Genomic DNA, 54,563 nt, shown 5'->3' on the forward strand with positions numbered 1-54,563 from the left:
GATCTGGCTGATTCTTGCCAAGGGCTTCAAGATATCGTCGCTGGCGGCCTTGCTGGCTGCGCTGGCTGCGCCGGTGCTGACCTGGTATTTGTTGCCGCAATCGGTCTATCTGTATGCGGTGTGCGTTATCGCGGTTTTGTTGATTGCGCGCCATCATCAGAACATACGCGGCTTGCTGGCTGGCAAGGAAGGCAAGATCGGCGACAAGGCATGATGGCCTTGCCAGCGAGCCCGGGCTGAGCACCACGCTTGGTAGGGCCTGTTAACACTTATTTCGCGCTTGCGCTGGGCCGCAAAGAGGTCAGCTACAAGGCACGCAACGCAGGCAATAACCGGTTATTGCCAAGGCGCGTAACGCCGTAGATGACCTCTTTTCGGCCCAGCCCGCGGGTTCGGGGTATTTCGGGCGGTTCGCTGCGTTGCAAACCGCTTGCGGTACCCGTACCGCGGCGCGTTCTGCGCCTTGCGCTCCATCCCGAACTGCCCCGAACGCAAGCGTGAAATAAGTGTTAACAGGCCCTGGCCTCGTGCTGGCAGGCCGTTGCGGCGAGCCTGCCCTTGCTGTCGCGCCGGTATTTGACGCTGATCTCGGCAGGGGCCGGTAATCGGGTTTGCCCACCAAGCCTTGCAGGGTGTTCCGACCGCGGGCAGCACCATGCGTGGCGGCAATGTTTCCTCTGGCCGGGCCAGACCGGGGCGACGAGTTTACGGTTGGGTGGAGGGGCGCCTCGTTCGTGCCTTGTACGGTGGCGAGGCATAATGAAAAACCGGGCTTGCGCCCGGTTCTTCATGTCATGCAGGTAATGGCTGCCGATTAGAAATCGGTGCGGATACCGGCGGACAGTTGGGTAGCGTTCTGGCCTGCAGCAACGCTCAGCGAACCGGAGTTGTTCGAGAAGGTTGCGCTCGAGCCCTTGGCTGCCTTGTTGTTCAGGTACACGAGGTACGAGTACAGACGGGTTTGCTTGGTGACCTGGTAGACCACGCCCAGCGAAGCTTGTTGGCCGTCGTTGCCGCTTACACCCAGGTAATCCTTGGTCCAGGCGTAAACACCTTGCACTTGCAGCTTCGGGTTGAAGCTGTAGTTACCGGCGATGGCGAAGTTGTTCCAGCTGTTGGTGACTGCCGGCTGCTTGTCTTCGATGTGTTCCCAGCCAAAGCCGATCTGCGCACCGTCAAACTTGTAGCCCAGAGCTGCCTCGAAACCGTTTACCGAAGCGCCTTCCGTGAAGTTGCTGGTAGTCGTGGTGGTCGAAGTTACCGGTGTAGTCGGGTTGAAGGTAGTGGTCTTGGTTGTAGTGCCAGTTGCATCACTGATGCCAGTCACTTGGCTGAACTTGCGCTTTTCAGCGTGTTGCCAGGTCACGCCAGCAACCAGGCCGCCATTGGTGTACAGACCGCTCAGGCCATAAACGCCAGCGCCTTGACCGAAGCCGGCAGCACCGTCAGCACCGTAGGTACCACGAACCTGGAAACCGCTCCACACCGGGCTGTCATAGCTCAGCGAGTTGTCTACGCGGCTGGCCAGTTGGGCAAACACTGCGCCCTTGCCCTTGAAGTCGCCATCATCAGAGAAGTTGTCGAAGATCGAGCTCAGGTTGCTCGAAGTCAGCAGGGTCTTGTAGGCGTTGTCATACTTGCCGGTGCGGATAGTACCGTAGTCAGCGCTTTGCAGGCCGATGAAGGTATTGCGAGTACCCCAGCCGGTGTTGGTGCCGCCGTCGCCGCCTTCCAGCTTGTTGCCGGCTGCGTTCTTGCCACCGATGCTGGTTTCGACTTGCCAGATGGTTGCCCAGCTGGAGTCATCCCACTTGTCCACGCCCTTGAAGCCGATACGGGTGCTTTGATCCCAGCCGGTGAACTTGTTGTCGTAGGTCTTGCCTGCGGCATCGTTGGAGTAGTGGTTGAAGTCCAGCGAGTAACGGAACGAACCGTAGATGGTTACGTCAGCATATGCCAGCGGGCCAACGAAAGCGGCTGCAACTGCAGCGGCGATCAACTTCTTCATTTAAATCTCCTAAGCGTCGGAATATCAGGGGCTGTAACGCCTGATTTTTTGTTTGCCGGCAACCTTGGGCTACCGGCGCTGCCGGCTGGGGTGTCCAGACCGGCAATCTGCCGGGTTGCCATCTATCCTGCCAAGGCAACCATTCGTTTACATACCGGTGGGTAGTGTAAGGATTCGGCGTGACGGAAATATTACAGGTCTCCGCTGATTTCCATTTAGGAATATAAAGTTAGAAAAATAAAGTTATTTGTTATTTGCAACGCTGTAAATTGGTGAAAAAAGCGCAGAAAGTGCGCTGCCCGGTGCTTTTTGGCGCATGAAGGCCTCGCCGACCAAGTAAGTATGCACATCGTTTTGTTGCATCAATGCAACATCTTCACTGGTCAGAACGCCGCTTTCAGTTACCGCAATCCGCCCCGGGCCTATGCGCGGTAATAGTGCCAAGGTCGTATCCAGCGAGACTTCGAAGGTACGCAGGTTGCGATTGTTCACGCCCACCAGCGGGGTGGCGAGTTCCAGCGCGGCATCCAGCTCTTCGCCGTTGTGTACTTCCACCAGCACGGCCATGCCCAGCGCATGTGCGATTGCTTCGAAATCCTTCATTTCGGCCAGGCTCAGCTCGGCGGCGATCAGCAGGATGCAGTCTGCCCCCCAGGCGCGTGCCTCAAAGAGCTGATACTCATCGACCATGAAGTCCTTGCGCAGCACCGGCAGCGTGCAGGCAGCACGGGCGGCCTTCAGGTATTGCTCGTCGCCCTGGAAATACTGCTTGTCGGTGAGCACGGACAGGCAGGCTGCGCCGTGGGCGGCGTAGTCCGCAGCGTGCTCGGCCGGGTTGAAGTCGGCACGGATCACGCCCTTGGACGGGCTGGCCTTCTTGATCTCGGCAATGACCGCCGCCTGTTTGGCGGCGTGTTTGGCGCGGATGGCGCCAACAAAGTCACGATGGTCGTGGTTGGCCTCGGCTTGGGCGCGGATTTCCGCCAGCGGGATGGCCTTGCGGGCTGCTGCCACTTCTTCGTGCTTGGTGGCCCAGATCTTCTTCAGGATGTCGGACATGATTACTTCGCAAACTGTTGGGTGAATCGAACCAGCTGATCCAGCTTGGCGCGTGCCGCGCCGCTGGTCAGTGCCTCGTGTGCGGCATTGATGCCGTCTTCCAGGCTGACCGCCTTGTTGGCGGTATAGATGGCTGCGCCGGCATTCAGCAGCACGATGTCGCGGCAGGGGCCTTGGGCGCCTGCCAGCACACCCTCGATGACGGCCTTGGATTCTTCGGCGCTGCCGGCGTGCAGTTCCTTCACATCGCAGAACTCGAAGCCGAGGTCGCGCGGGTCCAGCTCGTATTCGTTGATCTCGCCGTCTTTCAGCTCGGCGATCAGCGTCTTGTCCATCAGGCTGATCTCGTCCAGACCATCCTTGCCGTGCACGATCATCACATGCTTGCTGCCCAGCTGGCGCAGCACACGCGCCTGGATGCCGACCAGATCGGGATGGAATACACCCATCACCTGGTTTTCGGCATTGGCCGGGTTGGTCAGCGGGCCGAGGATGTTGAAAATGGTGCGCACGCCCAGTTCGCGGCGGATCGGCGCCACGTATTTCATTGCCGGGTGATGATTGACGGCGAACATGAAGCCCAGGCCGATTTCGTCGATACAGGCACCGGCTTGCTCGGCGTTCAGATTGAGATACACACCCAGTGCTTCCAGCACATCGGCACTGCCCGAGCTGGACGACACCGAACGACCGCCGTGTTTGGCCACCTTGACGCCCGCCGCCGCCGCCACAAAGGCCGAGCAGGTGGAGATATTGAAGGTATGTGCGCCATCGCCGCCGGTGCCGCAGGTATCGACCAGATGGTTGCGGTCCTGCACGTGCACGTGGGTGGCGAATTCGCGCATCACCGTGGCCGAGGCAGCGATTTCCGACACGCTCTCGACCTTGGTGCGCAAGCCCATCAGCAGCGCACCGATCTGCACCGGCGTCATCTCGCCGGACATGATCTGCCGCATCAGATGCAGCATTTCGTCGTAAAACAGTTCGTTGTTGTCGATCAGCCGGTTGAGTGCGGCCTGGATGGTAATCATGCGGTAGCTCCAAGCAAAAGCGCCGGGCGGGCCGGCGCTTCTACATCTATATCAGGCGAATTCTTTAAGGAAGTTGTCCAGCATCGCGTGGCCGTGCTCGGTCAGAATGGATTCCGGATGGAATTGCACCCCTTCGATCGGCAGTGTCTTGTGGCGCACGCCCATGATTTCGCCATCCGCCGTCCAGGCGGTGACTTCCAGGCAATCCGGGCAGCTGGCGCGTTCGATGGCCAGCGAGTGGTAGCGGGTAACGGTGAACGGCGAGGGCAGGCCCTTGAACACGCCCTTGTTGGTGTGCTCGATCGGCGACACCTTGCCGTGCATCAGCGTCTGCGCGTGCACGATCTTGCCGCCAAAAGCCTGACCGATGGACTGGTGACCCAGGCACACGCCCAGAATCGGCAGCTTGCCGGCAAAGTGCTGAATGGCCGGCACCGAGATACCGGCTTCGGTCGGCGAACACGGGCCGGGCGAAACGACCAGATACTTGGGCTTCAGGGCCTCGATCTGTTCGAGGGTGATTTCGTCGTTGCGGTAGACGTGGACATCCTGGCCCAGCTCGCCAAAATACTGGACGAGGTTGTAGGTGAAGGAGTCGAAGTTGTCGATCATCAGCAGCATGGCAGTATTCCTTTTATCTGTTTGAACCGGGGCAATGGCCCGCTCAGTCCAGACCGGCTTGAACGAGTTCGGCGGCGCGCAGCACGGCGCGGGCCTTGTTCAGCGTTTCCTGCCATTCGCTTTCGGGTACGGAATCGGCCACGATGCCGGCACCTGCCTGCATATACAGCGTGTCGTTCTTGATCACGGCGGTCCGCAGCGCAATCGCCACGTCCATGTCGCCGTTGAAGCCCAGATAGCCCACCGCGCCGGAATACACGCCGCGTTTGGTCGGCTCGAATTCGTCGATAATTTCCATCGCGCGCACCTTGGGTGCGCCCGAAACCGTACCGGCCGGGAAGGTGGCCTTGAGTACGTCGATGGCGTTCTGGCCTTGCTTGAGCTGGCCTTCCACGCTGGAAACGATGTGCATCACGTGCGAGTAACGCTCAATGATCATGCGGTCCACCAGCTTGACCGAGCCAGTTTGCGCCACGCGGCCAGCATCGTTGCGGCCGAGGTCGATCAGCATTACGTGTTCGGCGATTTCCTTCTCGTCAGCCAGCAGCTCGGCGGCCAGTGCTTCGTCCAGCTCGCGCGTTTTGCCACGTGGGCGGGTGCCGGCAATCGGGCGCACGGTGACGGTTTCACCTTCCAGCCGCACCAGGATTTCCGGCGAGGCGCCGACAATATGCATGTCGCCGAAGTGATAGAAGAACATGTACGGCGATGGATTGATCGAGCGCAGCGCACGATAAAGCGACAGCGGCGACTCGGCAAACGGCATGGTCATGCGTTGCGACAGCACTACCTGCATCACGTCGCCATCGCGGATGTAATCCTTGGCCTTGAGTACGGCATCCTTGAACGGCTGCTCGCCGAATTCGGATTGCGGCGTGTTCTGTTGCTTGGCCGGGCCTTGCAGTGGCAACGGTGCCGGCTCGCGCAGCTTCATGCGCAGCGAAAACAGCCGTTCTTCGGCCTGGCCGTAGGCGTTGTCCACGTTCGGGTCGGCGTAAACCACCAGATAAAGCTTGCCGGACAGGTTGTCGACAACGACGATTTCTTCCGACAGCAGCAACTGGATGTCCGGCGCGCCGATCGGATCCGGCTTGTGGCTGCCGGCGAGTTTCTTCTCGATATAGCCGATGGTTTCGTAGCCGAAATAGCCGACCAGACCACCGAGGAAGCGCGGCAGGCCGGTATTGGGCGGCGCCTTGTAGCGATCCTGGAAGGCGGCGATGAAATCAAGCGGGTTGGCATCGCTGCGCTCAACTACCTGATCGTCGTGGATCACCTCAGTCTGCAGGCCGACCACCTTGAGGCGGGTGCGCGCCGGCAGACCGATGAAGGAATAACGGCCGAAGCGTTCGCCACCCACCACCGATTCCAGCAGATAGGAATACGGCCGGTTGGCCAGCTTCAGATAAACCGAGAGGGGGGTATCAAGGTCGGCAAACAGCTCGAGAATGAGCGGAATGCGGTTATAGCCCTGCTGCGCCAGGGCGGCAAATTCGTCGCGCGAAATCATGGTGACTCCAGAAAAACGTGGTCAATGCGAAAGGTATGGGAAGGCCGGTAGGGGTTACCAGCGACGCCATCGCCATTCGAGCCAGATTTCTGCGGAGTGAAACGCCATGATGTTCGGAATATGCGGGTTGGGAATGAATTGAAGCTATTCTTGCCGAATTGCTGAATGCAGGTCAACCAAGCTTCGCTAATTTTGCGCAGACTGTGGATTTGGCAACGCTGCATCCTGCGGCCACAACAGCCACAGACGGCCGCGCTGTTTCATCTTGCCGGCCAGCTCGCCGGCCGCATCGCCCTTGCCGAAGAAAAAGTCGGCGCGCACCTGGCCGGTGATGGCACCGCCGGTATCCTGCGCTGCGGCCAGCCGGTTAAGAGTTGCGCCATCCGGCGTGGTCGTGGCAATCAGCATCGGGCTGCCGGGCGGCACGTGCCTTGTATCCACGGCCAGGCTATAGCCGGCGGTAAGCGGTACACCCAGCGAACCGGGCGGGCCGTCATTGCCGGCAGGCAAGGTACGGAAAAACACATAGCTGGGATTGCTGGCCAGCAGCTCCTGCATGCGTGCCGGGTGGCTCAGCGCCCACGCACGTATACTTTGCATGCTGACATCGGGCGCGGTCAGTTCACCCTGTGCGATCAACCACTTGCCAATGGCCGAGTAGGGGTGGCCGTTCTGGTCAGCGTAGCCAAGGCGGATTTCCTTGCCATCTGCCAGGCGCACCCGGCCCGAGCCTTGAATCTGCAGGAACTGCAGATCCATCGGGCTTTCCAGCCAGGCCAGCACGGGTGCGGTCAGGCCATCCTGCGCGATGTCGGCCGCGCTCGGGTAGGGCAGCAGCTTCTGGCCAACCAGCCGGCCGCGCACGCGCTTGCCCTTGAGTTCCGGGAACAGGCTGTCGAGCTGTACGGTAATCAGGTCGTTGGGGATGCCGTAGACCGGAATGGTGGCATTGGCCGTGCGGGTCAGCGAGCCGGGGTAGACCGGTTCGTAATAGCCGGTGATCAGGCCCTGATCGCCACCGTCCGGGTTGCGCAGCGAAACCGGGCGCAGCCGTTGTTGCAGAAAGGCACGCGCCGCCTGAGCCTGTTGCGGCACTTGCGCAGCATCGCGGCATACGCTGGCCCAGATGGCCTGTTTGCCGAGCACGCTACAACCCTTGCGCCAGGCGTTGAAACCGGCCAGCCAGTCGGCCTCGTTCAGCGCGGGCAGGCTGGCCCAGCTTGCTTCCGTATAGCGTGGGCCGGTGGTTTCGGTCTTGGGGATGGTCGGCGGGGTGGTGCAGGCAGCCAGCCCGAGCAGGGCCGCTGCCAGAAATGCGGGGTATTTCACGTGTTGCTGCTGCCTTTCGGGTCCAGCCCTTGTTTGAAGGCAGCAAGGCCGGCCTTTTGCAGTTCCAGCGTCTGCACCGTCATCTGCAGCATGCCTACCTGCATTTGCAGCCATTGCTCCACCGTTCTCAGCTCGCCGATCTTGCGGTCGATTTCCTCGGCGGTCAGTGGCGGCATGAAGGGGTTGGGTGTGCCAGTGCCGGGTTTCATGAACTGGGCAAAGAAAGCGAACGGATCGGGGGCGTCGGCCATGCGGATTCTCCTGATAGTGTACTGATTGTAGCAGCCACAAGGAAAATGGCCGGCGATGCCGGCCATTTTCACGGCAAACGCGTGCTCAGCGTTGCAATGTCGCTGCCTCCACGGCTGCCAGTGCCGCCATGTTCACCAGTCGGCGTACCGATGCTGTTGGCGTCAGGATATGCGCCGGTGCGCTGATGCCCAGCAGAATGGGGCCGATGGTCAGCCCGTCGCCCGCTGTCATCTTCAGCAGGTTGAACGAGATATTGGCCGCATCCAGATTGGGCATGATCAACAGATTGGCATCGCCCTTGAGGGTAGATTCAGGGAACACCTGTTGCCGTACTTCCGCCGACAGCGCCGCATCACCATGCATTTCGCCGTCGATTTCCAGCTCTGGAGCGTGGGCGCGCACCAAGGCGAGTGCCGCCTGCATCTTGCGCGTCGCCGGATTATCCACGCTGCCAAAACTGGAGTGCGACAGCAGCGCCACCTTGGGCTGGATGCCGAACTTGCGCACGGTATCGGCTGCCATCAGCGTGATCTCGGCCAGTTGCTCGGCACTCGGATCCTGATTCACATAGGTATCGGCAATGAAGATGTTGCCGGTGGGCAGCAGCAGTGCATTCATGGCTGCTGTGGTCTTGTCCGGCTCGCCCAGCACGTTCTGCAGATACCAGTGGTGGCGGTGATACTGGCCGTGGGTGCCGCAGATCAGCGCGTCGGCCTCGCCACGCTTGACCATGATGGCGCCGATCAGCGTCATCTTGGTGCGCACCTCGGTACGCGCCAATTCTTCCGATACGCCACGGCGCATCATCAGCTTGTAGTAGTGCGTCCAGTACTCGCGGTAGCGCGGGTCGCTTTCCGGGTTGCAGATTTCAAAGTCGCGGCCGGGCTTGATGCGCAGCCCCAGCTTGTCGATGCGGTTCTGGATCACCTTGGGCCGGCCGATCAGGATGGGAAAGCACAGGCCCAGATCGACCACTTCCTGTGCGGCGTGCAGCACGCGGTATTCCTCGCCCTCGCAGAACACCACGCGTTTTTTGGCCTTGCGCGCGGCCGAGAACACCGGGCGCATGAACAGGTTGGACTTGTAGACGAACTGGGTCAGTTCCTCGATATAGACGCCGAAATCCTCGATCGGGCGCGTTGCCACACCGGCTTCCATGGCCGCACGGGCCACGGCCGGTGCAATCTTGATGATCAGGCGCGGGTCGAATGGTTTGGGAATCAGGTAATCCGGACCAAAGGTCAGCTGCTGGCCGACATAGGTATCGGCCACGACATCCGATTGCTCGGCATGCGCCAGCTCGGCAATGGCGTCGACGGCGGCGTGCTTCATGCTTTCGGTAATGGTGGTGGCACCCACGTCGAGCGCGCCACGGAACATGAAGGGGAAGCACAGCACGTTGTTGACCTGGTTCGGGAAGTCCGAGCGGCCGGTACAGACGATGGCATCGGCGCGTGCAGCCTTGGCCTCGGGCGGGGTGATTTCCGGGTCCGGGTTGGCCAGCGCCAGGATTAGCGGCTTGGCCGCCATGCTTTGCACCATCTCGGGCGACACGAGGCCGGCGCCGGACAGACCGAGGAACACATCCGCACCCGCCAGTGCCTCCTGCAGCGTGCGGTGCTCGGTATCTCGTGCATAGCGCTGCTTGGTTTCGTCCAGCCCGGTGCGGCCGGTATGGATCACGCCCTTGGAGTCGCAGACGATCACGTTGTCACGCTTCACGCCCAGCGATACCAGCAAGTCGAGGCAGGCAATGGCTGCCGCGCCGGCGCCGCTGGCCACCAGGCGAATGTCGCCAATGGGCTTGTGGATGAGGCGCAGACCATTCTTGACAGCGGCGCCAACGATGATGGCGGTGCCGTGCTGGTCGTCGTGAAAGACGGGGATCTTCATCCGCTCGCGCAGCTTCTTTTCGACATAGAAGCATTCCGGCGCCTTGATGTCTTCAAGGTTGATGCCGCCGAAGGTCGGCTCCATGGCCGCAATGGCTTCGACCAGCTTGTCCGGGTCTTTTTGTTCCAGCTCGATGTCGAAGACGTCGATGCCGGCAAATTTCTTGAACAGTACGCCTTTGCCTTCCATCACCGGCTTGCCGGCCAGCGGGCCGATATCGCCCAGGCCCAGCACGGCGGTGCCATTGGTGACGACAGCAACCAGATTGCCGCGCGCCGTCATGTTGCGCGCTTCGGCCGGGTCTTCGACGATGGCCATGCAGGCATAGGCTACGCCGGGGGAGTAGGCGAGGGCCAGCTCGCGCTGGCTGGACAGCCCCTTGGTGGGAGACACCTGGATTTTGCCGGGGCGGGGGAAACGATGGTAATCGAGGGCCTTCTTTTTAAGTTCTTCGTCCATGGCGGTGCTATAGCTCTTGATTGCGGAGAGGGGGGCGAGGCGGGTTGGGCGGCGTCCTTGATTTCATGCTGGACCCGCCTTTCGGGGTGCGCAAGTCAGGGATTTGCCCGATGAGAAAAACGCCTAGATGGGGTGTTTCAAGCGATGTCAGCAAAATCAGCGATCAGGCCACCATAATAGTGCGCTCTTCGCTGCGTTGCACAAAAAATGAAACAGGCCGCATCAGCGGCCTGTTTTGTACATCTGGCAGCGCAAGCAGCCTGCGGTTTGATACCCATGCATGCACGCTTTGCCAAGACAGCGCTGTGCCACGAACGAGCACAGCGAGTCTCCCTCGCGGCGGCGAGGGCGGGGGCGTGGAATCGAAAAAGAGGGCCGCTGCTTCGCGCTCAACGGTCAGTGAGCACCCGGCTTGGCCGGGTGCTTGATGCTGGTGATCTGCAGACCATGGGGGCAGGAATGGCAGGCCCTAGAAGCGCACGCTCACAGCGTCATCACCCAGCCAGCCACGCAAGCCGGCAATCATGTCCTCGTCCAGCGTCACCCGCCACTCCAGCCCCAGTTGCAGCTGGCAGGCCGCGCCGTCGCGCTGATAGGCAATTTCCACCGGGCAAACGCCGCCATTGTGCGGGGTCAGCATCTCGCGCAGCTTGTCCGCATCGGCGTTGCCGTTCATCTGCAAGGTGAGTGAACGTGCAAACTGGCTACGCGCCTCGGCCACGTCCATCACCGCGTCGGCAATCACGCGCACGCCACCGTTGAAGCGGTCTTCCGACACCTTGCCGGCAATCACCAGCAGCGCATCGTCTTTGAGCTTGTGGCGGTTGGCCTCGAACACTTCGCTGTACAGCGTAACTTCGATCTTGCCGCGTCCGTCGTCCAGCTGCACGAAGGCCATGCGGCCGCGCTCGCCGTTCTTGACCCGCATCATGCCGACGATGCCGGCGATGTATTGCAGCTCTTTCCTGGGCTGCAACTGATCCAGCCGCGTCTTGATGAAGTTGCGGATGCCCTTGGCGTTGGCGTCGAAGGGGTGGCCGGACAGGTAATAGCCGATGGCGGTTTTTTCCTCGGCCAGCTTGGTCTTGTCATCCCAGCGCGGTACGGCAATTTCGGCAATGCTGGGCATGGCCGTGGCCTCGAACACATCGAACAGCGAGCCCTGATTGGCGTTGGCCGCTTCGGTTTCCGCCAGTTGCATGGCCTGCTCGACATTGGCCAGCAGCTGTGCGCGGTGGTCGTTGATGCTGTCGAACGCGCCGGCGCGGATCAATGCCTCGATTACACGCTTGTTCACTTCCTTCTTGTCGGTGCGGCGGCAGAAATCGAAGATGTCCAGGTACGGCCCGTTCAGCTCGCGCTCGCGCACGATCATGTCCACGGCGCCTTCACCCACACCCTTCACCGCGCCCAAGGCATAACGGATTGCACGCGTGCCCACCGGCACGAAGCGATAGAAGCCCTCGTTGACATCCGGTGCCAGCATCTTGAGGCTGTTTTTCTCCACGCAATCGTCGTAAAACACCTTGAGCTGATCGGTGTTGTCCAGTTCCGATGACATGGTGGCGGCCATGAAGGCGGCCGGGTAATGCGCCTTCAGCCAGGCAGTGTGGTAAGAAACCACGGCATAGGCGGCGGTGTGCGACTTGTTGAAGCCGTACTCGGCAAACTTGGCCATCAGGTCGAACAGCATTTCGGCCAGTGCCGGATCGTAGCCCTTTTCCTTGGCACCCTCGGCGATTTTGCCCCGGTGCTCGGCCATTTCTTCGGGTTTTTTCTTGCCCATGGCACGCCGCAGCATGTCCGCGCCACCCAGCGTATAACCGCCGATGATCTGCGAAATCTGCATCACCTGTTCCTGGTACACGATGACGCCGTAGGTCGGCTCCAGGCAGGCTTCCAGATCGGGGTGGAAATAATCGGGCTGTTCGATACCCTTTTTACGGTTGATGAACGAATCCACCATGCCCGAACCCAGCGGGCCGGGGCGATACAGCGCCAGCACCGCGATGATGTCTTCAAAACGGTCGGGCTGCAGCTTTTCCAGCAGCCGCTTCATGCCGTCCGATTCAACCTGGAATACCGCAGTAGTGTTGGCGTCGCGGAATACTTGATAGGCAGCCTGGTCTTCGAACCCCAGGCTCATCAGGTCGAGCTTCTTGCCGGTCTGCTGTTCGATGTATTGCAGCGCAAGCTCGATAATGGTCAGGTTGCGCAGGCCGAGGAAGTCGAACTTGACCAGACCGATCTGTTCGACGTCATCCTTGTCCAGCATCGATACCGGGCTGGCATCCACGCCGCTGGCTTGATACACCGGGCAGAAGTCGGTGATCTGCCCCGGCGCGATCAGTACGCCGCCGGCATGCATGCCGATGTTGCGCGTCATGCCCTCCAGCTTCTTGGCCAGCTCCCACAGCTCTTTCAGCTCGTCCTCGCGCTCCAGACGCTCGGCCAGCTCGGGCACCATTTCCACCGCATCGTCGAGCGAATACTGCTTGCCCGGCGCGGCCGGAATCAGCTTGGAGACGCCATCGCAGAACATGTACGGCAGGTCGAGCACGCGGCCGACGTCGCGCACCACCGCCTTGGCGGCCATGGTACCGAAGGTGGCAATCTGGCTGACCGCCTCGGCGCCGTATTTCTCGCGCACGTATTCGATCACGCGCCAGCGGTTGTCCTGGCAGAAGTCGATGTCGAAGTCGGGCATGGATACCCGCTCCGGGTTGAGGAAGCGCTCGAACAGCAGCGCATACGCGGTCGGGTCGATGTCGGTAATGCCGAGGCTGTACGCCACCAGCGAGCCAGCGCCCGAACCACGGCCCGGTCCCACCGGGCAGCCATTGTGCTTGGCCCAGACGATGAAGTCCGCCACGATCAGGAAGTAACCGGGAAAGCCCATCTGGATGATGGTGTCTGTCTCGAACTTCAGCCGGTCCAGATAGCGCGGCCGCTCTGCGTTGCGCTTGGCTTCATCCGGATAGAGCTGCTGCAGACGTGTCTCCAGCCCTTCCTTGGCGAGGTGCACCAGATAGTCATCCAGCGTCATGCCGTCCGGCGTGGGGAAGTCGGGCAGATAGTTCTTGCCCAAGGTAACCGACAGATTGCAGCGCTCGGCAATGTGCACGCTGTTTTCCAGCGCCTGCGGCAGGTCGTGGAACAGCGCCGCCATCTCGTCCGGCGTGGTGAAGTATTGCTCCTCGGTAAACTGGCGCAGGCGGCGCTTGTCGCTGACGACATAGCCTTCGGCAATGCAGACACGTGCCTCGTGCGCCTTGAAGTCGTCACGCGACATGAACTGGATGGGGTGGGTGGCCACTACCGGCAGGTCCAGGTCGGACGCCAGGTCAAGATGGCCCTGTACCGAGGTTTCGTGCTCGGGCTTGCCGGCGCGCTGCAGCTCAAGATAATAGTTGCCGGGGAACTGGCCGGCCCACCAGCGGGTGGCAGCAAGTGCCGCCTCGTAGTTACCATTGAGCAGCGCATGGCCGGCCTCGCCCATATGGGCGCCGGACAGACAGATCAGGCCGCTGTTGTCGCCGCCGGTGATCCATTCCTTTTTAATTTCGGCGTGGTCGCGGTACTGGTTGGTGCGATAGCCGCTGGTCAGCAGCTCGCATAGCCGGCCATAACCGTTGCGGTTCTTGGCCAGCAGCAGCACGCGGTAGGGCTTGTCGCGGTCTTCTTCATTTTCTATCCACGCGTCGACGCCGACGATGGGCTTGAGGCCAGCGCCACGGCAAGCCTTGTAAAGCTTGACCATGCCGAACAGATTCATCAGGTCGGTGGCAGGCACGGCGGGCATGCCCAGTTTCTTGGCATATTTGACGGCTTCGTCCAGCCGGACGATACCGTCCGAGACGGAAAATTCGGAATGCAGGCGGAGGTGTACAAAGGCAGGCTGTTTCATCCCGGCATTTTACCATCGCATTTCATTGTGGCCGCACATCGGGCGAACCCTTGCCATGCACCGATACAGGGCGTAATCTCAAAGCGTAATTCAGGAGCCCCTTATGGATGCAACTACCTCCCTGGTCAATGCGACCAACAGTGCGACCGGCGTGCAGGCTGCAGCCAGCACTACCGTGCTGCGCAAGGCGCTTGATCTGCAGGCGCAGACGGCCGCCACCCTGCTGCAGGCCGTGCCGCAGCCGCAATACAACAACCCGGCCAATCTCGGGCAGCATGTTGATGTAAAGGCTTGATTTCACTTTCGCTATTTGCACAGGCGAGGCGACCGATGGTCGCTTTTTTTATTGCCTGTTTTACGCTGGCGTTGTTTTTGTGCGACGCACAAAAAATGGCTTGACTTCGCTGCGGGTGCACATAACAATGGGTTCATTGTTGCAACGCACAAAAGGAGCTCTAGCCATGTCGTACGTGAACCAGTTTACGGAAATCCAGCAAGCCAACCTCGAAAAGTCGCTGCGTCTGACCAATATCGCGCTGTCCAGCGTCGAGCGTCTGGTCAACCTGCAATTGACCATCGCCCGCGATCTGCTGTCCGAGAACGCACAAACCGCCAAGGCACTGTCCGAAGTGAAGGACGTGAATGGCCTGGTCGCCCTGCAACGCCAACTGGCCCAGCCGGCCGTTGAAAAGTCGCTGTCGGTTGCCCGCAGCGTGTTCGACAGCGCCAGCGCGACCCAGAACGAACTGAACGCACTGGTTGAAGAGCAAGTGCTGTCGTTCAACCAGAATATCGTTTCGGCGCTGGACAAGGCTGTCGAAACTGCACCGGCTGGTGCTGGCGCCGCCGTGTCGGTACTGCGCAGCGCGGTTGAATCGGCTGCCCAGGCGTATGACGCTGCCAGCAAGTCGACCAAGAAGATCGTGACCGAACTGGCCGACGCGGCTGTTGCCGGTGCCGAGCAGTCCGTCAAGGCTGCTTCGCGCGGCAAGGCTGCCTGATTCCGTCAGGCTGACCAACAAAAAACCCCGGCTTGCCGGGGTTTTTTGTTGCCCGCCATTTGCGCCGCAGCGGGTAGATCGCGGCCGGCCTGCTGATGCAGGACAGGGGTACTCAGTTCTGTGGCAATGGCGGAATGGCCAGCAGCAGGCGGGCCACTTGCTGTGCCGGTTCTTGCGTGACGGGCAGATCGGCTTGGGCCAATGTCTGCTGCCATGCCGGCTGCAAGGGGTGATAGGGGCTGTAGCTGCGCTCGCCGGCCCAGTCCAGATAGCTTTGCGCGTCGTCCTGCAGCGCCAGTTGCTGGCTCATGGCCAGCGCTTGCCAGCTGGCAGGATCGAAATGCTTCATGGCATTGCGCGGGTCTGCTTGGCCGCCGTCGCTGGCCAGCCACTGCATCACCGCGCGTTGCTGTTGCAGGCTGCGCAGATAAATACTGGCGGCGAAGGCGCCAGCGCCCGGGCCACCGGCATGCAGCCATGCCCAAGGCAGCTGTGGGGCCAGTGCATCGATCAGCGGCGCCAGCAGGTTGATGTCGGCCAGATCGCCACCTGCGGCTATCATCCAGCCCAGTTGCGAGGCCAGTTGCGGCTCGCCTGCCAGCATGAGGTCGACGCCGCGACGGTTGCGGGCATGCCGGGTAAAAAACTCATCCAGCGTGAGGTTGACCCACAGGTAGAGCGCATCATCCGCATCCTCCTGTTCCTCGATGCCGTCGGCAATCTGCCAGCGCAGCATCGGGTCATTCAGGCTGGACAGGCTTTGCTGCAGCCAGTGCAGCATTTCGGCGCTGGCGACAACAATGCGCAGCGGCGCGGTCATCAGGCACCCTGTTCGTTGTTCAGTACCTGCTTGAGCGCGCAAACATCGGTCAGCTCGATCAGCCGGTTCTGTACCTTGATCAGCCCTTGGTCCTGGAAGCGCGACAGGGTGCGGCTGACTGTCTCAAGCTTCAGGCCCAGATAACTGCCGATTTCTTCTCGCGTCATGCGCAGGTGGAAGCCGGTGCTGGAATAGCCACGGGTCTGGAAGCGGCGCGACAGGTTGAGCAGGAAGGCGGCCACGCGTTCCTCGGCCTTCATGTTGCCCAGCAGCAGCATCACGCCGTGGTCGCTGACGATCTCGCGGCTCATTACCTTGTAGAAATGGCGCTGCAGTGCGGGGATCTGGCGAGACAGCTTTTCCATGTCGGAAAAGGGCAGCTCGCATACCTCGCTGTCTTCCAGTGCGATGGCATCGCAGGTATGCCGGTCGCCGCTGATTGCATCCATGCCCATCAAGTCGCCGCTCATGTGAAAGCCGGTAACCTGCTCGCGACCGTCTTCGGAAATCACGCTGGTTTTCAGGAAGCCCAGTCGTACCGCATACAGCGCCTTGAACGGCTCGCCGGCGCGATAGAGCGCGTCGCCACGCTTGATCGGCATGCCTTGGGTAACCAGTGCCTCGACCGCCTGCATGTCCTCCTGGCTCAGTCCGGTGGGGAGACAAAGCTCGCGCAGGCTGCAATTGGAACAGGCACTGCGCAGATGGTTGATTGAGACGTCATGAACTGGAATGGGTGAGAGCATGTGCGCGTGCTGATCCAGTGAGGGACGGTGGGCCGTTGCAGCAGGGCCTGCCGATCCGTTTATCGTTGATTGAGCCTATGATACCGCTAGCGCACGCGTGCGCCTACGGCATGTGCCAGTTTGCATTACCATGCGGGGGTGCCCGACAGGGCGCATGCCTGCCTGGCGCCCTGTTTCCACTCATTATTGCCATCATCCTTCCGTGTTCGAGCTTGATCTCACCGCCTTGTTTCTGGCCGGCCTCTTGGGCGGCGGCCATTGTCTGGGCATGTGCGGCGGTGTGGTGACCGCGTTTTCACTGCAATTGCCGCCCGGGCCGCGCTGGCCTTACCACCTGGGTTTCAACCTGGGCCGCCTGCTGGGCTACGGCCTGATCGGCGCGCTGGTGGGAGCCATCGGCTCGCTGGCTACCTTGGGTGCGCTGCAGCAAATCAAGCTGGTGCTGTTCGTGCTCGCACAATGTCTGCTTATCCTGATGGGCCTGTATCTGGCTGGCTGGTCGCGCTGGTTGACGCAGATCGAGCGCCTGGGGCAGCCGGTGTGGCGCCGCATACAGCCCTGGATGCGCAAACTGTTGCCGATACGCCACTGGCCGCAAAGCGTTGCCGTGGGCCTGTTGTGGGGCTGGTTGCCGTGCGGGCTGGTGTATACGGCCAGCCTTTCGGCGCTGGCGACGGCCTCGCCACTCAAGGGGGCTGCGGTGCTTTTCCTGTTTGGAATCGGGACCTTGCCCAACCTGCTGCTTATCGGGGCGACGGCCGGCTGGTTGCTGGCATGGCTGCGCTCGCCATGGGTGCGGCGCAGCAGCGGCGCGTTACTAATTGCAATCGGGATCGTGAGATTGGCCCAGATGACGCTATAACGTAGGTACGCAAGCGAACTTTTCAGTTTCGTCTTGCCTAACCGACAAGCAGTGTTTTTGGGGAGGCCGGTCATGGACATCTTCGATAACTTCGCATCACGGTATGAGCGAACTCGGGAAGAGGAGCTCACGCTCAAGGAATATCTTGAGCTATGCAAGCATGATCGTGGCGCCTATGCCACCGCCTCCGAGCGCATGCTGATCGCCATTGGTGAGCCGGAATCGATCGATACCCGGCTTGATTCACGCGCTTCGCGCATTTTCCAGAACAAGATCATCCGCGTTTATCCCGCTTTCCGTGAGTTCTATGGCATGGAAGAGGTAATCGAGCAGGTGGTGTCCTACTTCCGCCATGCCGCGCAGGGCCTGGAAGAGAAAAAGCAGATTCTCTATCTGCTGGGGCCGGTGGGTGGCGGCAAGTCGTCGATCGCCGAAAAGCTCAAGGAGCTGATGGAGCGTGTGCCGTTCTATTGCCTCAAGGGCAGCCCGGTGCACGAATCGCCGCTGGGCCTGTTCAACGAGGATGAGGATGGCGCCATTCTTGATGAGGAATACGGCATTGCCCGCCGCTACCTCAAGACCATCCCCAGCCCGTGGGCCGTCAAGCGGCTGCATGAGTTCAACGGTGACATCAACCAGTTTCGCGTGGTGAAGCGCTATCCGTCGGTATTGCGCCAGATTGCCATCGCCAAGACCGAGCCGGGCGATGAAAACAACCAGGACATCAGCTCGCTGGTGGGCAAGGTCGATATCCGCAAGCTGGAAAAATATGCGCAGGACGACCCGGATGCCTACAGCTACTCCGGTGGCCTGTGCCTGGCCAATCAGGGCCTGCTGGAATTCGTTGAAATGTTCAAGGCACCGATCAAGGTGCTGCACCCGCTGCTGACGGCCACGCAAGAGGGCAACTTCAAGGGTACCGAAGGATTTGGCGCCATTCCGTTCGAGGGCATCATTCTTGCCCACAGCAACGAATCGGAATGGAAGCAGTTCCGCAACAACAAGAATAACGAGGCTTTCCTCGACCGGATCTACATCGTCAAGGTGCCGTACTGCCTGCGTGTGACCGAGGAAACGAAGATTTACGACAAGCTGCTGCGCAATTCATCGCTCAGCGCGGCGCCATGCGCACCGGGCACGCTGAAGATGATGGCGCAGTTTGCCACGCTGTCGCGGCTGAAAGAGCCGGAAAACTCCAGCCTGTATTCCAAGATGCAGGTGTATGACGGCGAGAACCTCAAGGACGTTGACCCCAAGGCCAAGTCGATGCAGGAATACCGCGACTTTGCCGGCGTGGACGAGGGCATGAGCGGGCTGTCGACGCGGTTCGCCTTCAAGATATTGTCCAAGGTATTCAACTTCGACCATCAGGAAGTGGCCGCCAATCCGGTGCACCTGTTGTATGTGCTGGAGCAACAGGTGGAGCGCGAACAATTCCCGCCCGAAACCGAACAGCGCTATATCGCCTACATCAAGGAATACCTGGCGCCGAAGTATGTCGAGTTCATCGGCAAGGAAATCCAGACCGCGTATCTGGAGAGCTATTCCGAATACGGCCAGAACATCTTCGACCGCTATGTGACCTTTGCCGACTACTGGATCCAGGATTCGGAATACCGCGACCCGGATACCGGCGAAAGCTTTGATCGCAACGCGCTCAACAACGAACTGGAGAAAATCGAAAAGCCGGCCGGCATCTCCAACCCCAAGGATTTCCGCAACGAAATCGTCAATTTCGTGTTGCGGGCGCGGGCCAACAACAATGGCAAGAACCCGGCGTGGACCAGCTATGAAAAGCTGCGCACGGTGATCGAGAAGAAGATGTTCTCGAATACCGAAGAGCTGCTGCCGGTGATCTCGTTCAATGCCAAGGCCAGTGCCGACGAGCTGAAGAAGCACGAGGACTTTGTAAACCGCATGGTGACCAAGGGTTACACGGCCAAGCAGGTGCGGCTGTTGTGCGAGTGGTATCTGCGGGTACGCAAGTCGTCGTAAGGCGTCGCGGAGTACGGGCAGCGCCGCTGGCCTGCCCGATATCCACCAGCGCACGGGGGCCCCATGTTCCATTTGATAGACCGGCGTCTGAACGGCAAGAACAAATCCGCAGTCAACCGCGAACGCTTTCTGCGCCGCTACAAGGGGCAGATCAAGGAAGCGGTGGCACGTGCGGTCAAGGATCGTTCCATTACCGATATCGAGAAGGGCGAAAAGGTCTCGATTCCGGTCAGGGACGTGAGCGAACCGACTTTTGGTCATGCGCAGGGGGGCGTGTCCGAACGGGTATTTCCCGGCAATCGCGAATACTCGCGCGGTGACGAAATCGACCGCCCGGATGGTGGTGCAGGTGGCGGTGGGGGCGGTGCCGGCAACGGCGGCGATGGCGAGGATGATTTTGCCTTCGAGCTGTCGCGCGAGGAGTTCCTCAACTTCTTCTTCGACGATCTGGAGCTGCCGCACCTGATCAAGACGCAGCTGCAACAGACCGTCACCATGAAGCCGATCCGCGCCGGCTACACCAGTGATGGCACGCCCACCAACATTCACGTGGTGCGCAGCCTGCGCTCGGCGCTGGGGCGGCGCATCGCGCTGTCCGCCCAGCCGATGGAGGCGCTCAACACGCTGCAGGATCAGCTGGATGAACTGCTGGAAAGCCGTGACGAGCACTCGCCCGAAGTGCTGACCCTGCAGTCGGAAATCCGCCGCATGAAGGCGCGGCTGGCCAGTATTCCTTTCCTTGATCCGTTCGATCTGAAATACACCAACCGCGTGCGCATACCGATGCCGACCACGCAGGCGGTGATGTTCTGCGTGATGGACGTCAGTGGATCGATGGACGAAGAAAAGAAGGACATCGCCAAGCGTTTCTTCATCCTGTTGTACCTGTTCCTGACCCGCGCCTACGACAAGATCGAGCTGGTGTTCATCCGTCACCATACCCAGGCCTTCGAGGTGAACGAGGACGAGTTTTTCCATGCCCGCGATACCGGCGGCACGGTGGTGTCCAGTGCGCTCAAGCTGGTCAAACAGATCGTCACCGAGCGCTATGCCAGCAGCGACTGGAACATCTATGTGGCGCAGGCCAGCGACGGCGACAACTGGGATTCCGACTCGCCTTATTGCCGTGACCTGCTCAACAACGATCTGCTGCCCTACCTGCAGTACTACGCCTATGTGGAAATTACTCAGGGAGACCCGCAAAACCTCTGGTACGAATACGAAGCCGTAGCCGCGCAGCACAAGCACTTTGCCATGCGTCGCATCAAGGAAGCCGCCAGCATCTGGCCGATCTTCCGTGATCTCTTCAAAAAAGAACGAGCGGGGGCATGAATGAAAACCAGGGAAAAAACGCGCGACGGCGTGGCCCGTCGCACCCCGCTGTCCACCGGGTCGGAGTGGACCTTTGAGCTGATCCAGCGCTATTACGACGAAATTGCCCGGCTGGCCAAGGAAAACGGGCTGGATACCTATCCCAACCAGCTGGAGATCATCTCGGCCGAGCAGATGATGGATGCCTATGCCTCGGTCGGCATGCCGGTGATGTACAACCACTGGAGCTACGGCAAGCACTTCCTTGCCACGCAAAAGAACTACCAGCGCGGCGCCATGGGGCTGGCGTATGAAATCGTCATCAATTCCAACCCCTGCATCAGCTACCTCATGGAAGAAAACACCATGACGATGCAGGCGCTGGTAATTGCCCATGCGGCATTCGGCCACAACAGCTTTTTCAAGGGCAACTACCTGTTCCGCAGCTGGACCGAGGCCGATGCCATCATCGACTATCTGGTGTTCGCGCGTAACTACATTGCCGAGTGCGAGGCCCGTTACGGCGAGGACAAGGTGGAGGAGCTGCTCGATTCCTGCCACGCGTTGATGAACTACGGCGTGGACCGCTACAAGCGGCCACAGCGTCTGTCACTGGATCGCGAGCATGCTCGCCAGGCCGAGCGTGAAGCCTATCTGCAATCACAGGTGAACACGCTGTGGCGCACCATCCCCAAGCTGCTGGACGAGCGCGAGCAACTCAGCGAGCCGCAGCGCTTTCCGGCTGAACCGCAGGAAAACATCCTTTACTTCATCGAAAAGTACGCGCCACTGCTGGAACCCTGGCAGCGCGAGGTGGTGCGCATCATCCGCAAGGTGGCGCAGTATTTTTACCCCCAGCGGCAAACGCAGGTGATGAACGAGGGTTGGGCTACCTTCTGGCACTACACCCTGATGAACCAGATGTATGACGAAGGGCTGATTACCGACGCGGCAGTCATGGAGTTCCTGCACAGCCATACCAATGTGGTCGCCCAGCCGGGGATAGACAGCCCTTACTTCAACGGCATCAACCCTTATGCGCTCGGCTTTGCCATGTACCGCGACATCCAGCGCATCTGCCGCGAGCCCACCAAGGAAGACGAGGCCTGGTTCCCCGAACTGGCGGGGCAGGACTGGCGCAAGGCGCTGGACTTTGCCATGCGCAACTTCAAGGACGAGAGCTTCATCAACCAGTATCTGTCGCCCAAGCTGATCCGGGATTTCCGTTTCTTTGCCATCCTCGATGACGACTACCAGCCGCGGCTCAAGGTCTCAGCCATCCACGATGACAGTGGCTATCGCGATATCCGCCACATGCTGTCCAGCCAGTATGACCTGGCTTCACGCGAGCCGAACATCCAGGTTTACGATGTGAACACCCGTGGTGACCGCATGTTGACCCTGCGCCACTACCAGCACAATCGCCGGCCGCTCGCCAACAGCGTGCACGAAGTGCTAAAACACGTGGCACGGCTGTGGGGCTTTACCGTACGGCTGGAAAGCGTGGATCAGACGGGCAAGACCATACTCAGCTATGAGTGCCGGCTGGAGAAACGACACGGGCAATAGTGTCTGGTGCGATGACTGGCCGGCGACTGTCGCCGGTATTACACTCTTTGGTCTTGCAAACCGGAGTGTGCGATGCCTTTCTTCCGTTTTTCCCATACTGCTGTTGCGCTTGCACTGTCCTGCGCCAGTCTTGGCGCTTATGCCGCCGATGCTTATCAACCGCAAGGCGAATGCGCTGGCTTGCCCAGGCTGAATCTCAAAGTCGCCCAAGGGTTTTGCCTGGGGCTGGCGGCAACGGGGCTGGGTATGCCGCGCGGCGTTTTGCCGCTGGCCGACGGCAGTGTGCTGGTGGTGGACATGGGGGGCTGGGGGCGTGGCAAGGGGCGTTTGCTCAAGCTGGTGCGCGACGGCAAGCAGTATCAGCCCACGGTATTGCTGACCGGGCTGAACCGGCCCTATGGCATCCAGCTTGGCCCGGATGGCTGGGTGTATCTGGGCGAGGATGACCGCATCGTCCGCTTCAACCCCAAGGAAGCCAGCGTCACACCGCAGGTGGTGATTGACGATCACCCGAGTGAGGGGCGCCATCCGCTTACCAGCTTCGTGTTTGGCAAGCAGGGCGAGATGTATGTCAATGTCGGCGCCCCGACAGACAATTGTGAAGGCCATATTGAGGCCAGTAAGCCGGTGTTGCAATCCTGCCCGGATGTCGATGGAGAACCTGTGCACGCGGGTATCCGTAAATACGTGCAGCAGGATGGCAAGTGGGCCTGGACGGTGGTCGCCCGAGGCTTGCGCAACAGCATGGCGCTGGCGGTACACCCGAAAACCGGCACGCTGTGGCAGGGCGAAAACAGCCGCGACTACATCAACAAGAAAATCCCCGGCCTGAAAAACGATGACAACCTGCCGCACGAGGAGCTGAACAAGATCGTGCAGGGCGGCAACTATGGCTGGCCCTATTGTTACGACGACAATGTGGCATCACCCGAGTTTCCGGCCGCTGACTGCAAGGGCATGATCAAGCCGGCTCGCCTGTGGCCGGGGCATGCTGCCCCGCTGGGCATGGTTTACTACAACGCGGCAAAGGCGCCGGCAGGCTGGCGCGATGGTCTGGTGGTGACTTTTCACGGTTATCGCAGCAATGGTTATCGCCTGGTGTTCCAGCCGTTCAACGCGGCCGGCGAGCCGGCAGGCAACTTCAAGGAACTGATCGCCGGCTGGAAAAACATCGATGGCAAACAACCGATGGGGGCCCCGACCGACGTCAAGGCCGACGCGCAGGGAACGCTGTGGGTGACCGAGGATCGCAATGGCACGCTGCTGGCGCTTGTGCCGCAGCAATAAGACCAGTAGCAGGTGTTGCTGCAGGCCGTCTGTCATGTTTTTGTCGGCAAAACGCAGCAACGGGTGTGTAAGGTGGGTTTTCGGCTCTAGCATTATTGAGAGAGCCGATACCTTTGAGGAGTCAGCCATGAAGCCACCTTCATTCGGCATGCCGTCCTACCCGTGGTTGCGTGAGTTGAGCCGCAGGGATCTGGAGTTGCTTGATCAGGGCTTGTGTGAATTGCTGAACAGCAAGCCGGGCGCTTTTTCACTGTTTCAGGCGCACACCATGCGCAATGCGATCCAGTGCGTGCTGCTCGACAAACACTTTGCCGACCACAAAGCCGCTTGATGCCGGACCACACTGAACGCCAGCGCGAAACGAGTGATAACGGGGCTTAATCCGCTGTGGTCCGGTCCTGCAGCTCCGGAAACAATACCTCGTTGAAACCGAAGCGGGTCAGGTCGCGGATGCGGCGCGGGTAGAGCATGCCGATCAGATGGTCGCATTCGTGCTGTACCACGCGGGCGTGGAAATCACTCACACTGCGGTCGATCACATTGCCGTATTGGTCAAAGCCCTGGTAACGCAGGCGGGTGTAGCGCGGCACCTCGCCGCGCATGCCGGGCACTGACAGACAACCCTCCCAGCCCAGCACTTCCTCGTCGTCCAGCGGGGTCAGCACCGGGTTGATCAGCACGGTTTCCGGCACGGCTTCGGCATCCGGGTAGCGCGGGTTGCGCTGGAAGCCGAAGATCACCACCTGCAAGCTCACGCCGATCTGCGGCGCGGCAATGCCCACGCCGTTATAGGCATGCATGGTGTCGAACAGGTCGGCCACCAGTGCATGCAGCTCAGGGGTATCGAATGCCTGCACTGGCCGGGCCTCCGCCAGCAGCAGCGGGTCACCCATTTTCAATACGGTGCGAACGGTCATTCAGGCTCCTGATGCCGTTTGTGCCGGCACGATGTGATTCTGCTGAAATTGGGGTCAGCGGCTGTGAATCAAGCTGTGGTACGCGGGCATGGCGCTAGTTGGGCTGTATGGCCTGCAACAGCTCGTTTTCCATGCGGCGCACGGCCATGTCGTCGCCCAGTATCGGGCCGGAGATCAGGAAGTGGTCTTCCGCGCGCTCGCCCAAGGTCATGATCTTGGCGCTCTGGATATCGACACGATGCGCAGCCAGCACCCGCGCGATGGTGGAGAGCAGGCCGGGGCGGTCGCCGGCGGCAATGGCCAGCACATTGTACTTGCCGCGTTCATCCGGCCGGATCAGCACATGCGGCTGCACCGGGAAGTGTTTTTGCTGGCGCGAGATGCGTGCTTTTACCGGTGCGGGCAGCGGCCCGGCCTCCTGCAGCTGCTTGCCCAGTTCGTATTCAACGTAACCGATCAGGTCGCGGTAGTTTTCGCCACGCTGCTCCGGAATGAACACGTAAAAGCTGTCCAGCGCATAGCGGCTGCGCGTGGTGTGGATGTGGGCATCGAAAATGCTGTAGCCGGCACGCTCGAAAAATGCGCAGATGCGGGCAAACAGGTCGGGGATATCCGGCGTATACACCAGCACCTGCAGGCCTTCGCCCGATTCGGACAGCCGCGCGCGCACCACCGGCTCTTTGGTATGCAGCCGGTTGAACAGCATCCGGGTATGCCAGGCAATCTCGCGGGCATCGTGACGCAGGAAGTAGACGGTATCCAGCTCGTTCCAGAAGTCCTGGTGCGCATCTTCACGCAAGCCGTACAGGCGCACCAAGCGCAGTGCTTCGTCCTGCCGTTCTTCCAGCCAGGTGGCCGGCTGGATCTGATCCTGCGCCAGATAGCGCTGCGTGGCCTTGAACAGGTCTTCCAGCAGCTTGGCCTTCCACGCGTTCCATACCTTGGGGCTGGTGCCACGGATATCGGCGACGGTCAGCAGGTAGAGCGCAGTCAGCCGGCGCTGGTCGCCGACCAGTGTGGCAAATTCCTGCACCACCTCGGGGTCGTAGACGTCCTGCTTCTGTGCCACGTGCGACATGGTCAGATGATGTTCAACCAGCCATGGAATGATTTCGCGATCTTCGTTGGGTAGCGGGTGACCATTTACGAATTCAGCGGCAATATCCCGGCCGATCTTGGAGTGATCACCACCGCGCCCTTTGCCGATATCGTGGAACAGCGCAGCCAGATACAACACTTCTGGCCGGGCGAACTCCTCGATCAAGCGTGAGCACAGCGGGTATTCGTGCGTGAACGCCGGCACGGCAAAGCGGCGCATATTGCGCAGCACCATCAGCGTGTGCTCATCCACCGTATAGACGTGGAACAGGTCGTGCTGCATGCGGCCGACCAGATCGCCAAACTTGGGGATATAGCGGCCCAGCACGCCATACTGGTTCATGCGGCGCAGCACGCGCGTCAGCCCACGTGGCTCGCGGAACAGCTGGATGAACAAGAGCTTGTTGAGCGGGTTGGCGCGGAAACCGTCATCAATCTGCGCGCGGGCATGCCACAGTGCACGCAACGTTTCCGGCGCGATGTCGGTGATCTCGCGCTGTTGCTCGAACAGCAGGAACAATTCGAGGATGGCCGACGGTTCGCGTTGGAAAATATCGGGCGCGGTGGTCTCCAGCACGCTACCGCGCAGCTGGAAGCGCGCGTTCAGCGGCACGACCTTTACGCCGATCTGCGAGAAGATCCGCCCACGCAGCGCGTGCACCAGCAAAGGTGTGAGCTGGCTGACGATGCGTGCGGCGCGGTAGTAGTGCGCCATCAGCCGCTCGCTGCCGCGATTGACCAGATCATCGTGGAAGCCGAAGTCGCGTGCCAGCGTGTTCTGGTAATCAAACAGGATGCGGTCTTCGCGGCGCTTGGCCAGCCAGTGCAACTGGATGCGGATCACGCGCAGCGTGCGCTCGGCGCGGCGCAGCTTCTGGCTCTCTTCACGTGTGAGCATGCCGAGCGCGGCCAGCGCGCGCCAGTCGCGGCCCAGCCCCAGCGCGGCAGCAATCCAGCCCACCAGATGCAGATCACGCAGCCCGCCCGGTGCTTCTTTCAGATTGGGTTCGAGCTTGTAAGTGGCGTTCTGGAAGCGGCCATAGCGCGCCTGCTGCTCCAGCAGCTTGGCGTCGAAGAATTCCTTGGGGTCGATATAGCGGTGAACGGTATCGCGGAACTGCGTAAAGCGTGCGGCATCGCCGGTCAGACGGCGGCATTCCAGCAGCGCGGTTTGCACCGTGATGTCTTTTTCGGCCTCGTTCAGGCAATCGGCCAGCGTGCGCACCGAGTGGCCGACCTCCAGCCCCACATCCCACAGTTCGCCTACAAAGATTTCCAGTTTTTCCAGCAGGGCTGGCGAGGGCTGGTCGGGCAGCAGGATGAGCAGGTCCACATCGGAATGCGGGAACAGCTCGCCCCGGCCATAGCCGCCGACGGCAATCAGCAGTGCTTCAACGGGAAAGCGGTGGCGGTTCCACAGCTCGGCCAAGGTCTGGTCGGTCAACCTTGCCAGCTTGCGCAGCAACGGGGCGCTGGCCGACGGATTGGCAAAGCGAGCCTGCAAGGCGGCCTTGCCAGCCAGATAGTCTTGCCGCAGCGCGGTGACCGGGCGCGGCGGCGTGTGCATGCCGGGCGTTGCGGATTCGATGACGACGTCCGGCATGGCAAATCCTCATGCGAGCAGGTAGCGATCCGGTTTGGCTGGCGCACCGGCCGAGGTGGTCAGCACTTCGTAACCGGTGTCGGTGACGAGGATGGTGTGCTCCCACTGGGCCGACAGGCTGCGGTCCTTGGTCACGATGGTCCAGCCATCCGGCATCGACTTGATGTCGCGCTTGCCGGCGTTGATCATCGGCTCGATGGTGAAGATCATGCCGGCCTTCAGCTCCACGCCCGTACCGGCGCGGCCGTAGTGCAGCACTTGCGGGTCTTCATGGAACACCTTGCCGATACCGTGGCCGCAGAATTCGCGCACCACCGAATAACCGGCTTTTTCGGCGTACTTCTGGATCACTTCACCGATATCGCCCAGATGCGCACCCGGCTTCACTTTCTCGATGCCCAGCCACATGCAGTCATAGGTAACTTGCGAAAGGCGCTTGGCATGCTGTGCCACATGGTCGCCCACCAGGAAGCTGCGGCTGGTGTCGCCGTGGTAGCCATCCTTGATCACGGTGATGTCGAGGTTGACGATGTCGCCATCCTTCAGCGGCTTGTCGCCCGGGATGCCGTGGCAGATCACTTGGTTGACCGAGGTACAGATGGCTTTCGGATAGGGTGTATAGCCCGGCGGGCAGTAATTGAGCGGCGCCGGAATCGTGCCTTGCACATTGGTCATGTATTCGTGGCACAGGCGATCAAGCTCGCCGGTGGTGACGCCGGGCTTGACGAAGGGGGTGATGTAGTCGAGCACTTCGCTGGCAAGGCGGCCGGCAATGCGCATGCCGGCGATGTCTTCCGCTGTCTTGATGGTAATGGCCATGGGCGTCCAGTGCGTGCAGGGCGCGCTCGGCACCCTGACGGTCATTCGGTTAAGTTTGCAATGATTTTACCGCCTTACGCGGCCAAGAAGCACGCGATTCTTGCCGTCTCGCAATCGCGGCGCAATGTTGGCCTGCCATGTGCTGGCCGGCGCTACTTGTGCTGCAGATTGCCCAGCATGGTTTGCACGTCCTTGGGCTGCACCAGCGTGCTGCCCTGCGTACGGTAGACGGTGAGCTGGCCGCGCTCGATCAGCCCCACTTCAAGCTGGCGCTGGCGCGTGTCGATCAGCACATAGGCCGCTTCCGCACCGCCCTGGTGCGCTTTGTTGCCGGTGGCGTACAGCACGCCATCGCGCGATAGCGGGCCTTGCACGGCCATATTGGCACGCAGCACCTTGATCTTGTCGCCCAGCAGCGATTTCAGCTCGGGGGTGATGGGGCTGAGCTCTGTGTACAGGCCCAGGTCTTGCGGATACTGGCCGACGTATTGATCCAGCACTTGCCAGTCCGATCCGGCCAGCCGCGCGGCACTTTGCTTGAGCGCTTCGCGCTGGGTGGAGAGTTGTTCTGCCACCTTGCTGGCATCCAGCCCGGCATCGGCCAGTACTGCGCTGGCCTGCTGCTTCAAGTCATTGGCGGCGTTGCGTGCCTGCTCGGCCACCATGGAGGCGGCCTGTTGCTTGGCACTGTCGACCACCTGATCGCAGGCGCTGAGGCTGATGACGCAGGCTGCGGCAAGAAGGTATCGGGTGAAGCCGGGCATGGCGGTTCCTGTCTGGGTGGTGCTCAGTCAGAGTCTGGCACGTCCGGTCAGTTCCTGCTGTCAGATGGAAATATGCACGGGGAATGACCGGGCTGCCATGGTTCGTACTTGGCCATCACGGTATCAAACCAGCCGGCGCCAACGTTAGCGGCCAGCCAGCCTTGCAAGGCCGGGTAGGGCGCTTGATCGAACCAGTTGCGATCAACCTGGGCAAACTGGCGGATGAACGGCGCAATGGCCATGTCGGCCAGGCTCAGGCTGCTGCGGCACAGGCCGCCTTGCTGCTGTTGCAGCCGCTGCTCCAGCTGCGCCAGAAAATCGCAGGCGGCAGCGCGGTATTCGACCTGTGTGCGTTCAGGATGGCGTTCCGGGTACTTGTAGCGGTCCAGCAACGGTTTGAAGTGCGTGTCATTTGCGGCAATCAACGCTGTCGCTTCAGCCTGTTGCGGGTGATTGCGCAGCAAGCGGTCACCCGGGTCATGCTGCTGCAGTGCCCAGTGCATGATGTCCAGGCTCTCGGCGATCACGCTGCCGTCATGCAATTGCAGCACCGGCACCGTACCCTTGGGCGATGCCTGCAGCAATGCGGCGGGTTTGTCGCGCAGCACCACCTCGCGCAGTTCTACCTGCAGGCCGGCGTAAACAATGGCCGAGCGGGCGCGCATGGCGTACGGGCAGCGGCGGAACGAGTAGAGGATGGGTAGCGTAGTCATGGCACAAAGCAAAAGGGGCCGATTGCTCGGCCCCTTGGGGGTGATTGCCGGGGTCAGCCCGGGCGGCGTACGGCTTCAGGCAGCACGATGTTGACTTCGAGCACCTCGAAGTCATCCTTCTTGTCGAGCTGTACCTTGATGTCGTCCGGATTGACGGCGACATACTTGGAAATCACTTCCAGCAGCTCGCGCTGCAGTTGCGGCAGGTAATCGGGCGTGTCACGGCCGGCGCGCTCGTGCGCCAGAATGATCTGCAGCCGCTCACGCGCTACGCTGGCGGTTTTCTTTTTCTCGCCAAAGAAATAACTCAGAATCGACATGCATCAGCCCCCGAACAGGCGTTTCCAGAACGGGGCCTTTTCGGCCTCGGTAAAGCGCAGCGGGCGTTCTTCGCCCAGAAAGCGGGCCACCACGTCTTTATAGGCTTCCGATACATCGGAATTGGCCAGATGGATGGCCGGCGTGCCCGAGTTGGAGGCCTGCAGCACGGTTTCCGATTCCGGAATCACGCCGATCAACGGAATGCGCAGCAGATGCTGCACGTCATCCAGCGACAGCATTTCGCCCGAATCGACACGCTTGGGGCTGTAGCGGGTGATCAGCAGGTGGGTCTTCACCGTCTGGCCTTGCTCGGCCTTGAGCGACTTGGCATCCAGGATGCCGATGATGCGGTCAGAGTCGCGCACCGAGCTGACTTCCGGGTTGGTGACGATCAGCGCCTCGTCGGCAAAATAGGCTGCCATCAGCGCGCCGCTTTCAATGCCGGCCGGGCTGTCGCATACGATGTAGTCAAAGCCTTCGTGGGCCAGTTCTTTCAATACTGCCTGCACGCCTTCCTTGGTCAGCGCATCCTTGTCGCGGGTTTGCGAGGCCGGCACGATGAACAGGTTGTCGCAGTTCTTGTCCTTGATCAGTGCCTGGCGCAGCGTGGCTTCGCCCTGGATGACGTTGATCAGGTCGTACACCACGCGGCGCTCGCACCCCATGATGAGGTCGAGGTTGCGCAGGCCCACGTCGAAATCGATCACGGCGGTCTTGAAGCCGCGCAGTGCCAGCCCGGAAGCGAAACTCGCGCTGGTGGTGGTTTTGCCTACGCCCCCTTTGCCGGAGGTGACGACGATGATTTTTGCCACGTTTAATGTCCTTCGTCGGAATGAGTGTGTTCATGGACCGGATACGCTTGTGCGATCAGGTCTTCAATCTGTGCCCCGTGCGGATTATCCTGCGGCGGGGTCGGTAGCCGGTACGTATACGCCAGCGCCACGGTAGCGGCAAGCAATTCGGGCACGGCAAACAGCGCAATATAAGCCGGTTTGCTGATCTCGCCTGCCATGGGAATCAGCACCAGCAAGATGGCGCTGATCAGCGAGCCGATCAAAATGGCCCAGCCACCGAAGTGGTTGGCGCGATACCAGTTGTCGATACAACGCACCGTGCGCCGCGTCCGTACGCCGAACAGGCCGTTGACCGGCACCCAGCGCATGATCAGCGGCACGCTCAATAGCGCCACCAGGCCGCATGCAAACAGCAGCGGCGAAATCAGAAAATCGTTCATGTGTTACTCCATCCTCTCGAAACCGGCGCACCTTGTGGTGCATGGGCCTGTGGCCTCGGCGCGGTTTTGAACCTGTTTGCGGATTGAAGGCTTATGCCCGAATCCCACCCAGGTTCTTGCTACGATACTGCGGTGGCTGATCGCTCAGCCGTTCAATGCCTCGATCACGAGCTTGTCCTGATCGAGATAAACCTGTGCTGCCTTGGCGCGGATGGCCACGGGCAGCGTTTCGTCCAGCGAGCGATAGACACCGGCGACCGAGACCAGCTCGGCCTCCATGCAGGTGGTATATACGCGTGCACTGGTATCGCCGCGCGCGCCAGCCAGTGCACGGCCGCGTAGCGGGGCGTAAACATGGATGTTGCCGTCGGCAATCACCTCGGCGCCGGCCGATACCAGCGCCAGCACCACCAGATCGCCGCCTTTGGCATAAACCTGCTGGCCGGTGCGTACCGGGCGGGTAATGACCATGGCCGGCACACGGGCTTCGGCTGCCTTGGCGGCCGGCACGGGCGGTATCACACCGTCTTCGTTCAGCACGATCAGGCCGGCCTCGCGCGCGGCGGCGCGCTGGTCCGGATTGCCACCACGGGCTGCGATGGGTTTGAGTTGATACTGGCGCAGCAATTGCACCAGCGCAGCCACCTCAACGGCCGAGGGCAGTTCGGGCAGGCTGTCGAAATCGACGGCAAGCTGTTCGCCAGCCAGCATGTGCTCGCCGCTGCCCAGTTGCTCGCGCAGGCCGCTTTCCAGCTTGACCGGATCGAGCGTGGCGGGAACAAAGGTCAGCAGCTTGAGGCCGACACTGCGGAATTCAAAGGCGGAAGCGGGGTCGGGAAAGCGCTGCGACATGGGAACCGGACACTGGACAATGCCCGCGAGTTTAACAGCGTCGCCTGCGGCAGCGAAAGCCGCAGGTTACATCTTTGCGACCATCGGCAGGCCGCGCGGGCCTGCCGATGCCACTGGCATCCAGAATGCATCAGAAACGACGCAGCAGCTTCCATGCCCCAAGGCCGATCAACAGCAGCGGCCAGCCTTGGCGCAGCAGCTGCGGGTCGAGTACGCCGGCATTTACCAGCATGAAAATGGCGCCGATCAGGATCAGCAGGATGGCGCCGGTGCGGCCGTGCCGGGGTTTGCAGGTTTGTTCCATGATGAACCTCCGTGTTGATGAGGTTCACTTTACGTAGCCACTTGCCATGCTGCCGGCGCATGCGACGAGGCGTATCCGGTCGCGATGGAGTGCAGTACGTGCCGATGATCCGGCATCAGTGAATGCGGCGCTTCAGACCTGCATTGAGCAGGATGTTGGTTGCCAGCTCTTCGATGGACAGCTGCGTGGTGTTGAGGAACACGATGCCCAGTTGCCGCATCAGCGTTTCGGCCTCGGTCACCTCGTGGCGGCAGGCTTCCAGCGTGGCATAACGGCTGCCGGGTTTGCGCGATTCGCGGATCAGCGCCAGCCGTTCCGGCTCGATGGTCAGACCGAACAGCTTGCTGCGGTGTGCCTGCAAGGGTTTGGGCAGGGTGTGGCGGTCAAAGTCTTCCGGCGCCAGCGGATAGTTGGCGGCCTTGATGCCGTATTGCAACGCCAGATACAAACAGGCCGGCGTCTTGCCGGCGCGCGACACGCCAACCAGGATGATGTCTGCATCAGCCAGATTCTTGGCCATGCTGCCGTCGTCGTGGTTGAGCGAATACTGGATCGCGTCGATCCGGTTCTTGTATTCCTCGAAGCTGGCAATGCCGTGCACCTTGCCGGCGGTGTGTGAGGATTCGATGCCCAGCTCTTGCTCCATCGGCGCGATGAAATGACCGAAGAAATCCAGGACCAGCGCTTCTTCGATCTGGAACAGCCCGCGCAGCTCGTCGTCGATCAGGGTGGAAAACACCATGGGGCGGCAGCCATCAATGCGTGCCTGCTCGCGTATCTGCTCGACAGCGGCCAGCGCCTTTTCACGGCTGTCCACATAGGGCAGGGTGATGCGGCGGAAATTCACCGTTTCGAACTGCGCGGTCAGGCTGTGACCGAGCATCTCGGCGGTGATGGCGGTACGGGCGGAAACGAAAAAAGCGGTACGGGGCATGGCCGGCAGCGGGCTCTTTAGTAGGTACGGCGGGTGAGGCCGGCAGTGTGCATGATGGATGTGGCCAGCTCTTCGATGGAGCGGGTGGTTGAACTGAGGTGCGGCACGCCCACATGGCGCATCAGCGCTTCGGCCTCGGCCACTTCAAACTGGCAGTTGTCGAGCGCGGCGTAGCGGCTGCCCGGTTTGCGCTCCTCGCGGATCTGGTTGAGCCGCGCCGGGTCTATGGTCAAACCGAACAACTTGTTGCGGTAGGGCAACAACAGCTTGGGCAGGGTATGGTTGCCGAAGTCTTCCGGGGTCAGCGGGTAGTTGGCGGCCTTGATGCCATATTGCAGCGCCAGGTACAGACAGGTGGGCGTTTTGGCCGAGCGTGATACGCCGATCAGGATGATGTCGGCTTCGTTCAGGTCGCGCGGCATCACGCCGTCATCGTGCGCCAGTGCGAAGTTCACCGCGTCGATACGCGTCTTGTATTCCTCGAAATTGACGATGCCGTGCGATTTGCCGACGGTATGGCTGGATTCACGGCCGAGGGCTTTCTCCAGCGGACCAATGAAAATCTCGAAGAAATCCAGCGTCAGCGCCTCTTCCACCACGATGAGCTTGCGTAAATCCTCGGACACGATGGTGGAGAACACCAGCGGCTGGCATTGGTCTGCCGCCGCTTGCGCGCGGATTTTTTCGGCCACTTCACGTGCCTTGTCGGCCGTATCGACATAGGGCAGCGTAACGCGGCGGAAATTGACGTCCTCGAACTGCGTGATCAGGCTGTGGCCCAGCATTTCAGCGGTAATGCCGGTACGATCGGAAATGAAGAAGGCGGTGCGCGGCACGATCTCTCCCAAGCTATGTGCGCTTGCAATATTGCCGCAGCATATCCAGCCTGTAAGCCGGCAGCGCTGCGGGAAAACCATTACTTCTTTGTTTTAGCGCAGAACCCGCAATCCAGAAGGGGATTTCAATTTGTTGCATGCGGGAAAGCGACTACAAGATTGTCCCGATTAAGCGGTTGCGGCCCGCCTGCCTAGAATGAACTTATCGCGGCGCAGCATGCGCTGCTTCGACCCACCTCATTGCAAGGTTTCTGCCCATGTCTGCATCCACTCAAGACCGTAACGTGCTTGCCAACCGCAACGTGATCGATTTCACCGAGCTGCGCATGAGCGATGTCGAGTTTGTCGGCGGCAAGAATGCCTCGCTGGGCGAAATGATCTCGCAGCTGGCCGCCCAAGGTGTGCGCGTGCCGGGCGGTTATGCCACTACCGCACATGCCTACCGCGAATTCCTGGCCCACAACAATCTGGCGCAACGTATTGACGACGTGCTGGCCACGCTGGATGTGGACGACGTGCGGGCACTGGCGCAGGCCGGCAAGCTGATCCGCGACCAGATTCTGGCCACGCCGTTTCCGCCAGAGCTGGAAGCAGAAGTGCGCGCGCACTACGCCAGCTTGGGCGACAACGTGACGGTGGCCGTGCGCTCGTCCGCCACGGCAGAAGACCTGCCGGATGCCTCGTTCGCCGGCCAGCAGGAAACCTATCTGAACATCGTCGGCGCTGACAACGTGCTGGAAGCGATCAAGCATGTGTTCGCCTCGCTCTACAACGACCGCGCGATCTCGTACCGCGTGCACAAGGGCTTCGATCACAAGCTGGTGGCGCTGTCGGCCGGCGTGCAGCGCATGGTGCGTTCGGACAAGGGCGCGGCCGGGGTGATGTTCAGCATCGATACCGAAACCGGTTTCGATCAGGTGGTGTTCGTCACCGCCAGCTACGGGCTGGGCGAAACCGTGGTGCAGGGCGCCGTGAACCCGGACGAGTTCTACGTGCACAAGCCCACCTTGCGCGCCGGTCGTCCGGCCATCGTGCGCAAGCATCTGGGTGGCAAGGCCATCAAGATGGAGTTTGATCTGGAAGCGGCTGCCGGCCGTTCGGTGAAGACCGTGCCCGTGGATGCTGCTGCCCGCCGCCAGTTCTCGATCAGCGATGCCGAGGTTGAAGAACTGGCCGGCTATGCGCTGACCATCGAGGCGCACTACAAGGCACCGATGGATATCGAGTGGGGCCGTGACGGTATCGACGGCAAGCTCTACATCCTGCAGGCGCGGCCGGAAACGGTGAAGTCGCAGGAAGCAGCCGCCGAGAAACTGAGCAAGTTCCGCCTGCTGGAGCAGGGTGAGGTCTTGACCGAAGGTCGCGCCGTTGGCCAGAAGATTGGCGCCGGCCGCGTGCGCATCATCCGCAGCGTGGACGAAATGGACAAGGTGCGCCCAGGCGATGTGCTGGTGTCGGACATGACCGACCCGGACTGGGAGCCGGTGATGAAGCGGGCCGCAGCCATCGTCACCAATCGCGGCGGCCGTACCTGCCACGCCGCCATCATCGCGCGCGAGCTGGGCATCCCGGCCGTGGTTGGCACGGGTGATGCCACCCGGGTGCTGGAAGATGGCGCCGAGGTGACCGTATCGTGTGCCGAGGGGGATACCGGCCGCATTTATGCCGGCCTGCTCAAGTTCGAGAAAATGGAAGTGGCGCTGGCGACCATGCCCGAAGCACCGGTGAAGCTGATGATGAACGTCGGCAACCCCGAGCTGGCCTTCGAGTTTGCCCAGCTGCCCAACGAGGGCGTGGGCCTGGCGCGGCTGGAGTTCATCATCAACCGCATGATCGGCGTGCACCCCAAGGCGCTGCTGGCCTATCCCAATCTGCCGGCCGATCTGAAGGCGAAGATTGACGAGCGCATTGCCGGTTATCGTTCAGCGGTCGATTTCTATGTCGACAAGCTGGCCGAGGGGATTGCTACGCTGGGCGCAGCCTTCTGGCCCAAGAAAGTGATCGTGCGTCTGTCCGACTTCAAGTCGAATGAATACGCCAACCTGATCGGCGGGCCGGACTACGAACCGCATGAAGAAAACCCCATGATCGGTTTCCGGGGTGCAGCGCGCTATGTTGATCCGAGCTTCCGTGATTGCTTCGAGCTGGAATGCCGCGCGATGAAGAAGGTGCGCGACGGTATGGGGCTGACCAATGTCGAGGTGATGATTCCCTTCGTGCGCACGGTGAGCGAAGCGGCCAAGGTGATCGAGCTGCTGGCGGCCAATGGTCTCAAGCGCGGCGAAGGTGGGCCGGATGGCAAGGCGGGCCTGCGCGTGATCATGATGTGCGAGATTCCCGCCAATGCGGTGCTGGCCGAGCAATTCCTGCAGTATTTTGACGGCTTCTCGATCGGCTCCAATGACATGACCCAGCTCACCTTGGGCATAGACCGCGATTCGGGCGGGCCGGTATCGGTGAGTTTTGACGAGCGTAATGATGCGGTGAAGGCCATGTTGGCGATGTCGATTGCTGCCTGCCGCAAGCTGGGCAAGTACATCGGCATCTGTGGCCAGGGTCCGTCCGATCACCCGGACTTTGCGTTGTGGCTGGTCGAGCAGGGCATCGAAACCATTTCACTCAACCCGGATACGGTGGTGGAAACCTGGCTTTACCTCGCGCGCGAGGCAGGCTGACGCGGCGGCGGAGCCAGTCGGGACCAGATGGTTTCGACCAAGGCCCGGTTCTGCTGGTAAAAGGGCAGCGATACCGCCAGGTAGAGCGGGATATCCTCGAACACCGGCTCCAGCGCCCTGATCTGGCCGGGATAGCGCTGGGCGATCAGTGGCGCGGCTTCGTTTTCCATGGCCGCCACTGCATCGACACGACCATTGGCCAGCTTGGCAAACTGCGCGTCCAGCCCCGGCGCGCCCTCATCGGCGCGGATGCCGTGCTGCAGCAGGTCGTTGGCATAGACAAAGCCAGCCTGCACACCCACCAGCGGGTCTGCCACGCCGCCGAGCTTGTTGCCATCCCAGCTCAGCGGTGATGCGCTGCGCACATAAAAGCGTACCCGCACCATGGCCACGTTGCGTTGCCTGTCTGGCTGACCGTTGCGCATGGGGTAGGCGGTATAGGCGGTGCGTTGCAGATCATAGGCCGCCACCAGCCCTTGCGTGGTGTTGGTAGACAGATCGGCCACACAGCGTCGGCGTGGCGCGGTGACCCATTTCAGTTGCACCGGCAGCCCGGCGGCGGCGTTGCGTATTGCCTGCTGGGCCAGCCCGCTGCCATCGGGGTGGGTGAAGGGCAGGAAGGGCTGATCCAGCGTGCAGATGACCAGCACCGGCACTGCCGCGCTGGCCAGCGGTGTGGCAAGCAGTGCAATCAACAGGAAAGAAACAAAACGCACCATGCATATGCTCAACAGGAATGTTGCCGCTGCGACTGACACGAAGCCGCTGCAGCGGTTATTCTTGCATGCTAGCGCATGAATGCCCGGCGGGTTGCCGCCAACGGGCATGCCCCACACTTAGTCTGCAGAAAGGAAGAACGATGTCCGCACCCAACCGCACCGATTTTGACCAGTACATGGTACCCAACTATGCGCCCGCCGCCTTCGTGCCGGTGCGTGGTGCGGGCAGCCGCGTGTGGGATCAGGCGGGCAAGGAATATGTCGATTTCTCCGGCGGCATTGCCGTCAACGCGCTGGGCCATTGCCACCCGGCCGCCGTTGCCGCGCTGACCGAGCAAGCCGGCAAGCTCTGGCACGTGTCCAATGTGTTCACCAACGAGCCGGCGCTGGCACTCGCGCACAAGCTGGTGGATGCCACTTTTGCTGACCGCGTGTTCTTCTGCAACTCGGGCGCCGAGGCCAACGAGGCCGCACTCAAGCTGGCACGCCGCGCCGCCATCGAGCGCTTTGGCGAGAAAAAGCACAAAGTGCTGTCCGCACTCAACAGCTTTCACGGCCGTACCTTCTTTACCGTGTGCGTGGGCGGCCAGCCCAAGTATTCCGACGGTTTCGGCCCCAAGCCGGAAGGCATCGGCTATTTCGAATACAACAACCTCGCCAGCCTGGAAGCGCTGATTGATGACGACACCGCCTGCGTGATCGTCGAGCCCATCCAGGGCGAGGGCGGTGTGACACAGGCCACGCAAGCCTTTTTGCAAGGCGTGCGCGACCTGTGCAACAAGCACAATGCCTTCCTGATCTTTGACGAAGTGCAGAGCGGCATGGGCCGCACCGGCCATCTGTATGCCTATCAGGCTTATGGTGTGGTGCCGGACATCCTGTCCTCCGCCAAGAGCCTGGGCGGCGGCTTCCCCATTGGCGCCATGCTGACCACGAGCGACATTGCCAAGCACTTGGCCGTCGGCACCCACGGCACCACCTACGGCGGTAACCCGTTGGCCTGCGCCGTGGCCAGTGCCGTGTTCGACGTGGTCAACACCCCGGCCGTGCTGGCCGGCGTGCTGCAAAAGCGCGCCCGCTACGAAAACGCGTTGAACACGCTGAATGCCGAGGTGAACGTGTTTGCCGAAGTGCGCGGCATGGGGCTGCTGATTGGTGCCGAACTGAAAGCTGAATACGCCGGCCGCGCCAAGGACATCCTCGGCCTTGCTGCCGAAGAAGGTCTGATGATCCTGATGGCTGGCCCGAATGTGATCCGCTTTGCACCGTCGCTGGTGATTGAAGATGCGGATATCGACGAAGGCATGGCACGCTTTGCCAAGGCGGTTAGGCGCTTCGTGGCGTGATTCGTTGACCGACTGAAAAGAAAACCCGGCATTGCCGGGTTTTCTTTTGGCTGCTGTATAGCCTGTGCTGGTTAGGCACCTGCAGCAGAAGCCAATGAGCTGGCGCCCTCTGGTCTGGTCAAAGCGCCGTTACTGTCAGCATCAGGCCGACGTTGAACGCACCGGGGACCGGAATGCCACTTTGTGCCAGCAGCGGTACTGTATCGCCATATGGGTCTTCTCCGTGCGCGTAGGCGGTGACGTGCCATGGCCCGCGCCTGGGGTCGAGCTTGCGTTCTGTTGATTGATCGGCCAATACCGTGATCTCGGTCGTTGCCTCATCCTGTGCAGTCAGCAACAGATAGGTAACCCGGTCGCAGCCGGCAGGGAGGTTGCTTCCACAGCTGAAAGTGCTCATGGCGGTCATTACTTTTTTCTCTACGTGGTCGTCTGTTTAACCGGGTGCATTTGAATCGGCAGCATTTGCTTCTTGAAGCTGCCGGGCAGTGTCATTCGTTGGCTGGCGTATAGGGCATGCAGAGTTGGTGCTTATTTGCCCGCATACCGCCCAATCAATCCCGCAATCTGCTGCAACGGCACAATCTCCACCGCTGCCCCCATGCGTATCGCCTCGCGTGGCATGCCGAATACGGTGCAGGTTTTTTCGTCCTGCGCATAGGTCATGGCGCCGCAATCGCGCATTTCGCGCAGGCAACGCGCGCCGTCATCACCCATGCCGGTCAGCAGAAAGCCCACGCCGTTCTGGCCGGCTGCGCTGGCGGTGGAGCGGAACAGCACGTCTACCGAGGGGCGGTGGCGGGTGATCAGCGGGCCGTCCACCACGTCCACGTAATATTGCATGCCGTTGCGTTTGACGATCAGATGCTTGCCGCCCGGGGCAACCAGCGCCAGACCTGGGCGCAGTTTGTCGCCATGGGCGGCTTGCTTCACCTCGATCTTGGACAGGCTGTTGAGCCGTGCCGCAAAGTTGGCGGTGAAGTTCTCCGGCATGTGCTGCACGATGACGATGGGCGGGCTGTTGGCCGGGATGCCTGGCAGGATGGCTTCCAGTGCCTGTACGCCGCCGGTGGAGGCGCCGATGGCGATGACGGGTGAGGTGGGCTGTACCGCACCGGGTCTGGGCGGGGGCAACAGCATGTCGGGCGATTGCTTGGGGCCGGACATGCGCTCGTTGATGACCGATACCGAGGCATTGGTGGCATAACCCTGACTGCCCGCGGGCGTGGGGGCCGAAGGTGGCGCGGGCCGCCCTGCGGGCGTGGGCAGCGGCGAGATGGCGCGGGCGGATAGCGGTGCTGCGGCTGGGCGTGGCGCAGGGGCCATGGCCCCTACGCGTGGCGGCGGCTGACGCGCACCACGGCTGATGGCGGCCGAGCGTACCGCCTGCACCAGATTGGCCGAGTTGTCCTGGATCTGGCGCATCATGATCGAATGGCGGCTGACCACGGCAATGGCGCCATGCTCCATCGTTTGCAGCGCCAGCCGGTTGCTGCGCTCGGTGCTGGATGCCACGGCCACGGCCGGCACACGGCGCTCACTTTGCAGGGCCTTCAGCAGCACCACGCTGTCGGTGCCGGGAATGTCGACGTCGATCACTACCACATCGGGCTGCATGCTGCGGAACAGGCTGCGCGCGCCATGCGGGTCGCCGGCCAGACCGACAACTTCGAAGCCGGGCACGGCCTTGAGCGCGTCGCTCATGGCCAGCCGCGCGATCGGCGAGTGATCGATAATGAGTATCCGGGTGCTCATGCGCTCAGTCTGGCAGCCGATTGTGATTATTGATAGGCACAGTTGTGGCGATACAGCTTTTCCCTGATTGGTGCTTTACCGAATGGCCGTGACAGCGGCGGCTATCTAAGCTCTCAGGGTATATCTGGAAAGTATTGCCAATGAGAATCCGACTGCTGAAATCCACCGATCTGCACGCGGTGGTTGCGCTGGCCGGGGCCGCCGGTGTGGGGGTGACCACCCTGCAGCCCGACCCCGAGCGGCTGGCTGCGCGCATTGCCGGCAGCGAGGCTTCGACAGCGGATGAGCGCGAGCTGGCCGAGGCCGGCTATTTCTTTGCGCTGGAAGACGAAGTGAGCGGCGCACTGGCCGGCACTGCTGCCATCGAGGCGGCCGTGGGCTTGGCCGATACCTGGTACAACTATCGCGTCGGCTTGTCGGTGCATGCATCGCGCGAGCTAGGCATCTACAAGCAGATGCCCACGCTGTTTCTGACCTCTGACCTCACCGGTGCCTCGGAGCTGTGTTCGCTGTTCCTGCACCCGGACTGGCGTCGTGACGGCAACGGCAGCTTGTTGTCCAAAAGCCGTTTCCTGTTCATGGCGGAGTACCCGGAGCGATTCTCCGAGCGTGTGATCGCCGAAATGCGGGGCGTGTCGGACGAAGCCGGCCGCTCGCCATTCTGGGAAAGTTTGGGGCGGCACTTCTTCAGGATGGATTTCGCCCGAGCCGATTTCCTCTCCTATGTGGGCAGCAAATCGTTCATAGCCGAGCTGATGCCCAAGTACCCGATCTACACCGCACTGCTGTCGGACGAGGCGCAAGCCGTCATCGGCGAGGTGCATCCGGCCACCAAGCCGGCGCGCAGCCTGCTGGAGAGTGAGGGCTTCCGCTACCAGGGGTATATCGACATCTTCGATGCCGGCCCGACCCTGGAGTGCTCGCTGGGCGATGTGCGCGCCATCAAGGACAGTGCCACCTATCACGCGCTGGCTGTGACGTCCGATACCAAGGGCGGCACACCCTGGCTGGTGTCCAACCGTCGTCTGGGCGGCTTTTGTGCCACGGTGGCCATCACCCGGCCGCTGGAAGACGCACTGCCGCTGACGCAGGCCGTGCTGGACCGACTCGAAATTGCTGATGGCGATAGCGTGCGCGCCGTGCCGCTGTCGGCCAAGGAGTAAACAATGCTGTTGATCAATGGTCAGTGGCAGCCCGGCCATGGTGCTGCCTTTTCTTCACGCAACCCGGTATCGCAATCCTCGGTCTGGCAGGGGCAGGGTGCCGATGCCGTACAGGTGGATGCTGCCGTGGCCGCCGCGCGGGCCGCATTCCCCGCCTGGCGCGATACCGATGCCGAGACACGTATTGCACTGGTGCGCTGTTTTGCCGATCTGCTGCGCACCAATCAGGCCGAGCTTGCAGCCATCATCGGCCGTGAGACCGGCAAGCCACGCTGGGAGGCCATGACCGAAGTCACCACCATGATCAACAAGATCGATATTTCGATCCGTGCCATGGAGGAACGCACCGGGCACAAGGAGGCCACGCAGGGCGATGCCAATGCCGTGCTGCGCCATCGGCCGCATGGCGTGGTGGCCGTATTCGGCCCGTACAATTTCCCCGGCCACTTGCCCAACGGTCATATCGTGCCAGCCTTGCTGGCCGGCAACGCGGTCATCTTCAAGCCATCCGAGCTGGCACCACTGACCGCGCAGAAAACCGCTGAACTCTGGCAGGCGGCTGGCCTGCCTGCTGGTGTGCTGGGCTTGCTGCAGGGCGGCCGTGAAACCGGCCAGGCACTGGCCGCGCATGCGCAGCTCGATGGCCTGTATTTCACCGGCAGCGCCGCCACGGGCTATCACTTGCACAAGGCCTTTGCCGGCCACCCGGACAAGATCCTGGCGCTGGAAATGGGCGGCAACAACCCGCTGCTGGTCGAGCCGCTGGCGGATATCCCGGCTGCCATCCATCACGTACTGCAATCGGCCTTCATCTCGGCCGGCCAGCGGTGCACCTGCTCGCGCCGGTTGCTGGTGCCCAAGGGGGAGTGGGGCGACCAGTTCATAGCTCGGCTGGTCTCGTCCAGCGCCGCGCTGCGCGTGGGCGAATGGGACGAAGAGCCGCAGCCCTTCATGGGTAGTGTGGTATCACTTGCGGCCGCCGATGCCTTGCTGGCTGCGCAGGACAAACTGATTGCCGCCGGCGCCCGCCCGCTGCTGACCATGCGCCGGCTGCGCGAGGGCACGGCGCTGCTGTCGCCCGGCCTGCTCGACGTGACCGCCGTGGCCGACCTGCCCGACGAGGAATACTTCGGCCCGCTGCTGCAAATCCAGCGCTACGACGATTTTGCGCAGGCGCTGCAGCTGGCGAATGCCACGCGCTACGGCCTGGCAGCCGGTTTGCTGTCCGACTCGGCCGAGCGCTACCAGCAGTTCTGGCGCGAAGTGCGCGCCGGCATCGTCAACTGGAACAAACCGCTGACTGGCGCATCCAGCGCGGCGCCGTTCGGCGGCGTGGGTGCTTCGGGCAACCATCGCCCCAGCGCGTATTACGCGGCGGATTACTGCGCTTACCCGGTGGCCTCGCTGGAGGCGGAAACACTGGCGCTGCCGGCGCAACTGCCGCCCGGGATGACGCTGTGAGCTTGAAGGGAAACATGATGGCATTCGAAGCCAATTTCGACGGACTGGTTGGCCCCACGCACCACTATGGCGGCCACTCGTTCGGCAATGTGGCCTCCACCGGTAATGCCGGCCACGCAGCCAATCCACGCGCGGCGGCGCTGCAAGGCTTGTCCAAGATGAAGGCGCTGGCCGATCTGGGTTATCGCCAGGGCATCCTGCCGCCGCAGGAGCGCCCGGCGGTGGCCGAGCTGCGCAAACTGGGTTTTGCTGGCAGCGATGCCGCCGTGATCGCAGCAGCAGCGCAGACTGCACCGGCGCTGCTGGCCAGCGTGTCGTCGGCATCCAGCATGTGGACGGCCAATGCCGGCACGGTCAGCCCGTCTGCCGACACGGCCGATGGTCGCGTGCACTTCACCGTGGCCAATCTGCAGAATAAATTTCATCGCGCGATCGAGCATGAGCAAACCGCCCGCACCCTGCGCGCGGTGTTCCGTGACGATGCCCGCTTTGCGGTGCACGATGCCTTGCCCATGCACCCGGCCTTGGGTGATGAAGGCGCGGCCAACCACACCCGCTTTGCCCGGCAATATGGCGAGCGCGGGGTCGAATTCTTTGTGTATGGCCGCCGGCACTGGGGTGGCGATGTGGAACCGGTGCGTTATCCCGCACGGCAAACACTGGAAGCCTGCCAGGCCGTTGCGCGCCTGCACGGGCTGGCCGAGCAGCACGTGGTCTATGCACAGCAGAATCCGGCGGTGATCGACGCGGGCGTGTTCCACAACGATGTGATCGCAGTCGGCAATCTGGATGTGTTGTTCTGTCACCAGCAGGCCTTTCTGCACCAGCAGCCGACCTATGCCGAGCTGGAGCGCAAGCTGGGTGGGCTGCGCGTGGTCGAGGTGCCCAACGCTGCCGTCAGCGTGGCCGATGCGGTCAAGAGCTATCTGTTCAACAGCCAGTTGCTTGACCTCGGCGATGGCAGCATGCGGCTGGTGGTGCCGGAGGAGTGCCGCAACACGCCAGCGGTGTGGCAATGGCTGCAAGGCGAGGTAAAACCGGGCGCGCCGATTTCCGAATTGCTGGTGTTCGACCTCAAGCAAAGCATGCAGAATGGCGGCGGGCCTGCCTGCCTGCGGCTGCGCGTGGTGCTGAACGAGGCCGAGGCTGCAGCCGTAGCCCACGGCGTGTGGATGAACGAAGCCCGCCATGCCATGCTGACTGCATGGGTGGAAAAACACTACCGCGACCGCCTGAGCGAGGCCGATCTGGCCGATCCGCAACTACTGGTGGAAGTGCGAACCGCGCTGGATGAGCTGACAGCGCTGCTGGGCCTAGGTAGCATCTATCCATTCCAGCTCAATTGATGAGGAGCGCACCGGACACCATGTCGCAACCTTCCTTTCTGCAACAGACGCTAGACGGCAAAACCACGCTGGGCCTGCCGTTTACCCTCGGCAACGGGGTGAGGGTACAAGTCATGGACGAGGGCGTGATCCGCTTCGAGCCCAATGACAGCGACAGCCGCAAGCTTGATCTGGTGATCTCGTGCGGTGTGCACGGCAATGAAACCGCGCCGGTCGAGCTGGTGGACCGGCTGATCTCGGCACTGTATGCGGGCGAGCTGCGCCTGAAGGCGCGCGTGTTGTTCGTGTATGGCAATGTCGATGCATTGCGCAGCGGCACCCGCTTCATCAAGCAGGACATGAACCGCCTGTTCTGCCGCATCCCCGACGTATCGGACGATCTGGAAGCGCGTCGCGCCACCATGCTGGAAATGCAGTTGATGCGTTTCTTTGCCCGTGCGATGCAGGAAGACAAGCCGCGCCTGCATTACGACCTGCATACTGCCATACACGGCAGCCTGATCGAGAAATTCGCGATTTACCCGCTACCGCCCATGGGCAAGCAGTTTGAGCCGACCGAAATCGCCCGGCTGGCCGAGGCCGGCATCGAGGCCGTGCTGCTGCAATCGACCACCTCGACGACGTTTTCGTTCTTCTCCAGCCGCCATTGCGATGCCAGTGCCTTTACCGTCGAGCTGGGCCGCGCCATGCCGTTTGGCCAGAATCAGGCCGTGGACCTGTCGGACATGGAGCGTTATCTGGCTGCGCTGATCGAAGGCGAGCTGCCGCAGCCCGAACTGATCCCCGAGCACACGCAGGTGTTCCGCGTTGCGCGCGAGATCGTCAAGGAGAGCGACGCTTTCCGCCTGCACATCGATGCCAAGACCGACAACTTCATGCCGTTGCCACAGGGCATGTTGCTGGCCGAGGATGGCGGCAAGCGCTGGACCATTACCGAGGAAAACGCGCGCATCATTTTCCCCAACCCCGATGTGGCGGTGGGGCAGCGTGCCGGCTTGATCATCGTGCCCTCACGCAGTTTCAGCCGGACCTGATCCGGCCAGAGGCCAATCAGGGACGCAAAAAGGGCAGTGCTGGCTGCCCTTCTTGCTGTGCAATCACTTCTTGTGGTGCTTCTTGCCGCCGCTGGCCGGCTTGGCAGCCTTGCCCGACGACTTGGCAGACGATTTGCCGCCCTTGGCTGATTTTCCAGCGGGCTTGCTGCTTTCGGTCTTGGCGCTGCCCTTGGCACGCTGGCAGACCATCACCACCTTTTTCTTCTTGCCGTGGCCCTGGACCACCTTCTTGCAATGGGCGCCGCTGGCGGTATCTTCAACCTTGACTGCTTCCGGGTTGCCGGCAACGGCAAGCAGGCCGGCCAGATTGATGCCCTGACCACCGGCATCGGCCACGCGCCGTGCGCCGTTCCAGCGTTTTTGCCAGTAGGTTTCGTTCAGGTTGGCGGTTTCCACGCTCTTGCCAGCGCGCGGCGAGTGGATGAAACGGTTGTCACCCATATAAATGCCGACGTGCGAGAACGTACGCCCCAGCGTATTGAAGAACACCAGGTCACCCGGCTTGAGCTCGCTGCGGTCGACGTTCTCGCCCAGCCGGCTCATGCCCATGGCGTTGTGCGGCAGCGCGATATTGAGCGAGTTCTGGAACACGTAGCGGACGAAACCGCTGCAATCGAGGCCATCTTCGGGGTTGTTGCCACCCCATTTGTAGCGCACGCCGATCAGGCCCATGGCCTGCAGCAGCAACTGCTGGCCGGCAGTGGGGCCGTCGCTGCGCACAGTGTCGGGGGCCGGGGCTGCAGCGGCTTTCTTGTTGCTCCAGGCATTGCTGCCGGCAGCATCGGTGGGCACCGGCGCCGTGGCCGGTTTCTTGTTGCTCCAGGCGCCGTCGGAGGGCGCATCTGTCGGTGTCGGAATTGCGGGGGGATCGTCGGCGAGCGCGGCAGGCGCGCTCAAGCCCAATGCCAGCCCGCAGCAAAAGAGGGCTGCGTGCAAAAATTCTTTCATGGGGACCGAATGTAGCGATGTGTTTATGACGTGTAAAGCCTAAAATCCGCAACAGATTTACACTGACAAGCGCGACCCGAACCCGTTCAGCGAGGACCCATGCTCAAGGAAACCTTTACCGTCATGCGCGATTTGCCACGCGTGCGCGAAATCATTGCCGTTCTGGTGCGGCATGGTTTAGGCAATCTGGTGAATCGGCTTGGGCTGGCCAAGGGTATTGAGCGTGCTGGCGATCTGCTGCATCTGCCTGGCAGCCATGAGGTTGAACAGATCGACCCGGCGGTACGCATGCGCAAGGCGATGGAGGAGCTGGGGCCTACCTTCATCAAGCTGGGCCAGGTGCTGGCGACCCGCGTCGACGTGTTTGCGCCGGACTGGATCGCCGAATTCGAGAAGCTGCAGAACAATGTGCCGGCGTTGCCGTTTCAGACCATCGTGGCCGAGCTGGTGGATATTCTGGGGGCAGACCCGCACACGATCTTCAGCGAGATTGATCCGGAGCCGGTCGGCTCGGCCTCCATTGCCCAGGTGCACCGTGCCCGGCTGGCCGATGGCGAGGACGTGGTGCTCAAGATACGCCGGCCCGGCATCATTCCCAAGATCGAGGCCGATCTGCGCATCCTGCATCACATTGCCTCGCTGCTGGAGTTCGAGTTTCCCGAAACGCGCCGCTATCAGCCGGTGAAGATTACCGAGGAATTCGGCAAGTCGCTGCGGCGCGAGCTGAATCTGTCGTCCGAGGCACGCAACCAGGATCGCTTCATCCAGAATTTTGCTGGCCATGCCGAGATCGACATCCCGCGCATCCACTGGGCCTACACCTCCGAGCGCATGAATGTGCAGAGCTGGATGGGCGGGCTGATTGGCAACGACATGGGCGCCTTCGAGGATGCCGGGCTGGATCGCCAGTTGCTGGCCTCACGCGGGGCGGATGCGGTCCTGAAAATGGTGCTGATCGACGGCTATTTCCATGCCGATCCGCATCCGGGCAACGTCAAGTTCCTGCCTGGCAACCGCATTGGCTTCCTCGACTTCGGCATGGTGGGGCGCTTGCCGCACCCGCGCCGCGATCAGATCGTCGATCTGCTGGCTGCGCTGGCACAGCGCGACGAGCACGGCATCCTCGATGTGCTGATGGAGTGGACCGGCGATACGGTGGTGGATGAGGACAAGCTGGCGGCCGACATTGCCGACTTCATGTTCAATTACGAGAACCTGCCGCTCAAGGATATCTCGTTCGGCATGCTGCTGAACGACGTGGCCGCCATCATGCGCGAGCACGAAATTACCCTGCCGGCCGATCTGACCCTGCTGTTCAAGGCGCTGATCACGCTGGAAGGGCTGGGCCGCCAGCTCGACCCCGATTTCCAGATGGTGCAGCACCTTACGCCCTTTGTGCGCGAGGTCATCATCAGCCGCTACAAGCCGCAAACGCTGCTCAAGAAGGGCAAGGACAGCCTGCTGGAGGGCTTTGGCCTGCTGGCCGGTCTGCCGCGCGATATCGGCAAGCTGATCAAGCAGGCGCGGCGCGGCAATCTGCGCATCGACCTCGACCTGAAACGGCTGGAGAGCTTTGGCGCGCAGATCACCCGCAGCGCCAACCGGCTGACCATGGGCATCGTGACCGGCTGTTTGATCATCGGCTCCAGCATCGTGATGACCGTCAAGGCCGGGCCAACCTTGTTCGGCATGCCGGCACTGGGTTTTCTCGGTTTTCTGGTGGCCTTCATCAACAGCCTGTGGCTGGTGTTCTCGATCTGGGTATCGAGCAAGGAAGAACGCTGACCGGGCGATGCCCGGCAAGGAGCCGCTTCATGCGTGGGTACATGCTGCCGCTGGCTGCGGCATTGTTGTTGGCCTGTAGTGCGGCACAGGCGGTGCATCCGCTGCGCTGGACTGGCACCTATCACTGTGATGAGGGCCGCAGCTTCCGCATCACCGCTGAGGTGGAAGGGCGCCATCTCTATCTGCGCTGGCAGGGCAAGCCCTATGTGCTGGATGACAGAGGCAGCAGCGACAGCACCTTTGACTGGCAAGGCAGCGGCTTTCGCTGGCAGGGCACGACGGCGGAGAACGCTTTGTCTGGCGAGCGTGGGCCGCTGGCCAGTCATTGCGCGCGCGGCACGGCTACCAGTGCGCCAGGGGCGGATGGACGTCGCTAAAAAAATCCAGCGCGGCGGTGTTGGCAAGGCGTGCGAAGCGCAGACAGTACAAGACGTACGGCAAGCGAGCACAACGCCGCCAGCAGGATTTATTGGGAACGTCCAAGAAAAAAAACCGGCCTTGTGGGCCGGTTTTCTCTTGCGCGGTCAGCCGATCAGGCTGCGAGTGCGACAATTTCCTTTTCTGCCGATTGCAGAGCTTCGGCCTTTCTGGCTTCGCCCATGGCCACGCCTTCGGCGCGCACAAAGCGCACGTCGGTCACGCCAAGGAAGCCCAGTACGGTCTTCAGATAGCTTTCCTGATGGTCCAGCGCGCGCATGGCTTCGGTGGTCGAATACACGCCGCCACGGGTCGAGGCCACGATCACGGTCTTGCCACCCGCCAGGCCCACCGGGCCGGTTTCGGTGTACTTGAAGGTACGGCCGGCTTGAGCGATGCGATCAATCCACGCCTTGAGCTGGCTGGGTACCGAGAAGTTGTACATCGGCGCGCCGATCACCAGTACGTCGGCTTCGAGGAACTGGCTGACCAGCGCTTCGGACAGTGCGTTTTCAGCACGCTGGATGTCGGTAGCCGCTTCGGCGCCCAGACGGAAGCCCAGCGAGTCGAGCGACAGGTGGCTAGGGGCCGAGGTGGCCAGATCCAGGTATTCCACTTCGATGCCCGGCTGGCTCTTTTGCCATTCGGCGGTGATGCGGGCAGTCAGTTGGCGGGATACCGAGTTGTCGGCCAGAACGCTGGAATCGATATGCAGCAGTTTCATTTTCAATCTCCTTGTCGATGTGGCCGCGCAGTGGTGCGGCGTTGGAGTGAATTCTGCTGCTGGAACGACTTGCTGATAAGTCGGCAAAAATGCGATAAATTGTTCTGAATTTGGAACGATGGCCGATGCGGTGGCGAGGGGAAGTCCATGCAGGACGTGAACGACATGCTGTTCTTTGCCGAGGTGATCGACCACGGCGGCTTTGCCGCTGCGGGGCGGGCCTTGGGCATTCCCAAATCGCGGCTGTCGCGCCGCATTGCCGATCTGGAGGGCTCGCTGGGTGTTCGCTTGTTGCAGCGAACCACGCGCAAGCTGGCGCTTACTGATCTGGGCGAGCGCTTCTACCGCCATGCGGTCGCGGTGCGGGATGAAGCCAACGCCGCGCGCGAAACCATCGAAGCGCTGCAGGCCGAGCCCCGTGGTGTAGTCAAGGTGAGCTGCCCGATTACGCTGGCGCATTATCAGGTGGGGCCCTTGTTGCCCGAGTATCTGGCAGCCTATCCGCAGGTACGGTTGCAAATGGTGGTGACCAACCGCCCGGTCGATCTGATCGAGGAGGGCTTTGATGTCGCGCTGCGCGTGCGACCGACGCCGCAGGACAGCGCCACCCTGGTGGTCAAGACCTTGGGCGAGAGCGGCGGCTATCTGGTGGCCAGCCCGGCTCAGCTACTGCGACAGGGCACGCCCAAGACGCCGGACGAGCTGGTGTGGCTGGATAGCCTGGCCATGGCGGCCACCGACGGTCGTGCACACTGGGTGCTGACCAACCTAGAAGGCGAACGGGTGGAAATGAACCACCAGCCGCGCCTGGTGATTGATGACCTGCAGGTGCTGCGTGATGCGGTGCTGGGCGGAATCGGCGCAGCGGTGTTGCCGACCTTCATGGTGTATGACGATATCCGCGCGGGCCGGCTGGTGCGCATATTGCCGGAATGGACGCCCCCTGCCGGCCTGGTGCACGCGGTATTCCCCAGCCGGCGTGGTCTGTTGCCGGCAGTACGTACCTTTCTCGATTTTCTGGGCGAACGGCTGACGGCGCAGTACCAGCGCTGCGCGGCCAAGGATAACGGGGAAGATGTTGAGTGTGCGGCGGCAGCGCCGCAGCGGCTTCAGCCGTGAGGCTGCTGGCTCTCGCTCACAATGCGCCTGGCTATGGCACGCACGCCATTGCCGCGCGATGCGGACAGAAAGCGCACCAGGCCCAGCTCGGTCAGCCAGGCTTCCAGCGCAAACTGCTGGATCGTTGCGGCATCCTGGTTGTGATAAGCGGTGAGCAGCAAGGTCAGCAAGCCCTTGATCACACGCGAATCGCTGTCGGCCGCAACTTGCAGCTTGCCCCCCTCCCAGCGTGTGACCAGCCAGACGGTGCTCTCGCAACCGCTGACCCGATTGGCATCCACCTTGTCGGCATCCGGTAGCGGTGGCAGGTCCCGTGCCAGTTGTACCAGCAAGCGGCTTTTGGCCTCCCAGCCGCCAGCGGCCAGCAGGCGTTGTGACAGCGCATCGCGATCGACGGTGGTGCCGAACGGGTGAGCGTAGGGATTGCTCATTGCCGTTTCGCTCATGCCAGGTCTTCCAGCGCAGCAGCCAGTGCCTCCAGGAAGTGCGTGACGTCCTCGGCGGTGTTGTAGGCCGCAAACGATACGCGCAAGGTGCCGCTGACCCCCAGTGCATCGAGTAATGGCTCAGCGCAGTGCTTGCCCACGCGCACCGCGATATCACGGGCATCGAGCAATTGCGCCACGTCATAGGGGTGGGCGTTGTCGAACACCAGCGAGCGCAGCGGTGCGCGCTCGGTAACGGTGGCCAGGGTGCGTACGCCGGCTATCTTGCGCAAGCCGGCATCCAGCAAGGCGCACAGATGGGCTTCGTGCTGCTTGAGGGCGGCGCGGTCCAGTCCACACAGCCAGTTCAGCGCGGCCGCCAGGCCCACGGCTTGCGCGACGGGCGGCGTGCCGGCCTCGAAGCGGGCTGGTGGCGGGGCGTAGGTGGTGCCGGCAAAGCTCACACGCTCGATCATGTCGCCGCCGCCTTGCCACGGGGGCATGTCGGCCAGCAGCTCGGCCTTGCCGTACAGCACGCCCACGCCGGTGGGGCCGTAGACCTTGTGGCCGGAAAACACATAGAAATCCGCACCCAGCGCCTGCACATCCACGCTCTCGTGTGCCACGGCCTGCGCACCGTCGATCAGTACGCGTGCGCCGGCCACGTGGGCGGCTGCGGCCAGCTCCAGCACCGGCAAATGGGTGCCGATCGCGTTGGATGCGTGCGTGATCGCCACCATGCGAACTTGCGGCTGTAGCAGTGAAAGGAAGGCGGTGCGGTCCAGCGTGCCATCCGGCAGCACCGGAATCTCGCGCACGATGGCGCCGGTCTGCGCGGCAATCAATTGCCACGGCACGATGTTGGCGTGGTGCTCATAGCCCGATACCAGGATTTCGTCACCCGGCTTCAGGTTCTGGCTGCCCCAGCTGTTGGCGACCAGATTGATGGCCTCGGTGGCGCCACGGGTAAAGACGATCTCATCCGCGCTGCTGGCGTTCAGGAAGCGTGCCACTGTTTCGCGCGCGCCCTCAAAGGCTTCGGTGGCGAGACCGGACAGCCGGTGAGCCGAGCGATGCACATTGGCATTGGCGGTTTCATAGAAGTGCCGCTCTGCATCCAGCACGCAGCGTGGTTTTTGCGTGGTCGCGGCGTTATCCAGATACACCAGCTCGGGATAGTGCTCGAACATGGGGAATTCTGCGCGTAGTGCGTGGGGATTGAGCGACATGGCAGGAAAAGTCGGAATGGTCTGTGACGATTGTATAATGCCGCGATGGCTTACAAACAACCGATTTCCGTACTGGTGGTGATTCATACACCAGACTTGCAGGTATTACTGATCGAGCGCACCGATTTTCCTGAAGCCTGGCAGTCGGTTACCGGCAGTCGCGAGGCTGACGAAGTGCTGACAGACACCGCCCTGCGTGAAGTGGCCGAGGAAACTGGCATCCGCGCTGACCCCGCCAGCTTGCGTGATTGGGACTACAGCAGCAGCTACGAAATTTTCGAGGTGTGGCGCCATCGCTACGCACCGGGTGTGACGACCAATGTCGAGCACGTGTTCAGCCTGCAGGTGCCGGCGCCTCTGGCCGTCACGCTGGCGCCGCGCGAACATCGCCGCTATCGCTGGGTGGATTGGCAGGTAGCGGCCGAGATGGTGTTCTCGCCTTCCAATGCCGAAGCCATCCGCATGCTGGTGCAGCGCACGGGGCATTGAACGCGCCCGGTCGGCGTAACCTCAAGTAATTTCTCAAGATTGATACAAACCTGCCGATATGCCGTTTGGGTAGCCGCCCATACGCATGCAGGATGATGGATCGTGTCGCTGCAGATCCAGACCAATGTCGCCGCGCTGTTCACGCAGCATCAGCTCGCAAGGACGTCGGACACCACCAACACGGTGATCCAGCGCCTTTCATCCGGGCTGCGCGTCAATTCCGCGCGCGACGATGCGGCCGGTCTGGTCATCAGCCAGCGCATGACGGCACAAATCCGTGGCAACGCGGTGGCCAATCGCAATCTGAACGATGGCGTTTCGCTGGTGCAGACGGCAGATGGGGCGATGGATACGGTGACCAACTCGCTGCAGCGCATCCGCGAGCTGGCGGTACAGGCCAGCAATGCCACACTCAACGCCACGGACCGGCAAGCCTTGCAGGCCGAGGCCGATCAGCTGCTTGGTGGTATCGACCAGATTGCCAGCCAGACTCAGTTCAACGGCCAGCAGGTGTTCAGCCAGTCCAAGGCCAGCATCGGTGGCGATGTCAACAAGCGCGCCGTGATCGATGGCCTCAAGCTGGGCTGGATACAGGAAGCCGAGCAGCGCATCAAACAGTACTACGGCATATCGGGTGATGGCGCCGACCTGACGGTTGACCTGACCTTTAGCGATGGCGCGGGCAATGTGCTGGCCTCGGTCAGTGGCACCGGTGGTGCGGGCGGCAAGGCTTACAATCAAAAACTCAATATCGACATGCAGGACTTCGTGCCGCCCAATCTGCCCGATGGCGGCACCGCGCCGTATTACAACGACCGGGTGATCGCCCACGAAATGGTGCACGCAGTCATGGGGCGCTCGATGAACTTCACCGCGCTGCCCACCTGGTTCAAGGAAGGCACGGCTGAGTTGATCCACGGTGCGGACGAGCGTGTGGTGGGCGATATTGCCGCCTCCAACGTCAATGCGGTGGTCAATCAGGTAGCAGGGGCTTGGGGCAGCAATAGCATTGATTATTCGTCGGCCTACATCGCCTCGCGCTACATGCACCAGATGCTCAAGACCTATGGCCACGCGGACGGCATCAAGGCGGTAATGACCTATCTGCATGACAACCCGGCCGCCGATCTGGATGCCGCGCTCAATGCGCTGACCAACGGGCAGGTGGCTACCGCCGGGGCTTTTCTGTCCAGGTTTACCGGTGGCAATGTCTCGGTCGGTGCCAGCTTCGTCAACAATGTGATGGACCTGACCAATACCGATACCGGCTCGATCGGCGGGCTGGACGCCGACAACGGTCCCGAGCGCAGCGCCAAGGATGTGCTGACCGACCACGGCAGCAGCTATGGCACCACGGTGGCAGATGGCTTCAACGTGATTTACCCCACCGTGGGTGGCGGCGCAGGGACGAATACCGTCAGCCTGCAAGCCGGTGCGGGCGTGCATGAAAATCTGGTCGCGTCGATCAGCGCGGTCAGCTCGACCGCGCTGGGGCTGGAAAGCGTGGATCTGGTGAACCTGCCGCAATTTGCACTGGTGCACCTGGACGAGGCCATCGACTATATCGGCCGCCAGCGTGCCGATTTGGGCGCCGTGCAATCACGGCTGACCGCAGGCATGGCGCAGTTGCAAACCACGGTGGAGAACGACAGCGCGGCACGTTCGCGCATTGTCGATGCCGATTACGCCGCAGAAACCGCCGCGCTGACCCGGCAGAACATCCTGCAGCAGGCTGCCAATGCCATGCTGGCGCAGACCTTCAATCAACCGAGGCTGGCATTGCAACTCTTGCGCTAGGGCCTGTTAACACTTATTTCACGCTTGCGTTCGGGGTAGTTCGGGATGGAGCGCAAGG

50 protein-coding genes (1 of these 50 cut by a window edge) are annotated in these 54,563 nt (G+C 61.7%); 20 read left to right on the forward strand and 30 right to left on the reverse strand.

Going from position 1 to position 54,563, the window contains the following annotated elements; translation table 11 throughout:
• Positions 1 to 214, forward strand: partial view of a glycerol-3-phosphate 1-O-acyltransferase PlsY gene (plsY, locus tag B9A19_RS06345; protein ID WP_084089942.1) — the 3' end only. It extends 401 nt beyond the left edge of the window; 214 of the gene's 615 nt are visible here — the last part of the coding sequence; the start codon falls outside the window, past its left edge; the stop codon is at positions 212 to 214.
• A 600-nt stretch (positions 215 to 814) separates the two neighbouring features.
• Here the strand turns inward: plsY and B9A19_RS06350 are convergent.
• From B9A19_RS06350 to dnaE, 9 genes are all read right to left on the reverse strand, one after another.
• Complete coding sequence (locus tag B9A19_RS06350) at positions 815 to 2,008, reverse strand: porin (RefSeq protein WP_084089943.1); 1,194 nt, start codon at positions 2,006 to 2,008, stop codon at positions 815 to 817.
• 243 nt (positions 2,009 to 2,251) lie between these two features.
• A complete protein-coding gene (gene trpC, locus B9A19_RS06355; RefSeq protein WP_084089944.1) occupies positions 2,252 to 3,067 on the reverse strand; it encodes an indole-3-glycerol phosphate synthase TrpC in 816 nt (271 codons plus the stop codon).
• Positions 3,068 to 3,069: 2 nt separating this feature from the next.
• On the reverse strand, positions 3,070 to 4,098 hold the full coding sequence (gene trpD, locus B9A19_RS06360; RefSeq protein ID WP_084089945.1) for an anthranilate phosphoribosyltransferase: 1,029 nt from the start codon (positions 4,096 to 4,098) through the stop codon (positions 3,070 to 3,072).
• A gap of 51 nt (positions 4,099 to 4,149) precedes the next feature.
• Complete coding sequence (locus tag B9A19_RS06365) at positions 4,150 to 4,719, reverse strand: aminodeoxychorismate/anthranilate synthase component II (protein ID WP_084089946.1); 570 nt, start codon at positions 4,717 to 4,719, stop codon at positions 4,150 to 4,152.
• A 43-nt stretch (positions 4,720 to 4,762) separates the two neighbouring features.
• Positions 4,763 to 6,229 carry an anthranilate synthase component I gene (gene trpE, locus B9A19_RS06370; protein ID WP_176216814.1) on the reverse strand — a complete coding sequence of 489 codons (1,467 nt, stop codon included), beginning with the start codon at positions 6,227 to 6,229 and terminating at the stop codon, positions 4,763 to 4,765.
• A gap of 186 nt (positions 6,230 to 6,415) precedes the next feature.
• A complete protein-coding gene (gene mltA, locus B9A19_RS06375; RefSeq protein ID WP_245804291.1) occupies positions 6,416 to 7,558 on the reverse strand; it encodes a murein transglycosylase A in 1,143 nt (380 codons plus the stop codon).
• Entirely contained in the window at positions 7,555 to 7,809 is a 255-nt protein-coding gene (locus B9A19_RS06380) for a PhaM family polyhydroxyalkanoate granule multifunctional regulatory protein (protein ID WP_084090067.1), read from the reverse strand. Before B9A19_RS06380 ends, mltA begins: the two co-directional genes overlap by 4 nt.
• Positions 7,810 to 7,894: 85 nt before the next feature.
• The gene (locus B9A19_RS06385) at positions 7,895 to 10,162 is read right to left on the reverse strand and encodes an NADP-dependent malic enzyme (RefSeq protein ID WP_084089948.1); all 2,268 of its coding nucleotides are present in this window, start codon (positions 10,160 to 10,162) and stop codon (positions 7,895 to 7,897) included.
• Between the two features lie 469 nt (positions 10,163 to 10,631).
• Positions 10,632 to 14,069, reverse strand: coding sequence for a DNA polymerase III subunit alpha (gene dnaE / locus B9A19_RS06390; protein WP_084089949.1), 3,438 nt, complete (start codon positions 14,067 to 14,069; stop codon positions 10,632 to 10,634).
• 103 nt (positions 14,070 to 14,172) lie between these two features.
• Here dnaE and B9A19_RS06395 point away from each other — a divergent pair, with 103 nt between their 5' ends.
• Positions 14,173 to 14,364: a YjfB family protein gene (locus B9A19_RS06395; RefSeq protein WP_084089950.1), complete on the forward strand. Its 192-nt coding sequence runs from the start codon at positions 14,173 to 14,175 to the stop codon at positions 14,362 to 14,364.
• A 166-nt stretch (positions 14,365 to 14,530) separates the two neighbouring features.
• Positions 14,531 to 15,070 carry a phasin family protein gene (locus tag B9A19_RS06400; RefSeq protein WP_176216815.1) on the forward strand — a complete coding sequence of 180 codons (540 nt, stop codon included), beginning with the start codon at positions 14,531 to 14,533 and terminating at the stop codon, positions 15,068 to 15,070.
• 112 nt (positions 15,071 to 15,182) lie between these two features.
• Here B9A19_RS06400 and B9A19_RS06405 read toward each other — a convergent pair whose 3' ends face one another.
• Together B9A19_RS06405 and fnr are read right to left on the reverse strand one after the other, a co-directional pair.
• On the reverse strand, positions 15,183 to 15,890 hold the full coding sequence (locus tag B9A19_RS06405; protein ID WP_084089952.1) for a hypothetical protein: 708 nt from the start codon (positions 15,888 to 15,890) through the stop codon (positions 15,183 to 15,185).
• A complete protein-coding gene (fnr, locus tag B9A19_RS06410; RefSeq protein ID WP_084089953.1) occupies positions 15,890 to 16,636 on the reverse strand; it encodes a fumarate/nitrate reduction transcriptional regulator Fnr in 747 nt (248 codons plus the stop codon). The genes B9A19_RS06405 and fnr overlap by 1 nt, the downstream gene beginning before the upstream one ends.
• 202 nt (positions 16,637 to 16,838) lie before the next feature.
• Between fnr and B9A19_RS06415 the strand changes: the two genes are divergently transcribed.
• The 6 genes from B9A19_RS06415 to B9A19_RS06440 all read left to right on the forward strand — a co-directional run bounded on the left by B9A19_RS06415 (position 16,839) and on the right by B9A19_RS06440 (position 23,991).
• Positions 16,839 to 17,498, forward strand: coding sequence for a sulfite exporter TauE/SafE family protein (locus tag B9A19_RS06415; RefSeq protein WP_245804292.1), 660 nt, complete (start codon positions 16,839 to 16,841; stop codon positions 17,496 to 17,498).
• Positions 17,499 to 17,570: 72 nt separating this feature from the next.
• Complete coding sequence (locus tag B9A19_RS06420; protein ID WP_084089955.1) at positions 17,571 to 19,493, forward strand: PrkA family serine protein kinase; 1,923 nt, start codon at positions 17,571 to 17,573, stop codon at positions 19,491 to 19,493.
• A 63-nt stretch (positions 19,494 to 19,556) separates the two neighbouring features.
• Positions 19,557 to 20,825, forward strand: a complete 1,269-nt coding sequence (locus tag B9A19_RS06425) for a YeaH/YhbH family protein (protein ID WP_084089956.1) — start codon at positions 19,557 to 19,559, stop codon at positions 20,823 to 20,825.
• The gene (locus tag B9A19_RS06430; RefSeq protein ID WP_084089957.1) at positions 20,826 to 22,373 is read left to right on the forward strand and encodes a SpoVR family protein; all 1,548 of its coding nucleotides are present in this window, start codon (positions 20,826 to 20,828) and stop codon (positions 22,371 to 22,373) included.
• A 72-nt stretch (positions 22,374 to 22,445) separates the two neighbouring features.
• The gene (locus tag B9A19_RS06435; protein WP_084089958.1) at positions 22,446 to 23,660 is read left to right on the forward strand and encodes a PQQ-dependent sugar dehydrogenase; all 1,215 of its coding nucleotides are present in this window, start codon (positions 22,446 to 22,448) and stop codon (positions 23,658 to 23,660) included.
• 127 nt (positions 23,661 to 23,787) lie between these two features.
• Complete coding sequence (locus B9A19_RS06440; RefSeq protein ID WP_139798690.1) at positions 23,788 to 23,991, forward strand: hypothetical protein; 204 nt, start codon at positions 23,788 to 23,790, stop codon at positions 23,989 to 23,991.
• 46 nt (positions 23,992 to 24,037) lie between these two features.
• Here B9A19_RS06440 and def read toward each other — a convergent pair whose 3' ends face one another.
• The 12 genes from def to ppsR (B9A19_RS06495) all read right to left on the reverse strand — a co-directional run bounded on the left by def (position 24,038) and on the right by ppsR (B9A19_RS06495) (position 34,055).
• Positions 24,038 to 24,577, reverse strand: a complete 540-nt coding sequence (gene def / locus B9A19_RS06445; protein ID WP_084089960.1) for a peptide deformylase — start codon at positions 24,575 to 24,577, stop codon at positions 24,038 to 24,040.
• A 94-nt stretch (positions 24,578 to 24,671) separates the two neighbouring features.
• Positions 24,672 to 27,278, reverse strand: coding sequence for a [protein-PII] uridylyltransferase (locus B9A19_RS06450; protein WP_084089961.1), 2,607 nt, complete (start codon positions 27,276 to 27,278; stop codon positions 24,672 to 24,674).
• A 9-nt stretch (positions 27,279 to 27,287) separates the two neighbouring features.
• Entirely contained in the window at positions 27,288 to 28,097 is an 810-nt protein-coding gene (gene map / locus B9A19_RS06455; protein WP_084089962.1) for a type I methionyl aminopeptidase, read from the reverse strand.
• Positions 28,098 to 28,249: 152 nt separating this feature from the next.
• Entirely contained in the window at positions 28,250 to 28,861 is a 612-nt protein-coding gene (locus B9A19_RS06460) for an Ivy family c-type lysozyme inhibitor (RefSeq protein ID WP_084089963.1), read from the reverse strand.
• Positions 28,862 to 28,908: 47 nt separating this feature from the next.
• Positions 28,909 to 29,574 (reverse strand): glutathione S-transferase N-terminal domain-containing protein, encoded by a 666-nt coding sequence (locus tag B9A19_RS06465; protein WP_084089964.1) that lies wholly within the window; start codon positions 29,572 to 29,574, stop codon positions 28,909 to 28,911.
• Between the two features lie 53 nt (positions 29,575 to 29,627).
• Entirely contained in the window at positions 29,628 to 29,894 is a 267-nt protein-coding gene (gene minE / locus B9A19_RS06470; RefSeq protein ID WP_084089965.1) for a cell division topological specificity factor MinE, read from the reverse strand.
• Between the two features lie 3 nt (positions 29,895 to 29,897).
• Positions 29,898 to 30,707 carry a septum site-determining protein MinD gene (gene minD / locus B9A19_RS06475; RefSeq protein ID WP_084089966.1) on the reverse strand — a complete coding sequence of 270 codons (810 nt, stop codon included), beginning with the start codon at positions 30,705 to 30,707 and terminating at the stop codon, positions 29,898 to 29,900.
• Positions 30,708 to 30,709: 2 nt separating this feature from the next.
• The gene (locus B9A19_RS06480; RefSeq protein ID WP_084089967.1) at positions 30,710 to 31,129 is read right to left on the reverse strand and encodes an SdpI family protein; all 420 of its coding nucleotides are present in this window, start codon (positions 31,127 to 31,129) and stop codon (positions 30,710 to 30,712) included.
• A 144-nt stretch (positions 31,130 to 31,273) separates the two neighbouring features.
• Positions 31,274 to 31,981: a septum site-determining protein MinC gene (gene minC / locus B9A19_RS06485; protein WP_084089968.1), complete on the reverse strand. Its 708-nt coding sequence runs from the start codon at positions 31,979 to 31,981 to the stop codon at positions 31,274 to 31,276.
• Positions 31,982 to 32,111: 130 nt separating this feature from the next.
• Positions 32,112 to 32,285 (reverse strand): LiaI-LiaF-like domain-containing protein, encoded by a 174-nt coding sequence (locus B9A19_RS22505; RefSeq protein WP_176216816.1) that lies wholly within the window; start codon positions 32,283 to 32,285, stop codon positions 32,112 to 32,114.
• Between the two features lie 115 nt (positions 32,286 to 32,400).
• On the reverse strand, positions 32,401 to 33,219 hold the full coding sequence (gene ppsR / locus B9A19_RS06490; RefSeq protein WP_084089969.1) for a posphoenolpyruvate synthetase regulatory kinase/phosphorylase PpsR: 819 nt from the start codon (positions 33,217 to 33,219) through the stop codon (positions 32,401 to 32,403).
• A gap of 17 nt (positions 33,220 to 33,236) precedes the next feature.
• A complete protein-coding gene (gene ppsR, locus B9A19_RS06495; protein WP_084089970.1) occupies positions 33,237 to 34,055 on the reverse strand; it encodes a posphoenolpyruvate synthetase regulatory kinase/phosphorylase PpsR in 819 nt (272 codons plus the stop codon).
• 257 nt (positions 34,056 to 34,312) lie between these two features.
• Here ppsR (B9A19_RS06495) and ppsA point away from each other — a divergent pair, with 257 nt between their 5' ends.
• Entirely contained in the window at positions 34,313 to 36,730 is a 2,418-nt protein-coding gene (gene ppsA / locus B9A19_RS06500; protein ID WP_084089971.1) for a phosphoenolpyruvate synthase, read from the forward strand.
• On the opposite strand, the gene B9A19_RS06505 is transcribed toward ppsA, so the two are convergent.
• Entirely contained in the window at positions 36,706 to 37,449 is a 744-nt protein-coding gene (locus tag B9A19_RS06505; protein ID WP_139798691.1) for a substrate-binding periplasmic protein, read from the reverse strand. The two genes, ppsA and B9A19_RS06505, sit on opposite strands and share 25 nt — an antisense overlap.
• A gap of 140 nt (positions 37,450 to 37,589) precedes the next feature.
• Here B9A19_RS06505 and B9A19_RS06510 point away from each other — a divergent pair, with 140 nt between their 5' ends.
• Positions 37,590 to 38,795, forward strand: coding sequence for an aspartate aminotransferase family protein (locus B9A19_RS06510; protein ID WP_084089973.1), 1,206 nt, complete (start codon positions 37,590 to 37,592; stop codon positions 38,793 to 38,795).
• Positions 38,796 to 38,913: 118 nt separating this feature from the next.
• Here B9A19_RS06510 and B9A19_RS06515 read toward each other — a convergent pair whose 3' ends face one another.
• On the reverse strand, positions 38,914 to 39,201 hold the full coding sequence (locus B9A19_RS06515; protein ID WP_139798692.1) for a hypothetical protein: 288 nt from the start codon (positions 39,199 to 39,201) through the stop codon (positions 38,914 to 38,916).
• Positions 39,202 to 39,323: 122 nt separating this feature from the next.
• A complete protein-coding gene (gene cheB, locus B9A19_RS06520) occupies positions 39,324 to 40,547 on the reverse strand; it encodes a chemotaxis-specific protein-glutamate methyltransferase CheB (RefSeq protein WP_084089975.1) in 1,224 nt (407 codons plus the stop codon).
• Between the two features lie 140 nt (positions 40,548 to 40,687).
• Between cheB and astA the strand changes: the two genes are divergently transcribed.
• The 4 genes from astA to astE are packed head-to-tail and all read left to right on the forward strand — an operon-like array spanning position 40,688 to position 45,551.
• Positions 40,688 to 41,710 (forward strand): arginine N-succinyltransferase, encoded by a 1,023-nt coding sequence (gene astA, locus B9A19_RS06525; RefSeq protein WP_084089976.1) that lies wholly within the window; start codon positions 40,688 to 40,690, stop codon positions 41,708 to 41,710.
• 3 nt (positions 41,711 to 41,713) lie between these two features.
• Positions 41,714 to 43,171, forward strand: coding sequence for a succinylglutamate-semialdehyde dehydrogenase (gene astD, locus B9A19_RS06530; RefSeq protein WP_084089977.1), 1,458 nt, complete (start codon positions 41,714 to 41,716; stop codon positions 43,169 to 43,171).
• A gap of 14 nt (positions 43,172 to 43,185) precedes the next feature.
• Complete coding sequence (astB, locus tag B9A19_RS06535) at positions 43,186 to 44,517, forward strand: N-succinylarginine dihydrolase (RefSeq protein ID WP_084089978.1); 1,332 nt, start codon at positions 43,186 to 43,188, stop codon at positions 44,515 to 44,517.
• Between the two features lie 20 nt (positions 44,518 to 44,537).
• On the forward strand, positions 44,538 to 45,551 hold the full coding sequence (gene astE / locus B9A19_RS06540) for a succinylglutamate desuccinylase (protein ID WP_084089979.1): 1,014 nt from the start codon (positions 44,538 to 44,540) through the stop codon (positions 45,549 to 45,551).
• 63 nt (positions 45,552 to 45,614) lie between these two features.
• Here the strand turns inward: astE and B9A19_RS06545 are convergent, their stop codons facing one another.
• On the reverse strand, positions 45,615 to 46,469 hold the full coding sequence (locus tag B9A19_RS06545) for a C40 family peptidase (RefSeq protein ID WP_245804293.1): 855 nt from the start codon (positions 46,467 to 46,469) through the stop codon (positions 45,615 to 45,617).
• 150 nt (positions 46,470 to 46,619) lie between these two features.
• Between B9A19_RS06545 and B9A19_RS06550 the strand changes: the two genes are divergently transcribed.
• The gene (locus B9A19_RS06550) at positions 46,620 to 48,305 is read left to right on the forward strand and encodes an ABC1 kinase family protein (RefSeq protein ID WP_084089981.1); all 1,686 of its coding nucleotides are present in this window, start codon (positions 46,620 to 46,622) and stop codon (positions 48,303 to 48,305) included.
• 29 nt (positions 48,306 to 48,334) lie between these two features.
• Positions 48,335 to 48,682 carry a hypothetical protein gene (locus B9A19_RS06555; RefSeq protein WP_139798694.1) on the forward strand — a complete coding sequence of 116 codons (348 nt, stop codon included), beginning with the start codon at positions 48,335 to 48,337 and terminating at the stop codon, positions 48,680 to 48,682.
• 155 nt (positions 48,683 to 48,837) lie between these two features.
• Here the strand turns inward: B9A19_RS06555 and B9A19_RS06560 are convergent, their stop codons facing one another.
• A complete protein-coding gene (locus B9A19_RS06560) occupies positions 48,838 to 49,446 on the reverse strand; it encodes an FMN-dependent NADH-azoreductase (RefSeq protein WP_084089983.1) in 609 nt (202 codons plus the stop codon).
• 147 nt (positions 49,447 to 49,593) lie between these two features.
• On the opposite strand from B9A19_RS06560, the gene B9A19_RS06565 reads away from it, so the two are divergent.
• Positions 49,594 to 50,565: a LysR substrate-binding domain-containing protein gene (locus B9A19_RS06565; protein WP_084089984.1), complete on the forward strand. Its 972-nt coding sequence runs from the start codon at positions 49,594 to 49,596 to the stop codon at positions 50,563 to 50,565.
• On the opposite strand, the gene B9A19_RS06570 is transcribed toward B9A19_RS06565, so the two are convergent.
• Together B9A19_RS06570 and B9A19_RS06575 are read right to left on the reverse strand one after the other, a co-directional pair.
• The gene (locus tag B9A19_RS06570) at positions 50,556 to 51,011 is read right to left on the reverse strand and encodes a SufE family protein (RefSeq protein ID WP_217807000.1); all 456 of its coding nucleotides are present in this window, start codon (positions 51,009 to 51,011) and stop codon (positions 50,556 to 50,558) included. The genes B9A19_RS06565 and B9A19_RS06570 overlap by 10 nt on opposite strands.
• Entirely contained in the window at positions 51,008 to 52,219 is a 1,212-nt protein-coding gene (locus B9A19_RS06575) for an aminotransferase class V-fold PLP-dependent enzyme (RefSeq protein ID WP_084089985.1), read from the reverse strand. The genes B9A19_RS06570 and B9A19_RS06575 overlap by 4 nt, the downstream gene beginning before the upstream one ends.
• A gap of 45 nt (positions 52,220 to 52,264) precedes the next feature.
• Here B9A19_RS06575 and nudB point away from each other — a divergent pair, with 45 nt between their 5' ends.
• Positions 52,265 to 52,708 carry a dihydroneopterin triphosphate diphosphatase gene (gene nudB, locus B9A19_RS06580; protein WP_084089986.1) on the forward strand — a complete coding sequence of 148 codons (444 nt, stop codon included), beginning with the start codon at positions 52,265 to 52,267 and terminating at the stop codon, positions 52,706 to 52,708.
• A 102-nt stretch (positions 52,709 to 52,810) separates the two neighbouring features.
• Positions 52,811 to 54,505: a flagellinolysin gene (locus tag B9A19_RS06585; RefSeq protein ID WP_084089987.1), complete on the forward strand. Its 1,695-nt coding sequence runs from the start codon at positions 52,811 to 52,813 to the stop codon at positions 54,503 to 54,505.
• The last annotated feature ends 58 nt before the right edge of the window (positions 54,506 to 54,563 follow it).

The sequence above is a fragment of the Andreprevotia lacus DSM 23236 genome (genome assembly GCF_900176275.1).
GTDB lineage: Bacteria > Pseudomonadota > Gammaproteobacteria > Burkholderiales > Chitinibacteraceae > Andreprevotia > Andreprevotia lacus.

Coding starts and splice junctions, on each gene's coding strand:
- B9A19_RS06350 (WP_084089943.1), bottom strand. CDS start 2,008: ATGAAGAAGTTGATCGCCGCTGCAGTTGCAGCCGCTTTCGTTGGCCCG.
- trpC (WP_084089944.1), bottom strand. CDS start 3,067: ATGTCCGACATCCTGAAGAAGATCTGGGCCACCAAGCACGAAGAAGTG.
- trpD (WP_084089945.1), bottom strand. CDS start 4,098: ATGATTACCATCCAGGCCGCACTCAACCGGCTGATCGACAACAACGAA.
- B9A19_RS06365 (WP_084089946.1), bottom strand. CDS start 4,719: ATGCTGCTGATGATCGACAACTTCGACTCCTTCACCTACAACCTCGTC.
- trpE (WP_176216814.1), bottom strand. CDS start 6,229: ATGATTTCGCGCGACGAATTTGCCGCCCTGGCGCAGCAGGGCTATAAC.
- B9A19_RS06380 (WP_084090067.1), bottom strand. CDS start 7,809: ATGGCCGACGCCCCCGATCCGTTCGCTTTCTTTGCCCAGTTCATGAAA.
- B9A19_RS06385 (WP_084089948.1), bottom strand. CDS start 10,162: ATGGACGAAGAACTTAAAAAGAAGGCCCTCGATTACCATCGTTTCCCC.
- dnaE (WP_084089949.1), bottom strand. CDS start 14,069: ATGAAACAGCCTGCCTTTGTACACCTCCGCCTGCATTCCGAATTTTCC.
- B9A19_RS06395 (WP_084089950.1), top strand. CDS start 14,173: ATGGATGCAACTACCTCCCTGGTCAATGCGACCAACAGTGCGACCGGC.
- B9A19_RS06400 (WP_176216815.1), top strand. CDS start 14,531: ATGTCGTACGTGAACCAGTTTACGGAAATCCAGCAAGCCAACCTCGAA.
- B9A19_RS06405 (WP_084089952.1), bottom strand. CDS start 15,890: ATGACCGCGCCGCTGCGCATTGTTGTCGCCAGCGCCGAAATGCTGCAC.
- fnr (WP_084089953.1), bottom strand. CDS start 16,636: ATGCTCTCACCCATTCCAGTTCATGACGTCTCAATCAACCATCTGCGC.
- B9A19_RS06420 (WP_084089955.1), top strand. CDS start 17,571: ATGGACATCTTCGATAACTTCGCATCACGGTATGAGCGAACTCGGGAA.
- B9A19_RS06425 (WP_084089956.1), top strand. CDS start 19,557: ATGTTCCATTTGATAGACCGGCGTCTGAACGGCAAGAACAAATCCGCA.
- B9A19_RS06430 (WP_084089957.1), top strand. CDS start 20,826: ATGAAAACCAGGGAAAAAACGCGCGACGGCGTGGCCCGTCGCACCCCG.
- B9A19_RS06435 (WP_084089958.1), top strand. CDS start 22,446: ATGCCTTTCTTCCGTTTTTCCCATACTGCTGTTGCGCTTGCACTGTCC.
- B9A19_RS06440 (WP_139798690.1), top strand. CDS start 23,788: ATGAAGCCACCTTCATTCGGCATGCCGTCCTACCCGTGGTTGCGTGAG.
- def (WP_084089960.1), bottom strand. CDS start 24,577: ATGACCGTTCGCACCGTATTGAAAATGGGTGACCCGCTGCTGCTGGCG.
- B9A19_RS06450 (WP_084089961.1), bottom strand. CDS start 27,278: ATGCCGGACGTCGTCATCGAATCCGCAACGCCCGGCATGCACACGCCG.
- map (WP_084089962.1), bottom strand. CDS start 28,097: ATGGCCATTACCATCAAGACAGCGGAAGACATCGCCGGCATGCGCATT.
- B9A19_RS06460 (WP_084089963.1), bottom strand. CDS start 28,861: ATGCCCGGCTTCACCCGATACCTTCTTGCCGCAGCCTGCGTCATCAGC.
- B9A19_RS06465 (WP_084089964.1), bottom strand. CDS start 29,574: ATGACTACGCTACCCATCCTCTACTCGTTCCGCCGCTGCCCGTACGCC.
- minE (WP_084089965.1), bottom strand. CDS start 29,894: ATGTCGATTCTGAGTTATTTCTTTGGCGAGAAAAAGAAAACCGCCAGC.
- B9A19_RS06480 (WP_084089967.1), bottom strand. CDS start 31,129: ATGAACGATTTTCTGATTTCGCCGCTGCTGTTTGCATGCGGCCTGGTG.
- minC (WP_084089968.1), bottom strand. CDS start 31,981: ATGTCGCAGCGCTTTCCCGACCCCGCTTCCGCCTTTGAATTCCGCAGT.
- B9A19_RS22505 (WP_176216816.1), bottom strand. CDS start 32,285: ATGGAACAAACCTGCAAACCCCGGCACGGCCGCACCGGCGCCATCCTG.
- ppsR (WP_084089969.1), bottom strand. CDS start 33,219: ATGCCCCGTACCGCTTTTTTCGTTTCCGCCCGTACCGCCATCACCGCC.
- ppsA (WP_084089971.1), top strand. CDS start 34,313: ATGTCTGCATCCACTCAAGACCGTAACGTGCTTGCCAACCGCAACGTG.
- B9A19_RS06505 (WP_139798691.1), bottom strand. CDS start 37,449: ATGGTGCGTTTTGTTTCTTTCCTGTTGATTGCACTGCTTGCCACACCG.
- B9A19_RS06510 (WP_084089973.1), top strand. CDS start 37,590: ATGTCCGCACCCAACCGCACCGATTTTGACCAGTACATGGTACCCAAC.
- B9A19_RS06515 (WP_139798692.1), bottom strand. CDS start 39,201: ATGACCGCCATGAGCACTTTCAGCTGTGGAAGCAACCTCCCTGCCGGC.
- cheB (WP_084089975.1), bottom strand. CDS start 40,547: ATGAGCACCCGGATACTCATTATCGATCACTCGCCGATCGCGCGGCTG.
- astA (WP_084089976.1), top strand. CDS start 40,688: ATGAGAATCCGACTGCTGAAATCCACCGATCTGCACGCGGTGGTTGCG.
- astD (WP_084089977.1), top strand. CDS start 41,714: ATGCTGTTGATCAATGGTCAGTGGCAGCCCGGCCATGGTGCTGCCTTT.
- astB (WP_084089978.1), top strand. CDS start 43,186: ATGATGGCATTCGAAGCCAATTTCGACGGACTGGTTGGCCCCACGCAC.
- astE (WP_084089979.1), top strand. CDS start 44,538: ATGTCGCAACCTTCCTTTCTGCAACAGACGCTAGACGGCAAAACCACG.
- B9A19_RS06550 (WP_084089981.1), top strand. CDS start 46,620: ATGCTCAAGGAAACCTTTACCGTCATGCGCGATTTGCCACGCGTGCGC.
- B9A19_RS06555 (WP_139798694.1), top strand. CDS start 48,335: ATGCGTGGGTACATGCTGCCGCTGGCTGCGGCATTGTTGTTGGCCTGT.
- B9A19_RS06560 (WP_084089983.1), bottom strand. CDS start 49,446: ATGAAACTGCTGCATATCGATTCCAGCGTTCTGGCCGACAACTCGGTA.
- B9A19_RS06565 (WP_084089984.1), top strand. CDS start 49,594: ATGCAGGACGTGAACGACATGCTGTTCTTTGCCGAGGTGATCGACCAC.
- B9A19_RS06570 (WP_217807000.1), bottom strand. CDS start 51,011: ATGAGCGAAACGGCAATGAGCAATCCCTACGCTCACCCGTTCGGCACC.
- B9A19_RS06575 (WP_084089985.1), bottom strand. CDS start 52,219: ATGTCGCTCAATCCCCACGCACTACGCGCAGAATTCCCCATGTTCGAG.
- nudB (WP_084089986.1), top strand. CDS start 52,265: ATGGCTTACAAACAACCGATTTCCGTACTGGTGGTGATTCATACACCA.